The organism is Microbulbifer echini (genome assembly GCF_041447225.1).
Lineage (GTDB): Bacteria > Pseudomonadota > Gammaproteobacteria > Pseudomonadales > Cellvibrionaceae > Microbulbifer > Microbulbifer echini.
Genome location: NZ_JBGMEL010000008.1, coordinates 1 through 57,671, shown reverse-complemented (window position 1 = coordinate 57,671; position 57,671 = coordinate 1). Strand labels below are relative to the sequence as shown.

Annotated in this window: 47 protein-coding genes and 2 pseudogenes (1 of these 49 running past the window's edge); 20 read left to right on the top strand and 29 right to left on the bottom strand. The window is 48.0% G+C overall.

Translation table 11 applies throughout. The annotated features are described in order from the left end of the window. The 6 genes in view from ACCI51_RS09610 to ACCI51_RS09585 are tightly spaced (at most 38 nt apart) and all read left to right on the top strand, a layout consistent with a single transcriptional unit that may run on beyond the window. A protein-coding gene (locus tag ACCI51_RS09610; RefSeq protein ID WP_371843415.1) for a hypothetical protein crosses the window boundary here: on the top strand, positions 1-74 show its 3' portion. Its footprint begins 661 nt before the window's first position; the window shows 74 of its 735 coding nt (coding positions 662-735); its start codon lies beyond the left edge, outside the window; the stop codon is at positions 72-74. Beyond that, positions 74-808 carry an ABC transporter ATP-binding protein gene (locus ACCI51_RS09605; protein ID WP_299587640.1) on the top strand — a complete coding sequence of 245 codons (735 nt, stop codon included), beginning with the start codon at positions 74-76 and terminating at the stop codon, positions 806-808. The genes ACCI51_RS09610 and ACCI51_RS09605 overlap by 1 nt, the downstream gene beginning before the upstream one ends. Beyond that, the gene (locus ACCI51_RS09600) at positions 805-1,515 is read left to right on the top strand and encodes a hypothetical protein (protein WP_299587643.1); all 711 of its coding nucleotides are present in this window, start codon (positions 805-807) and stop codon (positions 1,513-1,515) included. Before ACCI51_RS09605 ends, ACCI51_RS09600 begins: the two co-directional genes overlap by 4 nt. Beyond that, positions 1,512-2,741 carry an ABC transporter permease gene (locus ACCI51_RS09595; RefSeq protein WP_299587646.1) on the top strand — a complete coding sequence of 410 codons (1,230 nt, stop codon included), beginning with the start codon at positions 1,512-1,514 and terminating at the stop codon, positions 2,739-2,741. Before ACCI51_RS09600 ends, ACCI51_RS09595 begins: the two co-directional genes overlap by 4 nt. Before the next feature lie 38 nt (positions 2,742-2,779). Then, complete coding sequence (locus tag ACCI51_RS09590; RefSeq protein WP_299587649.1) at positions 2,780-3,523, top strand: outer membrane lipoprotein-sorting protein; 744 nt, start codon at positions 2,780-2,782, stop codon at positions 3,521-3,523. 14 nt (positions 3,524-3,537) lie between these two features. After that, complete coding sequence (locus ACCI51_RS09585) at positions 3,538-4,938, top strand: hypothetical protein (protein WP_371843414.1); 1,401 nt, start codon at positions 3,538-3,540, stop codon at positions 4,936-4,938. Positions 4,939-5,062: 124 nt separating this feature from the next. On the opposite strand, the gene ACCI51_RS09580 is transcribed toward ACCI51_RS09585, so the two are convergent. After that, the gene (locus tag ACCI51_RS09580) at positions 5,063-7,366 is read right to left on the bottom strand and encodes a multiheme c-type cytochrome (RefSeq protein WP_371843413.1); all 2,304 of its coding nucleotides are present in this window, start codon (positions 7,364-7,366) and stop codon (positions 5,063-5,065) included. A gap of 109 nt (positions 7,367-7,475) precedes the next feature. On the opposite strand from ACCI51_RS09580, the gene ACCI51_RS09575 reads away from it, so the two are divergent. The 5 genes from ACCI51_RS09575 (at position 7,476) to ACCI51_RS09555 (ending at position 12,165) form a co-directional block, all read left to right on the top strand. Beyond that, positions 7,476-8,504, top strand: coding sequence for an HAD family hydrolase (locus ACCI51_RS09575; protein WP_371843412.1), 1,029 nt, complete (start codon positions 7,476-7,478; stop codon positions 8,502-8,504). 480 nt (positions 8,505-8,984) lie between these two features. Next, positions 8,985-10,463 carry an arylsulfatase gene (locus ACCI51_RS09570; RefSeq protein WP_371843492.1) on the top strand — a complete coding sequence of 493 codons (1,479 nt, stop codon included), beginning with the start codon at positions 8,985-8,987 and terminating at the stop codon, positions 10,461-10,463. A gap of 164 nt (positions 10,464-10,627) precedes the next feature. After that, positions 10,628-10,762 carry a hypothetical protein gene (locus ACCI51_RS09565; RefSeq protein WP_371843411.1) on the top strand — a complete coding sequence of 45 codons (135 nt, stop codon included), beginning with the start codon at positions 10,628-10,630 and terminating at the stop codon, positions 10,760-10,762. Between the two features lie 395 nt (positions 10,763-11,157). Beyond that, on the top strand, positions 11,158-11,541 hold the full coding sequence (locus ACCI51_RS09560; RefSeq protein ID WP_371843410.1) for a SpoIIAA family protein: 384 nt from the start codon (positions 11,158-11,160) through the stop codon (positions 11,539-11,541). A gap of 174 nt (positions 11,542-11,715) precedes the next feature. Next, the gene (locus ACCI51_RS09555) at positions 11,716-12,165 is read left to right on the top strand and encodes a GyrI-like domain-containing protein (protein WP_299587895.1); all 450 of its coding nucleotides are present in this window, start codon (positions 11,716-11,718) and stop codon (positions 12,163-12,165) included. A gap of 148 nt (positions 12,166-12,313) precedes the next feature. Here ACCI51_RS09555 and ACCI51_RS09550 read toward each other — a convergent pair whose 3' ends face one another. After that, positions 12,314-12,523: a hypothetical protein gene (locus tag ACCI51_RS09550; protein WP_371843409.1), complete on the bottom strand. Its 210-nt coding sequence runs from the start codon at positions 12,521-12,523 to the stop codon at positions 12,314-12,316. A 351-nt stretch (positions 12,524-12,874) separates the two neighbouring features. Between ACCI51_RS09550 and ACCI51_RS09545 the strand changes: the two genes are divergently transcribed. After that, entirely contained in the window at positions 12,875-14,554 is a 1,680-nt protein-coding gene (locus tag ACCI51_RS09545) for an NAD-dependent malic enzyme (protein WP_299587891.1), read from the top strand. Positions 14,555-14,618: 64 nt separating this feature from the next. Here the strand turns inward: ACCI51_RS09545 and ACCI51_RS09540 are convergent, their stop codons facing one another. The 7 genes from ACCI51_RS09540 to ACCI51_RS09510 form a co-directional block, all read right to left on the bottom strand. Beyond that, positions 14,619-15,923 carry a patatin-like phospholipase family protein gene (locus ACCI51_RS09540; RefSeq protein ID WP_371843408.1) on the bottom strand — a complete coding sequence of 435 codons (1,305 nt, stop codon included), beginning with the start codon at positions 15,921-15,923 and terminating at the stop codon, positions 14,619-14,621. 49 nt (positions 15,924-15,972) lie between these two features. Next, a complete protein-coding gene (locus ACCI51_RS09535) occupies positions 15,973-16,764 on the bottom strand; it encodes a M48 family metallopeptidase (RefSeq protein WP_371843407.1) in 792 nt (263 codons plus the stop codon). Between the two features lie 7 nt (positions 16,765-16,771). After that, positions 16,772-20,095 carry a type I restriction endonuclease subunit R gene (locus ACCI51_RS09530; protein ID WP_371843406.1) on the bottom strand — a complete coding sequence of 1,108 codons (3,324 nt, stop codon included), beginning with the start codon at positions 20,093-20,095 and terminating at the stop codon, positions 16,772-16,774. A 347-nt stretch (positions 20,096-20,442) separates the two neighbouring features. Then, positions 20,443-21,063, bottom strand: a complete 621-nt coding sequence (locus ACCI51_RS09525) for an NHL repeat-containing protein (RefSeq protein ID WP_143731529.1) — start codon at positions 21,061-21,063, stop codon at positions 20,443-20,445. Between the two features lie 872 nt (positions 21,064-21,935). Further along, entirely contained in the window at positions 21,936-22,625 is a 690-nt protein-coding gene (locus ACCI51_RS09520) for a YecA/YgfB family protein (protein WP_371843405.1), read from the bottom strand. Further along, a complete protein-coding gene (locus ACCI51_RS09515) occupies positions 22,622-23,881 on the bottom strand; it encodes a restriction endonuclease subunit S (protein ID WP_371843404.1) in 1,260 nt (419 codons plus the stop codon). The genes ACCI51_RS09520 and ACCI51_RS09515 overlap by 4 nt, the downstream gene beginning before the upstream one ends. A 1-nt stretch (position 23,882) precedes the next feature. Beyond that, on the bottom strand, positions 23,883-25,415 hold the full coding sequence (locus ACCI51_RS09510; RefSeq protein WP_371843403.1) for a type I restriction-modification system subunit M: 1,533 nt from the start codon (positions 25,413-25,415) through the stop codon (positions 23,883-23,885). Between the two features lie 679 nt (positions 25,416-26,094). Between ACCI51_RS09510 and ACCI51_RS09505 the strand changes: the two genes are divergently transcribed. After that, the gene (locus ACCI51_RS09505; protein ID WP_371843402.1) at positions 26,095-26,640 is read left to right on the top strand and encodes a hypothetical protein; all 546 of its coding nucleotides are present in this window, start codon (positions 26,095-26,097) and stop codon (positions 26,638-26,640) included. Between the two features lie 164 nt (positions 26,641-26,804). Here the strand turns inward: ACCI51_RS09505 and ACCI51_RS09500 are convergent, their stop codons facing one another. The 3 genes from ACCI51_RS09500 to ACCI51_RS09490 form a co-directional block, all read right to left on the bottom strand. Then, entirely contained in the window at positions 26,805-27,554 is a 750-nt protein-coding gene (locus ACCI51_RS09500) for a siderophore-interacting protein (RefSeq protein WP_371843401.1), read from the bottom strand. Positions 27,555-27,568: 14 nt separating this feature from the next. Further along, positions 27,569-28,006, bottom strand: coding sequence for a MarR family winged helix-turn-helix transcriptional regulator (locus ACCI51_RS09495; RefSeq protein ID WP_371843400.1), 438 nt, complete (start codon positions 28,004-28,006; stop codon positions 27,569-27,571). Between the two features lie 202 nt (positions 28,007-28,208). Further along, entirely contained in the window at positions 28,209-29,933 is a 1,725-nt protein-coding gene (locus ACCI51_RS09490) for a hypothetical protein (protein WP_371843399.1), read from the bottom strand. 539 nt (positions 29,934-30,472) lie between these two features. Between ACCI51_RS09490 and ACCI51_RS09485 the strand changes: the two genes are divergently transcribed. Continuing rightward, positions 30,473-30,865 carry a hypothetical protein gene (locus ACCI51_RS09485; RefSeq protein WP_371843398.1) on the top strand — a complete coding sequence of 131 codons (393 nt, stop codon included), beginning with the start codon at positions 30,473-30,475 and terminating at the stop codon, positions 30,863-30,865. Between the two features lie 40 nt (positions 30,866-30,905). Here ACCI51_RS09485 and ACCI51_RS09480 read toward each other — a convergent pair whose 3' ends face one another. The 3 genes from ACCI51_RS09480 to ACCI51_RS09470 are packed head-to-tail and all read right to left on the bottom strand — an operon-like array spanning position 30,906 to position 34,265. Beyond that, a complete protein-coding gene (locus ACCI51_RS09480) occupies positions 30,906-32,285 on the bottom strand; it encodes a hypothetical protein (RefSeq protein WP_371843397.1) in 1,380 nt (459 codons plus the stop codon). Positions 32,286-32,293: 8 nt separating this feature from the next. Then, positions 32,294-32,674: a hypothetical protein gene (locus tag ACCI51_RS09475; RefSeq protein ID WP_299587861.1), complete on the bottom strand. Its 381-nt coding sequence runs from the start codon at positions 32,672-32,674 to the stop codon at positions 32,294-32,296. Positions 32,675-32,687: 13 nt separating this feature from the next. Next, entirely contained in the window at positions 32,688-34,265 is a 1,578-nt protein-coding gene (locus ACCI51_RS09470; RefSeq protein WP_371843396.1) for a hypothetical protein, read from the bottom strand. A gap of 717 nt (positions 34,266-34,982) precedes the next feature. On the opposite strand from ACCI51_RS09470, the gene ACCI51_RS09465 reads away from it, so the two are divergent. Then, positions 34,983-36,371 (top strand): MFS transporter, encoded by a 1,389-nt coding sequence (locus ACCI51_RS09465; protein WP_299587856.1) that lies wholly within the window; start codon positions 34,983-34,985, stop codon positions 36,369-36,371. Positions 36,372-36,502: 131 nt separating this feature from the next. On the opposite strand, the gene ACCI51_RS09460 is transcribed toward ACCI51_RS09465, so the two are convergent. Genes ACCI51_RS09460 through ACCI51_RS09445 form a run of 4 tightly spaced genes read right to left on the bottom strand, consistent with a single transcriptional unit; the run spans position 36,503 to position 41,433 of the window. Next, positions 36,503-37,891, bottom strand: coding sequence for an aminotransferase (locus ACCI51_RS09460; RefSeq protein WP_371843395.1), 1,389 nt, complete (start codon positions 37,889-37,891; stop codon positions 36,503-36,505). Between the two features lie 31 nt (positions 37,892-37,922). Continuing rightward, entirely contained in the window at positions 37,923-39,155 is a 1,233-nt protein-coding gene (locus ACCI51_RS09455; protein ID WP_371843394.1) for a diaminopimelate decarboxylase, read from the bottom strand. Continuing rightward, positions 39,148-40,575, bottom strand: coding sequence for an aminobutyraldehyde dehydrogenase (locus tag ACCI51_RS09450; protein ID WP_371843393.1), 1,428 nt, complete (start codon positions 40,573-40,575; stop codon positions 39,148-39,150). The genes ACCI51_RS09455 and ACCI51_RS09450 overlap by 8 nt, the downstream gene beginning before the upstream one ends. A gap of 24 nt (positions 40,576-40,599) precedes the next feature. Then, positions 40,600-41,433, bottom strand: a complete 834-nt coding sequence (locus ACCI51_RS09445) for a hypothetical protein (RefSeq protein WP_371843392.1) — start codon at positions 41,431-41,433, stop codon at positions 40,600-40,602. A 1,602-nt stretch (positions 41,434-43,035) separates the two neighbouring features. Between ACCI51_RS09445 and ACCI51_RS09440 the strand changes: the two genes are divergently transcribed. Both ACCI51_RS09440 and ACCI51_RS09435 read left to right on the top strand, forming a co-directional pair. Beyond that, positions 43,036-43,635, top strand: coding sequence for a hypothetical protein (locus ACCI51_RS09440; RefSeq protein ID WP_371843391.1), 600 nt, complete (start codon positions 43,036-43,038; stop codon positions 43,633-43,635). 1,302 nt (positions 43,636-44,937) lie between these two features. Next, positions 44,938-46,161, top strand: coding sequence for an enterotoxin (HBL) (locus ACCI51_RS09435; protein WP_371843390.1), 1,224 nt, complete (start codon positions 44,938-44,940; stop codon positions 46,159-46,161). 150 nt (positions 46,162-46,311) lie between these two features. Here the strand turns inward: ACCI51_RS09435 and greB are convergent, their stop codons facing one another. Both greB and ACCI51_RS09425 read right to left on the bottom strand, forming a co-directional pair. After that, positions 46,312-46,812, bottom strand: a complete 501-nt coding sequence (gene greB / locus ACCI51_RS09430) for a transcription elongation factor GreB (RefSeq protein ID WP_371843389.1) — start codon at positions 46,810-46,812, stop codon at positions 46,312-46,314. Between the two features lie 38 nt (positions 46,813-46,850). Then, positions 46,851-48,797, bottom strand: a complete 1,947-nt coding sequence (locus ACCI51_RS09425) for a S9 family peptidase (RefSeq protein WP_371843388.1) — start codon at positions 48,795-48,797, stop codon at positions 46,851-46,853. Positions 48,798-49,082: 285 nt separating this feature from the next. Here ACCI51_RS09425 and ACCI51_RS09420 point away from each other — a divergent pair, with 285 nt between their 5' ends. Beyond that, complete coding sequence (locus tag ACCI51_RS09420; RefSeq protein WP_299587383.1) at positions 49,083-49,937, top strand: BKACE family enzyme; 855 nt, start codon at positions 49,083-49,085, stop codon at positions 49,935-49,937. Between the two features lie 256 nt (positions 49,938-50,193). Beyond that, entirely contained in the window at positions 50,194-51,666 is a 1,473-nt protein-coding gene (locus ACCI51_RS09415; protein WP_371843387.1) for an alanine/glycine:cation symporter family protein, read from the top strand. A gap of 54 nt (positions 51,667-51,720) precedes the next feature. Here the strand turns inward: ACCI51_RS09415 and ACCI51_RS09410 are convergent, their stop codons facing one another. After that, positions 51,721-52,095, bottom strand: coding sequence for a SirB2 family protein (locus tag ACCI51_RS09410; protein ID WP_371843386.1), 375 nt, complete (start codon positions 52,093-52,095; stop codon positions 51,721-51,723). Between the two features lie 933 nt (positions 52,096-53,028). On the opposite strand from ACCI51_RS09410, the gene ACCI51_RS09405 reads away from it, so the two are divergent. Further along, positions 53,029-54,036 (top strand): zinc-dependent alcohol dehydrogenase family protein, encoded by a 1,008-nt coding sequence (locus tag ACCI51_RS09405; protein WP_371843385.1) that lies wholly within the window; start codon positions 53,029-53,031, stop codon positions 54,034-54,036. Between the two features lie 128 nt (positions 54,037-54,164). Here ACCI51_RS09405 and ACCI51_RS09400 read toward each other — a convergent pair whose 3' ends face one another. The 7 genes and pseudogenes from ACCI51_RS09400 to ACCI51_RS09370 form a co-directional block, all read right to left on the bottom strand. Beyond that, positions 54,165-54,530, bottom strand: a complete 366-nt coding sequence (locus tag ACCI51_RS09400; protein ID WP_371843384.1) for a hypothetical protein — start codon at positions 54,528-54,530, stop codon at positions 54,165-54,167. A 369-nt stretch (positions 54,531-54,899) separates the two neighbouring features. After that, the gene (locus ACCI51_RS09395) at positions 54,900-55,346 is read right to left on the bottom strand and encodes a hypothetical protein (RefSeq protein WP_371843383.1); all 447 of its coding nucleotides are present in this window, start codon (positions 55,344-55,346) and stop codon (positions 54,900-54,902) included. Between the two features lie 93 nt (positions 55,347-55,439). Beyond that, positions 55,440-55,618, bottom strand: a pseudogene (locus ACCI51_RS09390) (DUF6980 family protein). 227 nt (positions 55,619-55,845) lie between these two features. Next, positions 55,846-56,115: a hypothetical protein gene (locus ACCI51_RS09385; RefSeq protein WP_371843382.1), complete on the bottom strand. Its 270-nt coding sequence runs from the start codon at positions 56,113-56,115 to the stop codon at positions 55,846-55,848. Positions 56,116-56,135: 20 nt separating this feature from the next. Further along, a complete protein-coding gene (locus ACCI51_RS09380; protein WP_371843381.1) occupies positions 56,136-56,570 on the bottom strand; it encodes a hypothetical protein in 435 nt (144 codons plus the stop codon). 103 nt (positions 56,571-56,673) lie between these two features. Continuing rightward, positions 56,674-57,186 (bottom strand): hypothetical protein, encoded by a 513-nt coding sequence (locus tag ACCI51_RS09375; RefSeq protein ID WP_371843380.1) that lies wholly within the window; start codon positions 57,184-57,186, stop codon positions 56,674-56,676. A 221-nt stretch (positions 57,187-57,407) separates the two neighbouring features. Beyond that, positions 57,408-57,671: pseudogene (locus ACCI51_RS09370) on the bottom strand (hypothetical protein); the annotation flags it as partial.

Here is a 57,671-nt window from a genome sequence, read left to right as displayed (position 1 = left end):
CTGCCTGCCCCACTACTATGCAGGAAGCGTGTGAGCAGTTAGGTCATTTGCTTGTTACTTTGGGCGAAGCCTGATGCTGGTTGAACTTAGCGGCATTTCCAAGCGCTACAAGATGGGAGACGTCTGGGTTGATGCACTTAAAGACGTCAGCCTTTCATTGGCGAAGGGCGAATTCCTTGCGGTGAAAGGTCCCAGTGGCAGTGGTAAGAGTACATTACTGAATATATTGTCTGCACTTGATCAGTGTGATTCCGGTACTGTTCATGTTGGGGGCATTAATATTGGGCGGTTGGGTGAGCACCAGCGTTCGAAATTCCGTAACCGGCATATTGGTATTGTGTTCCAGTCCTTTAATTTGATTCCAGTACTCTCCGCCCTGGAAAACGTCATGTATCCGTTGACGCTTAGGGGCGTTAAAGAGGCTAAACCAAGAGCTCTGCAGGCGTTGAGGGATGTTGGCCTTGATCAGCAGGCCAACCAAAGACCCACTCAACTATCAGGTGGTCAGATGCAGCGGGTGGCCATCGCTAGGGCCATCGTGACACAACCAGATATTGTGCTAGCTGATGAGCCTACGGCTAACTTAGATTCGAAAACCTCTGAACATATCATGACGCTGATTCAAAAATTGAACAAAGAGCAGGGGGTTACTTTTGTCATTTCAACGCATGATGATTACGTTACGGGGTTAGCCTCCAGAGTGATTACTATTCTGGATGGTGAGCTAGTCAAAGATTCGCAGACAAATATATCACCGTTAGACAGGCACAACAGGGTCGATATTACTGAACTAGAGGTGAAGGTATGAAGCCTTTTGCTCCGCATTTTTTTTTGAAATATTTGATTGTTCTTTTGGTTTTGTCTGGTTCCTTTTCCAAGGTTTGGGGGCAAGAATATGTGGCGCCTACAGAAATTCCATCCGCCAATTCAGAGCGTGTACAGCTTATTGCAGAGTTAGATGGAAATTCTACGCCTCAAGAACGCAAAGTGGCTTATTTGGCTCAGTTGGCCTTGCTAACCTCCAGCAGTGATACCCAGGTTGAAGATATTGAGATCTTAGAAAAAAAACTGACTGAACTCAGGCAATCTTTGGATAGTGACCCGGAGTTAAGTGCGGCTCTGGGATCAGCTATTTCTTTCCGCTCCAGTTTTTATACCGATCAGTTAGCTAAACTTTCCCTATTTTCCCGACGGGGGAATCGGATGATGGATCGAGCGGTAAAGCAGGCTCCCTTTAACTTGGGGGCTAGATTGCAGCGTGGTATCAGTTGCGCAAATATGCCCGCATTTTTGCGTCGGGCTCGTTACGCGGTAGAAGATTTGGAGTTAGTCCAGCAACAAATAGGTAGCAAGTTCGGTGAAGAGTTCCAGGCATTTGTCGAGTTCTATCTTGCGCAGGCTTATAGCCGCAATAAACAGTCAGAGCAGGCTAAAAACCTCTGGACCAAGGTGACACACTCTGAAACAGACTGGGCACAAAAGTCTCTACAGTCACTTGAGAGACTCTCGTTATGATCCTCGGTTGGAAGGTAGCACTGCTTAATATTCTTAGAAATGGGCGGCGTAGTTTAATTACCCTGGCAGCGGTTGTTTTTGGATGTACCAGTCTGATTGTATTCGGTGGCTTTGTTCAGTCAATGTACGACGGCATGCGCGAAAGTATGATCCGCTCACAGTTAGGTCATATCCAGATATATGCGGCCGGTTACAATCAGTACGGCAAGGCTGAGCCGGAAAAATATCAGATCCCTTCAGCCAAACTGGAGCAAATTAGCAATGTAATTGAGAAGCAAACCCAGGCACTGGTCGTGGCGCCACGGTTGAACTTCAATGGTCTTCTCAGTGATGGAAAGCAGTCAATAGCAATAATGGGTATCGGGGTGGATGCGGAGAAAGAGGTATTATTATCCTCCGCAATTCATATTGTCCAAGGTGAAGATCTGTTTCCTGAAGATGCCGCTGCTGCCCACCTGGGCGAAGGACTATTTAATGCGCTCAATGCTGAGGTAGGTGACCATCTAACTTTGCTGGCGAGCACGCAGGATGGAGCGATTAATGCCGTTGACATCCAGATCGCGGGAGTAGTTACCACTGGGGTTAAGGCGTTGGACGATCGTCTATTAAGAGTTAATTTACCTTTAGCTCAGGAGTTACTCTATACCACGGATGTGACTCGGCTGGTCGTTTTGCTGGAAGAAACTGAAATGACCGATATGGCTGCAGAGGATTTGGGAAAAGCCTTCCGTGATCAGAACCTGAATCTGGAATTAAAAAGCTGGTGGGACCTTGCCGGTTACTACCATCAGGTTGTGGGGCTGTTCAATGGTGTGTTTGGCTTTATTACGGTAATCGTCCTGGTGATTGTTGCTTTGAGTATCTCTAACACCATGTTGATGGCTGTAATGGAGCGGACCAGAGAGATTGGAACTATTCGAGCTATGGGGGGCACCCCAACGCAAGTGGTTGGCTTGATCCTATTAGAGTCGGTATTTTTAGGCATCATCGGTAGCCTTTTGGGTTTACTCGCTGGAATTCTGGCCGCAAAAGGTATCACCTATGCAGAATGGATGATGCCCCGTCCACCGGGCAGTACCCAAGATTACCCCATCCGGGTATTTGTTGTTTCAGAAATTTTGATGAAAACCTTTACGCTAGGTTTCTTAATTTCCCTGATTTCGAGTATTTACCCTGCGGTAAAGGCTTCCAGAATACCGGTGGTTAATGCGCTGAGGTTTACCTAATAGCGATGCAAATTGTTTTAAAGATGTTGGGTGTCGTAATGAAAAAAAATCGCTTTGATTTTTTGGTTTTGTTGTTGCTTGCTCTCAGTATGCCGGGAAGAGCCGATGTCACGGCTGAATCTCTGGTGAATCAACTTGATGAGGTTCGGGGTTATAAGGATCAGGGTTTTGCCTTCAATATTACCAATGTCAGTTATAAAAAGGATAAGGAACCCCGCACCAATACCCTCAGTGTTAAAGTTTATAATGACAAGTCTTTGATTCACTTCGAGTCACCCGCTCGTGAGAAGGGCCGGGCAATGCTCAAAGAAGATAGTAATATGTGGCTCTATATTCCCGGAACTCGCCGGGTTATCCGTATAGCGCCATCCCAACGTTTGATTGGGGAAACCAGTAATGGTGATGTTGTAGGTACTAACTTTTCCAGTGATTACAGTGCAAAAATTGTGGGCGAAGAAGCGCTTGAAGGGCAGGAGTACTGGATGTTGGCTTTGACTTCAGTCACCTCTGGGGTGGCCTATGCCAAAGTGAAAGTATGGATGGCTAAGGCCGAGGGTCATCAGCCCCTCAAGAGTGAATTCTATTCCCGCTCAGGCCGTCTCTTGAAAACCGCTTTTTACAAAGAATACAAACGCTACGATGGCAAGTTGAAATTACATAAGCTATTGCTGGTGGATGCCTTAATGCAGGACAACTATACCTGGATGAAATTTGATGGTTACCGACTTGAACAACTGGACCAGGCTATTTTTCAAAAGGCTTCCCTGGGTAAACTGAATTAATAGTAAGAGAAATCATGGCGACTCGCGGTCTGGTTCGGCATAAGCTGTCCATTTTCTTAAAAATATTTCCTATAGCTCCAGTAGTGATTGCTCCAGCAGTGGTTGCTCAGGAGTATGAAGATCCTTTTTTGGATACATCTTCCCAGGTTACTCCATCGGCGGATTCCCTAGGCGATACGCTAGCGAATACTATTTCCTGGGGTTTTGATACTTCTGTAATTGCTTATTATCAGCAGAATAGTGTTAAGAAGGATCAGTACTTTAATCCGGGTAACCTGGTTTTTCTTGCAGATGAGTCCCAGTTGGCGTTAGATTTAAGTGGTCAGCTATCGGCGGGTCCCCACCTTTCGGCTTATACCCGTGTTGCTCTTGTGGAAGATTATCAAGTTGATGACGTTGGTGATACTTCGGATGAGTTTAATATTTACGTATTGGAAGGCTATTTATCCTCCTATACCTCTAGCCGTCGTTTTGGTGTTAATGTTGGGCGCATCAAGCCCCAGTGGAGCAATGGCTACAATTGGTCCCCAGCCAATTTGCTTAAGCCGGTCTATGACCGTCCCAATCTAGATAGCGATGACCTGACCCAGCAGCAGGGATGGGATATGGCTCACCTAGATTTGCGTTATGGAGACTGGAATGTGGGTCTCTACGCTGCAGAAGTGGAAGATACCCTCGACCGAAATCTGGATGGGCCATTCACTGATAGTGACCTGCAGTATGCGATAGTATTGAACCGGGAGGGGGATTTGGATACCCGTTTGGTAATTCACCAGTTGGAAGGTGGAGAGGTTAATGCGGCCTTGGGTTTAAGCACATTAGCTCGCGATAATATTACACTTCGCTTTGAAGGTGCGTGGGAGCAGCAACGGGAACTGCCACTGGCCAGCGATATACAGTACACCAATTTACAGGATCGCGGTTACCTGAAAGCTGTGTTGGGTGCCCAGATGAGTCTAAACGATGGTTGGGATATTACTGCGGAATACCTATACAACGAACATGGATATGAGGCTGAAGAGTGGGATCAGTTGATCGGTCAGGTAGACTTGGCCCAACTCAATCTCATCGAACTAAAATTTTCTCAGCTGGGCTTACAGTCCACGGAAGCTTACACAGCTTTTAACTTCCTGGTTGATAGCTATGATCTGCTTTCGATGGGGCAGTTGCGGCGAGAATATTTGTTTTTTATGTGGGGTAATACCCGTGTAGAGCGTAAGTTTCAGTATCGTCAGAGTGTTCAATACAATGTTGACGATCAGAGTCAATACCACAACCTGGAATTCATCCAAAACTGGACCGAGCATTTTAGTACAAGAGTACAGGCGCAGCTATTTACTGGTTGTGGTAGCTGTGAATTCGGTTTGATTCCGAGTCAAAACCTGTTTCGCTTGAGTTTCTATTACGACTTCTAATAATTTGTGGTTTTCAGTGATGTACAATTTCAAAGAACTAACCACAATTCTCCCTGGGAAGTGGTTTCTCTGCCCTATAAGAAAATAATAAGATCGAAATTTACCGCAGTCTATTGTCTCTCGATTAATAGTTGCCGGTAAGTTGTGTTTCGTATTTTTTTGCGCTGGCAAAATTGCCTGTTTCACGGTGAATAGAGATGAGTCCCTGGAGTATCTCTTCTGAAGCCGGGAACCTTTCCAATCCTTTCTCGAGGACCGCCAGGGCTCGCTTGGAATTTGCGGCGGAGTGAAGGGCAATTGCATATACGTAGATATAGCGGCTGCTGGTATCTTCGGCTTCTGCCGCCTGAAGCAGGAACCGGTTTGCTTCCGAGTGGCGATTCTGTCGTATGAGTGAGAGTCCCAGGGAGTGCTGTATGGCTGCCTTTCCCTCGGACCGGTTCAGAGCCGATCGCAGTAATTTCTCGACCTCTAACTCCCGTCCCTCAGATCGGTATAGATCGGCCAGGTTGATATAGGCGGGAGCGTAGTAGGGTGCTCTTTTGATAGCTTGCCAATAGAAAGCCTCGGCCTGAGTACTATTGCCTCTCTGTCGGTGCAGCCCTCCAAGATTGGCTAAAGACTCCGGCCGGTCGCTATTAAACAGCTCCGAGGCTATATAGTCCTGCAGGGCCAGGGAAAACTGCTTCTGCACAGAAACTGGATAGCGATCCATAGGTATTGAAACCAGGGCATTGGCGGCAAGCGAGCGGGTTACGCGTTCTCGTTCAAACAATAGGGGTATACCCAGAGCCGGACGTATTTGAGTAGGTATCCTATCCAGCGACTGGGCCAGAGCCAGGCTGAGCAGGGGCTCATCGCCCTGGGCAATGGCCTGAAGCAGCTGCGCAGAGCCGCGGGATAGATACCGAGGCAGCAGACTCACGGCGGTTGCCCTGGCGATTGCCGGTTGAGTGGGATCTGAAATCAGCGCACTGAGTTTCTCCTCAGCGTTGATTGCGCCAGAAAGTCCCGCGTGTAGTGCTTCACCGTAGTGCTCCAGGTCTGGGGGACCAAACGCTTTGTGTAGGACCTCAGCGGCCCACTGGTTGGTCTTGCCCTGGTGGCAACTGGTGCAGGCATTCGGCGTCTGTATTTTGTTGGAGAGATCGGGCCTTGGGATTCGAAAGCTGTGATCTCGACGGCTGTCCACCTGCATATAGTTTTTCGCCGGCATATGGCAATTGACACATTTTGCGCCGGGGCTATCACTCGGGTGGAGGTGATGACTGCTTTGCGCAAACTTCTCCGGGAGGTGGCATTGGGCACAGGCACTATCCCCGCTATTAACTAGCTGCAGCCCGTGCGGATCATGACAATTACTACAGGTAACGCCTGCGGCGTACATTTTGCTTTGCAAAAATGAACCATAGACATAGACCTCTTCATTGATTTGACCATCGACGTGATAAAGCGGTGGCTGTAGCAGGGCGGGATTAAAGTGGTCGAGAAACTGGTTCCCTGCCTCTGCGCCAGGTAGGAAAGTAGTGCGCCTGGAGTGGCATTGTGCACAGGTCTGTAATTCCTGGGATACCTGTGTCTTTCCGTTCCGGGCAATACCACTTTCAATGTCCATCTTCCAGTTGATCGAACTGACTCGATGCAGCGCAAGTGTAAAGCCAAAATTTTCCAGATCGGACTGTTTATCTTCGGCCCACTGGAGATGTTTTGAGGCGGGTCCATGACAGGATTCACAAGCGACATTGATTTCGGACCAACTGGTATCGAAAGTATCGGTATTTAGGTCATAATTTTTTTGCAAGTTGGTGGAGTGGCAATCGGCGCACATAAAGTTCCAGTTCTGGTTGATGCTGCTCCAGTGCAGGGGATCTGTGTGTTTAACACTTGCACTGGGGTAAAGGTGGAACCAGCGCTGCCCTCCCACCGATTTTGCGCGATTATCCCAGGCAATACTCAGCGCCTGAAGTCGCCCACCTGGAAATTGAATCAGGTATTGCTGCAGTGGTTCCACACCAAAGGTATAGGCGATGGGGAATTCTTTTAGACTGCCGTCTAGGGTGTCAGTTTGGACGTAATAGTTTCCACCTTTTTTATAGAACGAAGAGGTAATGCCCTCATAAGTGAATGTTGCTTGATTAAAGTTGCCAAGCACGCTGCGTTCGTCTGCCTTGTTCATCGCCAATGCATGGTGAGATTTTTGCCAGGCAGAGTTTTCCTTTTGATGACAGGTGCGGCAAGAGCTTGAGCCCGCATAAGCTGGTAGTAAGTCAGGTAGTGAATTTAACGGGTTAATCTTTGCTGTGGGAGGATCGATATTGTTTCGTGTATTTACTCCCACTGTTGTACCTCTGTCTGCTCCGCAGGCAGCGAAGAGAAACGCAGCAAAGGGGATACACAGGCGGGAAAGATAGCTGGCTATATTTATCATAATTCTTGCGCAGTTCTGATTTGTCCATATTGGCTCGGATTTGCACAGCCAAGATTAGTTCATACGACGCCAAAGGGTGGATCGCAAATTGCGAGGAGCACAAAATTTGATGGGTAAGATCAAGCAAGTTTTGTTTGTTTTAAGTGCATTTATACTGGTTAACGTTTCTATTGCTCAGGAGCAGAATGGTGAGACGCTGGCTACCTGGAATAACAGTGCAGCAAAGTCTGCCATTGTCAATTTCGTCGATAGGGTTACTCAAAGAGATAGCCCTGATTATGTACCCCCTGAACAGCGGATTGCCGTTTTCGATAACGACGGCACACTATGGGCGGAAAAACCCGCCTATTTTCAATTGCTATTTGCCAAGGATGAGGTCACGCGGTTAGCGCCAGAGCATCCAGAGTGGAAGACAGAGCAACCTTTTGCGGCAATCCTGAATGAGGATATGGTGAGTTTATTGGCACAGGGTAAAGGCGGAATTGAGAAAATGATTGGTGCCACTCATGCGAATATGACTAGGGAGGAGTTTAACCGGGTTGTCACTTCCTGGCTCAACACGGCGAGGAATCCGCTGACGGGAAAGCACTACCGCGACATGATTTACCAGCCAATGGGGGAACTGCTGAATTACTTGCGAGCTAAGGGCTTTAAAACTTTTATTGTTTCCGGTGGTGGCACGGATTTTATACGGGTGTTTTCCGAGAGCCTGTATGGTATCCCACCAGAGCAAGTGATCGGCAGCCGCCTTAAGGCGCGCTATGAGAATGATGATGGACATCCTCGTGTAATCGCGACCGATGAAGTTGAATTTGTAAATGATAAGGAGGGCAAACCCATTGGTATCAGCCAGGCAATTGGCCGCCGTCCAATTTTTGCCGTGGGTAACTCCGATGGTGATCTGCAGATGTTGGAGTGGACCACCGCTGGTAAAGGTCCACGTTTTGGTATGCTGATTCACCATACCGATGCCAAAAGAGAGTGGGCATACGATCGTAAATCCAGAGTAGGGCATCTGGATAAGGCACTAAAAGCCGCTAAATACCATAACTGGACTGTGGTGGATATGGCCAAAGACTGGAGTGTGGTTTTCCCGCCGGCCAAAAGAACGACTTCGAAGCGAGGGGCACAAAATTAGCTATTACCAGATTAATTCTGCAATTTTAGCGGGTATTTCACTTTGTGGAATCGTGACATCCACTATTAAAGCAGACTTGGCTAGTCTTGCTATATCGTCCCTCAAAGGAAAGTGTACCCAGGATTTTTTGGCGTCAATAAAGGGGGACACTCCACAGGTTGGACAAACGAAATTTGTCTCGACTTGAGTTAGTCAGCGAGTGCAAAGCAATTTATGAGGCCCGTCATGTTTTCTCTCCCCCTGCTGTCTCGTCGAGTGGCTGTAGTTATTGGTCTGTTGTGCATTCTTCAGTGGCAAGTCTATGCACAGTCGCAACCGCAACCGCAACCGCAACCGCAACCGCAACCGCAACCGCAACCGCAACCGCAACCGCAGGAGCAGCAACAAGAGCCGCCGCAGACTCAGGAACAGTTGCCGACACAGCGGCAGCTTGAGGGGCCATCTGAGGAACTTCCCCAGTCGCAGTCCCAGCAACATCAAATGCCGGAAAAGCCCAATATTTTGGTGATTTGGGGCGATGATATTGGCATCTGGAATATCAGTTTTAACAGCCGTGGCATGATGGGTTATACCACCCCAAATATTGATCGGCTGGCGGTCGAGGGGTTGTCATTTACCGATTACTACGGCCAGCAGTCCTGTACCGCTGGTCGCGCAGCATTCTTGGCTGGTAATGTGCCGGTACGTACTGGAATGACCAAGGTAGGGCTACCAGGGGCCAAGGAGGGCTGGCAGGAGAGCGATGCAACGATCGCCACGGTGATGAAGAGCCTGGGCTACGTCACCGGACAGTTTGGTAAGAATCATCAGGGCGACCGGGATGAACACTTGCCCACTAATCACGGTTTTGATGAGTTCTTCGGTAACCTCTACCACCTGAATGCAGAAGAAGAGCCAGAAAATCGCGACTACCCCAAAGATCCAGAGTTCCGTAAAAAATTTGGCCCACGTGGGGTTATTAAGTCTTTTGCTGGAGGCACAATCGAAGATACGGGGCCGCTGACCAAAAAGCGTATGGAAACCATTGACGATGAAACACTTGCCGCGGCCATCGATTTTATCGAACGTGCGCACCAAGCCGGTAAACCATTTTTTGTTTGGTGGAATGCCACCCGAATGCACTTTCGTACCCATGTGCGGGAAGAACACAAAAATCTGGCTGGTCCCGACAGTAATGAGTATATGGACGGTATGGTGGAGCACGATATCCTGGTAGGTAAGTTGTTAAGCCTGCTGGATCGTCTGCAAATTGCAGACAACACAATCGTATTCTACTCAACAGATAACGGCCCTCACTTCAATACCTGGCCCGATGCTGCCACAACACCCTTCCGCAGTGAAAAGAATTCAAATTGGGAGGGGGCTTACCGTGTGCCAGCTTTTGTACGCTGGCCCGGAAAATTTCCCGCCGGCACCACATTAACTGGCATCGCCTCACATGAGGACTGGCTGCCCACTCTGGCTGCTGCCGGGGGAAACCCGAATATCAAAGAGCAATTAAAACGGGGGGTAGAGTTAATTGGTAGGAAGTATCGCAACTATGTGGATGGCTACAATATGCTGGATTACTTCACCGGAAAGTCAAAGCTGTCCCCGCGCAAAGAGTTTATCTATGTCAATGATGATGGTCAGATCGTAGCCATGCGCTATGAGCCTTGGAAGGCAATTTTCCTGGAGAATCGGGGCCAGGGATTTGAGGTCTGGCGTGAGCCCTTTACAGAATTGCGTGTTCCCCTACTATTTAATTTGCGTCGGGATCCCTTCGAAAAAGCACAGCATAACTCAAACACATATGACGATTGGTTTATTGACCGGGCTTTTGTATTGGTACCTATGCAGCATCTCGCTGCAAAATTTTTGCAAACCATGCAGGAATACCCACCTAGCCAGGTGCCGGGTTCTTTTAACCTGGAAAAAGTACAGAAACAGTTGGAGGCAGGTGCGGGAGGTAGCAATTGAGAAATTTGAGAGAGCACGAGTAAAATCATTAGCGTGGGAATTGTGGGCTAAGACATGAAAAATTCATATTGCGCTGTCAACCGACCGTATTGAGGAAACGGTAGAAGACTACAGCGCTTGTATGAAGTGCAGAGCTTGCTCCCAGGCGCTCTCAGGTAGTTGGGTTGGAAGATCCTGATGCTGCCGCCTCCACGAAAGAAAAGGACGTCATCGGTATTATTTGGGAGCACTTTAATGCTCAGCTACAAGTGGATGAAATCAATAATGCTTGGGGTAGTGCGAACTATGATCCAGATTAGTGATTGCTTGCAGTAATCGGCTTATAGTTTTTTTAGATTTCAATAATTCAAAATAATTGTATGATCTTTAGCCTTCAAAGAAGATTGTATTTAAGGCATGGTTCTGTAGATATGTCTTAACCTTTTCGTAAGTTTAATTATAGTGTGTGAGTGGCGGTTAAGGCTCAAGCTGAAGATTTTTGCAAGGCAGTGCATGTCTATGGAAATTATTAAAAATTAAGATCGTCCTGCCAGTTAATGCCGGTATCACTCAGTTATTGCATGGATATATCGAATAATTATGCGTCTTATAACATCTCTATATCTTGCTTGGCGGCCTTGTGAAATAAATGCTCGAAATGTCTTCATTGATGATTTAATCGGAATCTATGTCCACCCAAACTAGGAATGTTTTTATGATCAAAGCCATAGATATTGGCATACCCAATGCCCTTGGGTTCAGTATATCTGGAGAAATTACGGAGAGCGATGTCTCTGAAGCTCTGATTAAGGCGAAGTCTCTTGGTGAGCATTTCGGAAATATCACTATTTATGAGGAGGTTGAATCTTTTCAAGGACTGGAAATCTCGGCGTTGACAAAAAAGTTCAAGTATTTGTTGGATGTGGGAGTTTCGAATATTTCTGCAGCAGCAATTTTAACTGATAAAAAGTGGTTGCAAAAAATTGTTCGATTGGAGGATAAAATCTTTCGCAATATCGATATAAGGTGTTTCTCACTGGAACAGCGTGAAGAAGCTATCCATTTTCTTGAGCAGTATGCGCCGAATGGCTCTGATTAGCACCAATGACGTAACAATGGAATTATTGTGCGTTTTGTGGTTCAAACCAATGATATCTAAGGCGGAAGGCGCTACTCTTGACTTTCAGGCTGATGAGGAATCAACTGCTACAAGTGCTCTCAGGTGACTGTCAGATTACGAATAAATTAATAATGAGGATATACCGAGGTTATTATGGTCGTTGAACAAATTTTAGGCTTCGATTTGGTGGGGCTTCGCACAAGAACAAAAAACGAAGATGAAGCGAATCCAGCAACGGCACAAATTGCTCCGCTGTGGGCGAGGTTTAGCGCAGAAGCAGTACCAAACTTTCGGGGTACTCCCCAGGTCTATGGGGTGTATACCAACTACGAAACAGATTATAGCGGGATGTTTGATGTGTATGCTTGCTCGGATCTGCTCTCAACAGATATGTCCGAGGACTTCCAATCAGTGCATATCCGGGAAGGAAAGTACTTAGTATTTTCTGCGGAGGGAGAAATGCCACAAGCTGTTATCGATTTGTGGGGTGAGGTGTGGAACTACTTTTCTGCACCGGAGTGCCCTCACGAACGTGCTTACACGACAGACTTTGAGCACTATATGGGGCCAAATAAAATAACAGTGTCTATTTCTATCAAATAGCCCGCTAAACAAGTTCTGTTTAGCGGGGAATCTCTGGATAAATCTGTGGCTACTTTAAAAGTCGCGATACGGTGTATCTTGATACTGACCTGCTAGGGAGTATTGGTTAGAAGACCTGGGGGTCCCCTCTATCTCACCGGGGCTCCTTTCACTCAATCGCTGAACCGTTTGGCATAATATCGGGCTTGTCAATATGGACATGTGACTTGCCAAAATAGACAGAAAGGTCCATGCGCCTGCTGTCCAAATTTTGTTGAGCTGAACTAGTTACTGTTTTGAGACGCTGTATGTCGATGGTGTGTGTCTGCTGATTGGCTTTTCCTATCTCGACATTTTTTTCTAATTGCTCACCACCCATTTTTCGCCTTTTCTCAGGAACTGTACGGCGTGGAAGCTAATGTTGGCGGGTGTAGATTCTTCAACTTGTAGGTCCCTGGGTGACTTTGTTGGTGAGAATTCCTACAAGCCCATTTCTGTACCTCTAGCGGGAACAGCGACGAAAATGCAGCTAGCATAGGTGGATAGCATTAATCAGGGCTTGCCGGAGAAGAGGGTAGGTCTTGTTATATCGCAAAACACTAGATAGTCTTTATTCCCCCCTGGACTGGCAGGTTTGCGCAATTTTCTGACTCAATTTGGTTGATTTAGTCAGGCTGAAAATTCCTTGCGCAATATATCTCGTCCACTGTATCGGATTAATAGCAGGTCTATGAGTAACAACGAAAAGCGCCCATTGTACATTCCCCATGCCGGCCCCTCCTTACTGGAAATGCCATTGTTGAATAAAGGCAGTGCATTCACTCTGGAGGAGAGGCTTGAGTTCAATTTGGCGGGCCTTCTGCCAAACAATGTCGAGACCATTGAGGAGCAGGCTCGGCGCGCCTATTACCAGTTTCAGCAATGTAAGACTGGACTGGAGCAACATATTTATTTGCGGGGTATCCAGGACGATAACGAAACCCTATTCTTTTATCTGATCGAGCACCACATTGATGAAATGTTGCCGATCATTTATACCCCCACCGTGGGGGCCGCCTGCGAAGAATTCTCCAGTATCTACCGCAATCACCGCGGCTTGTTTATTTCCTACCCAGATCGCGAGCATATGGACGACATATTGCGCAGCGCCACCAAAGAAAACGTTAAGGTGATCGTGGTTACCGATGGTGAGCGTATCTTGGGGCTTGGGGATCAGGGCATTGGCGGTATGGGGATTCCCATCGGTAAGTTATCCCTGTACACCGCCTGTGGTGGTATCAGCCCAGCCTACACACTGCCGATTACCCTGGATGTGGGCACAAACAATCGCACTCTTTTGGGGGATCCCATGTATATGGGTTGGCGCCATGAGCGTATCTCCCAGGAAGAGTATGACGAATTCCTGGAGCAGTTTATTGAAGCGGTGCAGCGCCGCTGGCCCAAGGTATTGGTGCAGTTTGAAGACTTTGCCCAGACCAATGCCATGCCGTTGTTACAGCGCTACCGGGATCGGCTCTGCTGTTTTAATGACGACATTCAGGGAACGGCTGCTGTCACTCTGGGTACTCTTCTGGCCGCCTGCAAAACCTGGCAGGAGCCACTTACGGCCCAGCGAGTTGTGATTGTTGGTGCCGGCTCCGCCGGTTGTGGTATTGCCGAGCAGGTGGTGACCGCCATGGTGCAAGCGGGGCTGAGCGATAAGGAGGCCCGCGCACGTATTTTCATGTTTGACCGTTACGGATTAGTCACCTCGGACATGAAGGGGTTGCACGACTTTCAGGCCGCCTTGGCTCAGGCCCCGGATATTTTTGAGAGTGTTGCAGAATCGAACTTGGAGAGCCTGATTGGCCAGGCTAAACCGAGTATTCTTATCGGTGTATCCGGCCAGGGTGGACTGTTTACTCAGGCTGTAATCGAGTCGCTACAGAAAGGTCACGAGCGCCCATTGGTAATGCCGCTATCGAACCCCACCTCGCGCGCGGAAGCGACCCCGGCAGAAATCTTGACCTGGACCAAGGGGGAAGCGCTAGTCGCTACTGGCAGCCCCTTTGCTGCAGTGGATATCGATGGCCACCATCACGCCGTGGCCCAGTGCAATAATGTCTATATCTTCCCTGGCATTGGACTTGGCGTTATCGCTGCTAATGCCACCCGGGTGACGGAGGGAATGTTGATGGCCGCCTCCAATGCCCTGGCGGAACAGGCGCCGGTGGTCAAAGAAGGGGTGGGCGCACTTCTGCCAGATCTCAACGATATCCGCGAAGTGAGCCAACAGATCGCACGTGCCGTAGCTGCTCAGGCACAACTTGATGGGGTGGCACCCAAGGTAAGCCATGAGCAGCTGGAGAAATCCTTAAAGCGCAATTTCTGGCAAGCGAACTACCGCAGCTACCGCCGTCGCTCTTTCTGATTTTCGTTTTCTACGGTATCTATATCTATACCTATACCGGGGCGCGATTAGGCCCCGGTTTTTTTCAGGCCAGCTGCTCGCCGGAGTAGAAAACTTCAGGTTGGCGCAGTACTAGGTAATCCTTCCAGTGAAAGCCGCTGCTTAAAAACTCGGTGGCGGCTTTGGCTCCCGATACAAACAAGTGCTCGCAGTGCTCCCCGGGCATGGCGAAATCCAGCCAATGCGGGCGCTTGCCGCTTGCCATGGGCTCAATGGCGATCTCCTTCACCAATGCATGGTATTCCGCATTGAGGCTGGCGCGCACATGGTTATCCAGCATGTTGCGGCAGGTATTGATCAGTCCCATCGTAAAACGGCCCATCCCGTTGGATTTGGGCTGATAGTGGTCCACCTCCAGTTTGATGCCAAACGTAGGCAACTTTGGCGTGCCGCCGGGCTTGTGGAAAATATCGAAGGGAAAATTAGATACCAGGCCACCATCCACAAACTCTACCTCCTGAGGAAACCCATTTTTGAAAAAGCGCTCGGGGTCGCCGATCCCTTTAATGATGCGCCAATTTTCGACTATAGAGTGGCACTGGTTCAGTTGGGGAATATTTTTTACCGTGTAGGGCTTGAAAAAGCCCGGCACTGACATGGAGGCCCGCACATACTCCGCGGGATTGACGCTGTCGGGGTCGGCGAAATAAAGTGGCGCTTTGGCTGGAAACACCGCACGGGTCTCCGTGGTAATGTCTGCGGCCACCAGTGCCACTTCAGCAGCGCCCACCTGCGGGTCGGGCTCACCCTGGTAAAGTAGTGTGGGAAATTGGTTGATACGTCGATACAGCTGCGCAGTATTGGCGATACCCAGTTGACGCAACTCTTCCTGAAGCCAGCGGGTGAAGGTGTCTCCCGGGTTCAAGCCTTTGTCACGTAAAAGTTGCCTGCAGGTACGCAGGGAGTCAAATGGATGTAGTGCCAGGTTGGTAAATACCCCCCGGCCTTTGAGGAGGCGCTGCACCGTTTTGCGCGCATAAAGCTCACCATCTTCAAAGCTGGCAAAGTCCGCCTTGGCCATAATTTCCAGGAGCTTCTCGCTTTTGCATGAGCCTGGGGTTCCGGCGGCGGCCAGGAAAAGTGCATTGATGGCCCCTGCGGAAGTACCCGCAACTTTGCGAAAGCGAATGCCAGCCTTCTCAAGGATATAGGTGTAGCCCACCAGGGCAATGCCAAGCATGCCACCGCCTTCCATTACCAGATCCACATACTGGAGCCCATCGGCATCCTGTACATCGCTAAAGGATTTACCTTCGATCGATTTCCGCGAATTTTGCCAAAGGGTATCCGCTTGGGAGATAGCACTGGTCACCCACGCTGTTTTACTCATTTGATCTTTCCCTGAAGTGGCGGTCGATTCCATACGAAAGTTAAAAATATTATCGGTTAAAAGAGTGGGGCAGGGGATCACCCAGAATCAAATTCGCCATAGTATCCAGCTTGTTTTTCGTGCCTTCCCACTTGGGCATCACTTGATTCATTAAACGGTAAAATCGCTCGCTGTGGTTGTGTTCGGCGATATGGCAGAGCTCGTGCAAAATCACATAGTCGATACACTGGCGCGGAGCTTTTACCAGATGGGGGTTGAGGGTGATACGCCCCTGGGGGGAGCAGCTGCCCCATTGGGTTTTCATGCTGAGGGTGCGCAGGGGTGGACGCCCGGAGACCCATAGGGTCTGCTCCAATAGCGCATCCAGGCGGCGGTGAAAAATTTCTTTGGCGCGCACCTTGTACCATTCGGCCAAAAGCAGGCGCACTCTTTCGGGATCTTTTTTACGCACGGATACTTCCAGCTTGCCGCGCAGTAATTTCACCTGCTGTTGGGTGTCTTCAGACTCAATGACTTTCAGCAGATATTGCTTGCCCAGATAGAAGTGGCTCTCGCCACTGATATATTGCCGTGGCGTTAAATATTCCAGCGCTTTGCGGAAATCCCTCAGCTGCTGGTAAATCCAGCGCCCGCGTTTTTTTACCGCTTTTAATACCGCATCGTTATCGATAGGTTCGGGTGCGCTGACCACTACACGGCAGTCGGGGTGCACTTTGATCAGCACTCGCCCATTGGCCTGGGAGCGGGGCTGGCATTCAAAAGTGATGCGCTCATCCCCATAGGCAAAGCTCAGTTGCCGGGAGTTGGGGTTATTTTGGGGGGAAGTAAAAGGCACATTCATGCCGGGATTAGTCTCCGCTTAAACCAACGCGGGTGATCTGTAGGATCATCTCCACCATTTTCTTGGCCTGCACCATACCACTGCCGATGGATTTACACTCCATAAATAATTTGGGCATCAATTTTTTATGGATATCCTTCTCAATATTTTGCGGGCTGATGGAGTGTTCCATTACGGACTGGGTAACCATTGTGTCGATCTCGAAGGCCAGTTTGATCCACTTATCCTGTACCTGGCTATCGCCAACTGCGAAAACCTCCGGCAGGCTTTTCTTGAATACACCAAAATAGGCCTGGGCATGACGGTTATCGGCAAAGGCATTGGGGATTTCATCCAGGTTGCGGGCTTTTACCTGGGCTTCCAGCGCTTCGAACAGTAAGTACTGCTTGTGTGGGTGATCGAACAGTTTTTCCGCCGCCTCAATCGCTTGCAGCAGTAACTTGGAAAAGGCTTCCTGGGCATAGGGGTCGTCGCGCAACTCCTGTTCGATCATACGGGTTACGCGGGTTTTAATAATATCGGTTTCGTTGCGGGTTTTGTCCTCCCCCCAATCTTCAGGCCGCTCCGCCTTGCCCATTTTATTGACTTCGTATTTACCCTCGGGCTCTAAGATTTCTACCCCCACCACATGCTTATCCAACAGGTTTTTTACCTGGGCTGCGTATTGGTCATAGTCCACAGAGATTCCGGTTTGCTGTAGCGCCCACTGGCGTAGTTTGGCGAACTCTTTAACCGTCTGTTTATAGTGCTGGCGATCACTATCGCTAAAAGTTTTGTCTTCGAAAAAGGTGGCGGATTGCAGGGCTACTTTCAGGCAGGTGGTGAAGTGGGTGAGTGCCTCGTAGAAGTCCTCGCGCACTTTTAGGTTTATATCGACCAATTCACCATTGCGCTGTTCAATTTTGGGCACTATCACCTGACGCAGTTGCTCGGTGTCCTGCTTATTTTTTACGCCGGCGAAAATGCCCCAAAGGTTTTTATACAGCAGGGGCAGGCGCTTGTACTCGCTGCTCATGGGGCTGTAGAGCCCAGTGATATCGTCGATGTCGTAGCCGCCCTGGGTGCGTGCGGCCAGATCCTGGTATTTCTGCATGGTGGTATCCAGCTCTGCCAGGATGCCCCGGTAATCGATCAGCAGGCCGAACTTTTTATCCGGGTGCAGGCGGTTGACCCGCGCGATCGCCTGGATCAGGTTGTGTTCCTTGAGCGGCTTATCGATATACAGCACGGTATTCTTGGGCTCATCGAACCCGGTCAGCAGCTTGTCTACCACAATCAGCAGTTTCAGGGAGTCATCTTTATCGAAGCGCTCAATCACTCCCTGGGTATAGCGCTGTTCATTTTGCGAGCCCACATTGTCCTTCCACCACTTCACCACTTCAGGCATGGAGGACTCATCTACCGCCTCGTTGCCCTCGCGGGTATCCGGTGCACTGATCACTACCGCCGACTCAAATTTCTGCGCTTCTGGCCAGTGCTGCTGGGCCTCGTCCAGGTATTTTTTGTATTGGATGGCGGCGGCCTTGCTGTCACAGGCCAACTGGCCTTTTAAGCCCGCATCGATATTTTTCACAAAATGGGTGGCGATATCGGTGGCAATCAGACGAATGCGATCGTCTGCAGTGTAAATCTCTCCCTTGCGGGCAAACTTGCGTTTTAAATCCGCCTGCTGCTCCTCGCTTAACCCCACTGTAATGCGCTCAAACCAGCGGTCAATTGCGCGCTCGTTAACATTTAGGTCCGGGATACGCTCTTCGTACAGCAGTGGGGTTACGGTGCGATCCTCCACCGCCCGCTGCATGGTATAGGCATGGACTATGGGGCCGAATTTATTGGTGGTTTTGTCGTCTTTCAGCAGGGGCGTGCCGGTAAAGGCCACAAAGGCGGCATTGGGCAGGGCCTGGCGCATACGGATATGGTTTTCGCCGCCCTGGCTGCGGTGGCCCTCGTCGATCAGCACAATCAAGTCGGCACTGTCGTTGCAACACTCCGGCAGGGCAGTGGCGCCGGTAAATTTATGCACCAGCGAGAAGATAATGCGCTCATTGCCGCTGCCAATCTGCTGGGCCAAACGCTTGCCGGAAGTAGCCATCGCCGCTTCCTTATCTTTCTTGCCCGCCAGTTCTCCACCGCTGGCAAAGGTATTGCTGAGCTGGCGCTCCAGATCCACCCGGTCGGTGACAATAATCAGGCGACTCTGTTTGAGACTCGGCTGGAAGATCAGCGCCTTGCTTAAAAACACCATGGTGAAGGATTTACCGGAGCCGGTGGTATGCCAGATAACGCCGCCCTCCCGCGCACCATCATTGCCGCGTTGGGCAATGCGCTCCAAGAGCCGTTTGATGCCGAATACCTGCTGGTAGCGGGCGACGATTTTGCCGGCCTTTTTATCGAACAGGGTGAAGTAACGGACCATCTCCAGCAGTCGCTGGGGCGATAGCAAGCTGATTAGCATCCGATCCTGGCCGCCCAGGGCCAGTTCGCCGCCGGCGATCAGGGTCTGGTACCAGTCCAGGTCCGCCGGGGAGCGCTGTTGAAACAGGGTTTGGATTTGTTCGCTGGAAAGGGGGCGGTTTTTGATCGCCAGCATTTCCCCATCGGCGATATCTTCCTCGCGCCAGGCCGCCCAGAATTTTGCCGGCGTGTTACAGGTGCCGTAGCGGCCCTCAGCGCCGTTGACCGACAATAACAGTTGGCTGTAGGCGAACAGTTGCGGAATTTCATCGTGGCGCTGGTTGCGCAGACTCTGGGAAATGCCCTCGTCGATAGAGGGACCTTTCTTGCCATCCGGGCGCTTGGCCTCGACCACCACCAAGGGAATACCATTGACAAAACACACCATATCCGGGCGGCGGCTCTCTACGCCGCTGGCGCGGGTTACGCTGAATTCCTCGGTAAAGGCAAAGTGATTGTTGTCGATGGTGTGCCAGTCGATCAGGGCAATGGTGGGGGTGGCTTTTTTGCCATCGACAAACTCGGTCACCGAAATGCCGTAGAGCAGATGGTTGTACAGCTCTTCGTTGGCCGCAATCAGCCCTTTATTGAGCGCCGGGCTGCACACTATGCCGATCAGGTGGTCGATGGATTTTTGTGAGAACGGCTGCTCTTTACCGGCGAAATGGAAGGTCCGTTTGCCCAGCTCCCGGCGCAGTACTTCGGTGAGTACCACCTGGTCCTGGCGCCCTCTGCGGGCTTGGTTGGCCTCGGCGGGTGGTAAAAACGACCAACCCAGATTGCATAACAGGGCCAGGGCGGGGATCTTTGCGGCGTATTCTTCTTGGAATTTTGGTACTGCTGTGTAATCCATTTCCACGGTAATGCCTATCTCCAAAGGGAAATCCGTTTTTATTGGGATAAAAGTGTCTCTGTTTCCGGGCTGTGGAGCAAGTGGAAAGGGGCTATTGCCCAGCTCGCTGCTTGCGAGGCTGTGCCGCAAGCGGCGTTGGTTCGAGCACTGTGAGGTTGGAAGCTGATGGTTAGCCGTTGCTTTGCTGGCTGGTGGTTTTGGGGTTGGGGAGTCCCTGGTAGGGGTATTGCACTGGGTAGCGGAGTGCTTATCTCACTGCTGGATTATTGGCCTTGTGAGTATTGCACCGCGCCAAGAAGTGAGAAAGGCACTCCTTGGGCGGGGCTGTAATTAGCGTGTGGATATTATCCAGTCGCTAAAGCTAGTGCCTATTAAATTGAGACACCCATATTGCCTTCAGTACCGATACAATATCCAAATATTTCATGGAAAAAGAGGCTTTTACATTCAAAATTGGAGGCGATATGGAAAGTGTCATTCGGGAATTTGGGATCGTGAAGTCCCAGGTTGTGCTCGGTTCCCACGCAGTAGATATCATTTCTTGGGTCACCGGGCCTAAAGGCAATCCAATCCAGTTTCCAGCCGCCGAGATCACCCTGATCATCCCACTTGCCGTCAATGGGGTTCCATTGACCTACATTACCGTCGGCGCCTACACACCACATTACTCCAAAGTTATCGAAGGCAATCATTTTTAGGGGCCAGGGCTTTTTAATCTCCGGTTCCTCCCAGGCTCCAGTGGTGGTATTCCACTTGGCAAGATTACCTTTAGTCCCAACGCTCCACATGGCATTTGACTTATCAAATGCAATCATCTTGGAATCCCAGGATTGGTTGTACTCTTTTTTGTCAACGAGGCCAAAAGTTCTTGAATTCCACTTTCCGATATTATTCGAAGTGCCCACACACCACAGGTTATCTTCTCTATCAAAAGTGACCATATTTAAATGCCACGTTGAGAGGAATCCTCTGTCTTTAAATTGCATTTCCATGGTTATTCTCCTTTGGGTTTTGGGATCAGGGTTTTCTGATGCTTCGGGGTACCAAAATATGAAGGCTTAAAATGAATGCACTGGATAATTAATCAATAAGCCAGCTGGAGCCTTGGTGTCATTTTGTTGACAATTTTCAGGCAAGAAGAATGTGCAGCCTTTTGAAAGGGAAAGTTTTTATATGCGCTTAGCACTTTCCAGCAAAGACTGATACTGTGCTGGCTTATTTATTTTCCATTCGCTGGGTGCTATCTATCCAGTGGCGGCTATTGCTGCAAAAAGTGAGATGGAGGCTTTTTTGCAGGCTATATTTCTGCCCACGAAAGAGCTGGGTTTAAAATAGAGCTAGCCTCTCGGCTTGATAAAAACCTCCTAATCAGTTGTTGCAAGCGATCTTAAAGCAAAGGTCTGTTATTTAATATCCTCCTTCGTTAAAAGGGCGGGGATTCCTACCGGTGGTTGGCGCCATTTTGGAAGTGGTCTGCCAACTCAAAGTAATTTAGAGGAATTAAATAATTGCGAGTCAGTTGGGTCGGCATTAATAGGTTGTCGCCGTGGCGCGTGTATCAATTAATTTGATCTTGCGGGGAGGGTGTCGTGAATTTTTTGGTTGGAGCGGCAGCCACGGAATTGTCAACAATAGATTTGCCCCAGCGATGGGTTTTTAAAAGTTGGCATTTGGGCGATGTGTTTTCGCCGATTAGGAAAGGAGCAGTTGCTGGAAAGAGGAAGGGAAAGAATACGCTGAGCCCGGACCCTATAGGTATCGATTGGGCGCTTCTAAGATGTGTTCACAGGACATCTGAAGTACAGCGTATTCTGTTCAGCGGGATAGAGTTCTCTATTTTATGCGGGGCCGTGTATTGCCGCTATCAATGCAAACAGCAGCGTTTAAACTTTTTACCGCTGCCACAGGGGCAGGGGTCATTGCGGCCGGTTTTGGGGTCTGCTCGGTGAGGGGTTGGCGACAGTTCCGGGGCCCGTTGTTGCAGCCAGTGACGGTGCAGGGCGCGGGCGGCGGGTTCTATTTGGCTGACGCTGTGCTGATGCTCCGTATCGGTGAGGGTGCCGAGGTGATCGAAGTGTTCCTCGCGGCCGTGTAGGGCGATGGCTTGTAGCTGGGTATCCAGTTCTGCGGGCAGGTTGGGCCACTGGCCCAGGTCGACGCCGCGCATATAGCCGAAGCACCATTCCTCGACGATGGCGAAGGGAGCTTCGCCCTCTTGCTCGGTGATACGAAATAGGGCGCTGAACTCTGCGGGGGTTTCCACCAGCATCATGGCATTGCTGTTCATCAGCTGGAACAGCAGCGCGGTAAAGCGCTGCATCTCCTCCTCGCTCTGCCACTCCGGCTCATTGCCGGGGCCGCCCCAGAGGGCGGAGAACCAGCGGCTGGGGGGAATCATTTCCGGGCCGGACACCAGGGCGGTGAGAAAACCGTCCAGTTCGCAGATATCCAGCACCGAATCGTCGTTGCCGTATTTGAGCAGCACGTCCTCAATAAATTCCAGATCGGCTTCACTGATGGGTGTATCGAGATCGAGGGTTTCGCTAAATGTCATTGGGCTTCCTCTACCTGGACCCGGCGCTTGCCGGTGAGCAGCTGCTGCATCAGGGCTTTTTTCTCCTGCTTTAGGCAGTCGAGTTTTTGTTGCAGGGTTTCGATTTCCCGGTCGGCGCTGGATAGGGTTGCGGCGATTTTTTGCTGTTCTTCTGGGGATGAGGGTAAGGATAATTTTAGACCTTTCAGATAATCTGTAGTTACCCTTTTTTGCCCCGCAGATCCTTGCATGTTAGCTTCTCCGCGAATTCTAAATTCAGATGTATTTGTTATGTAGTATATGTACTTCGAGCTAATGCCTTGCTTCGCTCTTAGGATGTGAAATTCAGTACTACCGAAGCCGACGGAATTTTTTAGGCCCTCTGCATATGCTCCTTTTCCATTTTCAAAGCATGGTGTAATTTTTGCCACAATCACATCGTGATCAATGAATGATGTGAACCCCTTGCTAACGTCTATATATTTCCTTTCTTCTTGTCGCTTGATTTTGGCATCTTCAGATACAGAGTCCATTGCAATAAAAGATACTAAACCATCGGAAGGTTCATCAGCCTTTCTGGGGTTTAAGTCGCAAATTTCAGATAATTTCTTTAATTTCCACTCCCCACTAAACCGAACCCCATTCTTATCCCGCAGGCGCTTTTTGCCGGTCAGCAGTTGCTGCATCAGGGCCTTTTTCTGCTGGCGGCTGTTGGCGAGCAGTTTTTCGCTGGTGTCGATGGCCTTATCCCAGGTGGATAGGATTTGGGCGATCTTTTTTTGTTCGGGGATTGGAGGGGTAGGGATTGGGTATTCCTTTACCATTTGAACATTAAGATTCTGAACGCCTCCCCCAGCGAATTGATCTCTTGTGGCTAAATATCGATAGTAATTAGTGTTTAGTAATAGTTTTGCAAAATTACTGTGCAATTCTTTTTTGCATTTAATAAGTGTTAGGCTTACATAGACGCTGAATTCAAAATCTATATCAATAAGAGCGGCCTCTCCGATACCAGCTCCTACACGAGTTAAAAGTACGTCACCTTTTTCGGGCTTAGTATTTTTAGTTAATTTTCTGTGAAGCTCCAAGGGTATGTACTGGAAAAAATTTAGAGAAAGTCGCTCATTTTGGACATTTCTTGCCGACAAGAACGGTATCCCTACTGATGAATCTACATATTCTGGAGTTGCTGCAACACCACAAGTTATTTTTGCTACATCTCCAAATTTAGTTAGTTTCCAGTGTTTTGGGATTGTTTCAAAATAGTTAGATTTCATTTTAAAAACCCAACTCCTGCAAATACTGCTCCATTTCCCCTTCCAGCTCGCTTAACTGCGCTTTCAGCTGCTGCCGCTCGGCGCGCACTGCCAGCAGGTCGATCTCCTCTTCCTCTTCGAAGGTATCCACATAGCGGGGGATATTCAGGTTGTAGTCGTTTTCCTGAATTTCCTTGTGGCTGGCCACATAGGCGTATTTGTCCAGATCGGCGCCCTGGCGGTAGGTGGCCACTACCTTGTCGATATTGTCCTGGGTGAGCAGGTTCTGGTTTTTGCCCGCTTTAAATTCCCGCGAGGCATCGATAAACATCACGCTGTCGTCCTGCTTGTCGCGGGCGAAGATCAGGATGGCGGCGGGGATGCCGGTGCCGTAGAAGAGTTTTTCCGGCAGGCCGATCACGGCGTCCAGCAGGTTTTCCTCAATCAGCTGCTTGCGGATCTTGCCCTCGGCAGAGCCCCGGAACAGCACGCCGTGGGGCACCACCACGCCCATACGCCCGCTCTTGGGGTTGAGGGTTTCGATCATATGCAGGATAAAGGCGTAGTCCCCCTTGGTTTTTGGCGGCACGCCGCGCTGAAAGCGGCCGAAGGGGTCGTTGCCCGCTTCGTCGTGGCCCCATTTGTCTAGGGAGAAGGGCGGGTTGGCGGTGACGATATCGAACAGGTCCAGGTTGCCGTTTTTGTCCAGCAGCTTGGGATTGCGAATGGTATCGCCCCATTCGATTTTGTGGTTGTCCTCGCCGTGCAGGAACATATTCATCTTGGCCAGAGACCAGGTGGAGCCGATGGCTTCCTGGCCGTAGAGTTCGTACTGTTTGCTGTTGTGGTGTTCCCGCACCTTGCGCCCGCATTTCATCAGCAGGGAGGCGGAGCCGCACGTAGGATCGCAGATGCGGTCGCCGGGGCGGGGGTCGAGCAGTTCGGCGATCAGCTCGGACACTTCCGGTGGGGTGTAGAACTCGCCGGCCTTTTGGCCGCCGCTGGCGGCGAAGTTCTTGATCAGGTATTCGTAGCCGTTGCCGATCACATCCAGGTTGCCCACGCGGCTGGGGCGCAGGTTCAGCTCGGTTTTGGCAAAGTCTTCCAGCAGGTGGCGCAGAATGGTGTTCTTCTGCTTTTCCTCACCCAGCTTGTCGGTATTGAAGGTAAGGTCCTGGAACACGCTCTTGCCGGCGTCTTTGAGCTTGGTGCCGTTGGCCTCTTCGATGGCGTGCAGGGCCTGATCGATGCGCTCGCCATTGCCGGGCTCGTGGCGGTGTTCGTACAGGGTGTAGAAGCTGGCACTCTGCGGCAGGACAAAGCGCTCGCTCTTCATCATCTCTTCGATCAGCTCCGGCTCGTCGCCGTAGGCTTCCGCGTAGTCGTCGTAGTGGTCCTGCCACACATCGGAGATGTACTTGAGGAACAGCATGGTGAGGATAAAGTCTTTGTAGGTATCGGCGCTGATGGTGCCGCGAAAGGTGTCGCAGGCATTCCAAAGGGCTTTGTTGATACTGTCCTGGCTGATTTGTTCGGCGGCGCTATTGCTGCTCATGGGATGCTTTTTGTCCTTTGTGTACTGCTGGGGCGCTGTGGCCCAATCGAATTCGGTTTGCGCTGGCATTGCTACAGGTGTTGTCGCTTGGATGCTGTCTGTCTGTTTTTGGGCAATGGCGCACATTATACCCTTGGTTCCACGCTTTAACTGCTCGCTAAGGGTTACCGGGTATTGGGTTGGGTGGTGGAGTGCACTCCAGTGCGCCGCGGTGATTCATTGTTCGCCGGGCCTCAACCCATCCGGCGCACTTGCTGGAGATTGGGGGCTGCTCTATAAGTCCCGTTCTATAAGGTGAAGCCAGCGCGGGATGTCGTACTGCCCCTGGATTGCTCTGCCCTGGTTTGGTCGTGAATGGTGGCGATGGTGATTTAGCTGCCAGGAGACGTCAAGGGTATTTGGGTGTGCGGTTAGTGCGGGCCCGTCAGCAACAATGGGTGGCTCTGCGCGGAATGGAGTGACTTGTGGATGTTGTGAGGGGGCTTGGAATTATTTGGCAATGCCTCTGCGGGTCTTTTAGAGGTGTTACGGATTGATTTATAGGTGCCCCAGGTTTTTTGAGTGACCGGCGATAGCCCTGGGGCCGCTAGATCATGGTGGATAATCCTATAGATAGCGCTACCTTTTAGCGGCCTGACACATTTCACGGTGCCGTTCAATCTTGGGACTGGGGTTAAAAATGCTTCGACGAAAAGAATATCGACTTTTGAGCCTGATTCTTTGGCTTTGCTGTGCTGTGGGTTTAGCGGCTGCGGAACAGGAAAAAGGCCGCTATTTGGGCTCTTTTAACGATCCTGTTCGCTATTGCAGGGCAGTAGTCAATGCGGATAATCCGCAGGAGCCCTATATCGGCCCGGCCAAACCACAGATGGTGTTATCGGGTATTTACCAGGCGGCGGGTATTTCTGCGGCTGCCCCGAGGGATTGGGTTGCGGGGGGCACTTTCTGGCGTTGTATGGATGGCGCTGTCTATGCCTGCTTTGCCGGTGCCAACCTTCCTTGTGAAGAAAAAGCGGACACGGCTCGGGCGCCGAGCGAGGCGATCGCGGCTTACTGCAAGAGCAATCCGGCATCGGCAGCCATTCCGGCGGTAGTGACGGGGCGGGCGACCATATTTGCGTGGCATTGTAAAAATGCAGTACCTGAAATATCCCGGCAAGCTCTACAGGTGGATGCGCGGGGCTTTATTGCCGATTATTGGTATCGGTTGGATAGGCCAGGGTAAAATACAGCTCTTTTGCAGCATACCGAAAAGGCTCCCTGTCGTTTCTTGCTCGGCATCCATGCCGTAGAGAAATCAAAATACAGTACATTCTGCGCGCTGGTCTTTTTAATATCTACAGCATGCCAACCGTTTCCCATCGGCAAAGCCATCGCTAAGAAAGAGCGCTATTTATCCATCCCCGCAGTCTGTTCATTATCCCGCTTTTTTGCAATCTTATGCCCTTCATCCGATTGCCCGAGTTTCCAGTAGCTGGATATGTAAATGTGGTTCTTGGAAATTTCTTTCTCCTGCTTAAAGAATTTTCGCAGAGTACGCATGCTGCCGAACTCGCAAGCGGCCCAGATGGCGGGTTGACCTTTCATCCAGGGTAGGGTTTGAATCTTGGGGAGCAGAAGCGCGCCAGTGGGGGTGGGGTTGATTACCCAGTGCAGTTGCAGGTTTTCTGGATGTACCAAGTCCTGAATATCTGACTCACTTGCCACTTCTATAACGGCAAACCCACTGGCCGTGCTGGGCAGTTCAGCGAGGTTAACGCTGATGGCGGGCAGGGCAGTCATATCGCCGGCGAGTAGGAACCAGTCTGCCTGGTGATTAATAAGTTTCTTGGGGCCAGGTCCACCAATCAAGATCCGATCACCGGGCTGTGCGTTCACCGCCCAGTTTGAGGCTGGCCCTTGGTGATCGTGCAAAGCGAAATCGATATCGATTTCCGTCTCTCTTTGATGTCTGATGGTATAGCTTCTCATCAGCGGTCGTTCCCCTGCGCCCTGCGGGAAAACGAATTTGATGTAGGCACTTTCCTGGTTTGAGGGAAAGGACTCAAGTGTATTGCCCCCCAAAGTAATTCGTAACATGTGTTCTGAGACTTTTACACGGCGTACGACAGTCAATTCATATGTGCGTTTGTCAGCCATTGGATTGGGATCTCCTAGTCTTTGGCGGAATCTTCGGCCAAGTTTTGAATCATGACATTGGCGATATGGGTAAACACTTTGAGTTCCTGGTCACTGAGGTTATGGGTCATCTCGCCTGCAACTTCTGATTCCAGGGCGTTCACTTTTTCGAGGGTTCGCTGCCCTGCCACTGTGGGAATAAGAAACTGACTGCGCCGATCGTTCGGATTTTCAGCCTTCTCGATCAACCCGGACTGCGTCAGTTCGTTCAGTACCCGTGTAACTTGGGCCTTATCCTGGTTCATTCGCTGCGAAATTGAGCGGGCGGTACTCTGGGGGCACTTGCAGACCCCCTTAAGCACGCGAAGGTGATTAACCGGAAGGTCTATTCTCTGCGCTTGAGTGGCTGTGCGTAGCCGCCTTTTGTAGGCGTGAATCAGTTGATGTAAGGCTTCATTAACGGGATAGGCCACTATGAACTCATCGTTGCTTGGTTGACTTTGTCAACTTTATGTTTTTTGGTTGATAGAGTCAACTAGATTGATGCGGCTTTATCTCTTGGCTTGGGGGACTTTTTCTGGGTAATGCAATTTGGGATTGATTGGTGAGGGTTATTGCTAAGGGAGTGGAGGCTTTCGGGGAGGGGACCCTCCCCGAAAGTAACTGAGCGCGGAATTACCAGGTCAAGCTGATATCGGTTCCATCAAACTTGACGTCTGAGTCGTACACATATTTCAACGTGCCTTTCCAGAAAGAGCCGTGCCATTCCCAGTCGGCATCGTAGCTGACTTCATTGAGCACCTTTTGGCTAAAGGCTTCAAAGCTGCCGTAACGCGCTTCGCTTCCCATAATGACTACCCAGGTCTGCTCGTTCCAGTCGCAGGTGACAGTGTTGGAGTCGCCATTGCCGCAGGGATAACGCACGGCGATATACCCATCGTCTTCCTTGCCAAACTTCCAATTGCCGCTGCGTTTTTCCTCTTCAAAGCCTTCCGGCCATTGCAGGGCCACGTTGGAGCCGCCGGAGTGGAACAGTTCAATTTCCGGGTAGGGGTTGTACTGGATCACCGCGACATTGTTGACCTGCTTGATCTTGGGCAGATGATCGTTCTGCATGGTGCTATTGCCATCGCCAACCTTTGCCCAGACTGATTGGGTGCCGGTGGTGGCAATCCAGGGAGTCTGCTGGTAACCCTGGCGGCCACCCCAGTAATTTTGGATGGAATGCATCATCACACCGCCATCCTTGTATATGGAGAAGTTTGCGCTGGAGAGCACCGAGCTGCGACTGAACACGGCGCCAGCTTTGGCGGCGGCGGGGGCGGCGGCTTCAGAGAGCCCCAGGAATTGATCGAATGCTTTCAGGCCTTCATACCCTTCAAGCTGATATTTGCTGGCAAACCAGGCGGTGTCGGCGGCGACATCGGGATGGAAGTAGGCGCCCTGGCTCCAGTAGAAGGGGACGCGCTCTTCACGGGGGAAGTCGGCATAGAGGCTGTTTCTGGCATCGCCGAGAGAGTGGCCTACCGAGTAATTCATATTCAGGTCTTTACCGAAATACTCGAAGACTTCGTCGCTAATCTCCAGGCCGGAGGTGGCCAGCATTACCCCTGCGGGGCTTGGGGTTCTTACTGACTCTTTGCCCAGGCCCGTTAACAGGTAAATGATGCGGTTGATGTTGCCCCCGGAGCCATTCCTGCGGTAGCCGTCATTACTGCGGCCGGCGGCTGAGAAAAGAATGCCCTGGTCATTGGTAACCAGCAATATGTCTTGCAGCAGGCGCTGTGCAGCCCCTGTGGCCAGTTCGCGGATTTCTGCGTCCTCGGAAAAATCCACCAAGTTAAGTAACGCGGATAGGGTGTAGGGGTAATAGACCGGGGAGTAAAATTCATAGAAGCCATATTGATTTTTTACTTCCAGGTAGCGTTTTAAGCGCTTATAAGTTCTGTCATCCTCAAATACTCCGTATTTCTCCTGCAGGAGATATTGGGCAGAGGTGTACATAATCATATGGTTTTCTGAGGCGAAGACATGATCGCCAGTGCCACCTTCTTTGAACCAGAATTGGTATCCGTCCAGGGCGGCAAATAGTTCGTCTTTAATTTCCGGGCGGAAAAACAGGATGCGAATCAGCCGGGTAAGAGTGAAGTCTGAATTCTTCTTCCCGCCATTGCGCAGGACATCCAAGTTCTTGTTCAGTGCTTCCCAGTTAAGTTCATCGCCAGTGTACGCCTGTAGGACTACAGCGGTATCATTGGTGGAAGAAACCCCCTCCTCAATATATTGCAGTTGCCTATCTTGATACGCGCTTTCATCAAAAGACTGCGCATTTGCACTGGTCGAATGTATCGCCAATCCTAAAAAAATCGGGTATAGCATTCCTACTACAGGTACTTTCATCAGTACGTATTCCTATTTTGATTTTAATTTCTGGTGCCAAGCACCATAAATGTACCACTTGTGTATTACAGGAATTCATTGGATTAAATGATAGGTATTTTCTGTCGCGGCAGGTTGCCAATCCGATCAGTTGAGGGCTTGGTTCTCACTTTGAAAATGTTTTCTTACTTGGAGGTTATGTCGCTCAAAATATTTATATTTGAGCGCCTAATAGAGGCTTTTGCGCACTGCTAATTGGTACAAAATGGTATTCAAGATAAGTTTGTTTTGCGTTTTGAAAATCGAGATTTATTCATAAAAGCATGAGGTGCCATTTAGAGTCTCTGGTCTGGAGGCGGAAAGGATCAAAGGGGTGAGCCCTTTCATTTGCTGGTTCTATATAAGTCTATTTTCCTGTGCGGCTTATTCCGATCATCGTTGTATTTTGAAAAGTACGACTGTTCAGAGTTAATTTTTACGTAGGTGGGCTTGAATATTTGCTATTTTGGGGGGGGAGATGTAAGTGATGAATTCCGCTATTTGGCACCCAGAGATTAAAAATGAAAAAACTACTGATTTTCTTTGCCGCGGGCTGCTTGGGCGCTTTGGCAAATAGCTTAATGGTTTGGCTATTTGGGGTCCTTGGTATTACTGCTGCCCTTGGTGTTTCTATTGCTCCCGCCTTATCTGCTGAATGGCTCTACCCAAGGATTGTCTGGGGCGGCATTTGGGGACTGTTTTTCTTCCTTCCTTTTAAGTCATCAAATTTGCTGTTAAAAGGGGCCATCTTGAGTTTACTGCCTTCGGTTTTTCAGCTATTTGTCGTTTTCCCAATGATGACTGGCAGCGGGATAGCCGGGTTTGAATTAGGAATACTTACTCCAGTTTTTGTATTGTTCTTTAACTGGGTGTGGGGTGTTGTTGCGGCACTCGCGATAAAATCGGCCCGATAACGAAAACCATTTTTATAGTTGATTTTTCTCTTTCAGGGGCTTAGTCCAAAAGAATTCTTTTAGCGACGCCAAGGCCCCGGCTGGTGGTGGTTAAAGGGCCATCCAGCCAGTGATCGATAATTCGGTGGGCAAATTCACGTCTTTGTGGCCCACTACGGCCTTCAGTGAGTTCACCGAGAACCCAGTGATTGTGGGCGATCCAGGTATCTCGGGCGATTGGTCGAACCTGTTGGTCTGCTTCGCAAAATAAGGGCAGTGACGAGGTCAGATCGCTGGGTTCGCGCAAAATTTCTCTTGAAATACTCGGATTCCCGAGTGTGGTCCACCAGCGCCGGGCGCCCTCAGGGTCGTGACCAAATCTTTGCTTAAAGGACTTTGTGAAAGGGCTGAGAAATGGCCAGCTGCCGCCATTCAAAATACGCTCAACGATCTCTTTGGTGCTGGCTCGGTCGCCGAAGTTTTCCGGATCGTAAAGTACCCGGTCTTTTGCCGCGGCATGGATAGGGCTGGTGGCATCTGCGGTGACCGTTGTTTCTGCCGGTAGGGCCGCGGCGGCAATCGGCAGTAACGATGGAGCGCCCAGGCCCAGGCAGTGAAATCTTTGCAGGGTTGCGTTGCGATCACGATACCCCTCTGCGATACCTTTGAGCACTTGTGCCAGACGCACATAACGGCGCGGAACTGGCCGAGCAAGCTTAAATGAGGCCCGGCCACTCACGTAAAAGTCTGTCGCGTTGAGATCGCCACAAACGCCGGCCAGCCCCATGGCTGCCGATGATACACCGGCCTCTGCGGCGAGTTGCCCCGCATGGCGGGCGGTGTTGTAATCCATTGCACTCAGTACGGCATACGTTGTGAGCCCCTGGCATAAACGGTGCTCGGCTACCTTTTGCCAGAGTCTTAAACTGCGACGGTTACGCGCGGCGATGCGCTCCACGCTCCAGCCGGTGATCTCGCGTTCCAGGTCCAGGGCTACCAAACAGGTACTGGTGAAATCCTCCTGGGCGATCAGGTCAGTGGGGTTCATAGAGAGCTGGCGTTGAATCAGCTGGTTGGTGTCGATAGACTCCGAACGTTCGGTGCAATCGGTAAGCACCGATTCGGCCAGGGCGTCTGCTTGTTTGCGCAGGCTGAGTGGAACTTCACGACCGCGGGGAAGGTGGCCGAGCTGACGGCGCAGCAATTTGACCTCGAGGGTCACTGCTCGGGCGCTTTGTGAAAACTTTGCAATGACCGAGTCGATCAGCTGCTTTGTGCCGTTATCGGCAAAGAGTGGCAGGCCCCTGTTGCGCACCTCAACAGCCAGTTGCAGGTTGGGATTTGTTATGCGATGGGCGGATAGCAGGTAGCCATCAGCTGAGACAAGATGGCTGGCGAAAGCATCGAGGGTTTGACGACGTAAGTTGGCAATAAACCGCATTCAGTGAATTACCTGAGAGGCGCTCCTCCGTGGAGCGCATGTGAGCAAGACTTCCACTCATCAAGCAAGCCGTGCATGTCTTCCAGCTCCACTTCAAGTTCCAGCGCAACTTGTTCAAAAATATCCCATGCGGCAAAGACATCGGGGTGCGTTTCAATACACTCGGCCACCGCGTGATCCATGGGCTCAATAGGCATGTCCATTTCATCTTTTTGATGCAGGTTGGGAAGGCTGGGAATAGCGGTCTCCAGGCATTCAGCTCGCACAGCCTCTTTGGCAGCGTGCCACTCAGCCTTAGCCAGTTGTGCCATCGCGAGCAACACCTCCAGCTCTAACAGTTTGATTTCGACACTTTCCTGTTCCGATAAACAGCCGTCATCCGGTGGCATGGTGAATCTCCTGTTAGCGTATCAACGGGGTAAAGAGCAGCTCTGCGGCACCCTGGGCAGCCACGTCACTGCCGTCGGCACTTTGGGCGCCAAGAGACCAATAAAGATTTGCATTGCTTCGCCAGGGTTGGAACCAGCGATTTGCCAGCCGCATAAAAGCGACATCGAAGCTATTTTTACCGAGGTCGGCCAGTGCTAATGCGTCTACCTCCACGCCGGGCCTACCGCTCAGCAGGCTCGAGCTTTTCTTAAACGTACCGCTGAGTTTACAAAAAGCACCCTTGGTAACACCCGCGTGAGGCAGGTGAGAGAAGCGCACCACCGCATTCGCTTCGGCACCGCTGGAGGGGTCTTGCAGCTTGAGATGGCTTAATAGCATGCCACCTTCTTGGGGTGGAGAGGTGACCTCCTGTATAAAACCCCGAACCTCAACAAACTCCCCCTCAAAATCGTTGTTCAGCTTAGCAAGTTCCACATTCTTGCCATTGGGAAGGGGGGTGGTAAAGGATATGGAGGCGATGTTTTTCTGCAGATCCCTGATATCTTTTGGCGTGTCCAGGCCGCAAGCGCTGGCGGCAAGCCGGTAGCAGGCTGTGTGACAGGCAATGGCCTTGCGGGTTAGAAAATGAGCGTCGACCGCGATATCCCCGAGCCGCTCTGCCAAGCCGCCGCTATTTCTCTGTAAAAGCGCCTGAATGACAGTGTGCATCGCCGCCTGAGCCCCTGCGAGTGCCGGTAATCTTCTCTCGATTTCTCCGGCAAATAATAGTGAGGCGTTTGTGATGTTCTGTGGATCTCCAACCAAGAGCGCACTGTAAACCTGCTTTTGCCCCCCCTGCAGGAAACTGGAAAATGCATGCGTGACACTTTTCACTTCGCGGATGTCAGCCGCTGAAAATCCAGGTTTATGCTCCCCTGCCTTCAAGGCGTTATTAAACTGGGCATGCGCCAAGGCCAGCAGGCCCCGGCTAAGGCACATAATTACAGCATCGGTGTGGGTTGCCAGACCTGGATTTAAGGACTTATTTTTATTGGGAAGATAGGCGTCGAGTAGACCGATATTGTCCGTCTCACCATTTGCTAGCCTCTCCATGGATGCCTGGATATCCGCTCTTGTCTCGATGCCTGCCAATCTTGCCCGCAATCGTTCAACGGTACTTTCGGGGATTTCCGCGCCCACCATCTCTTCAGCCTTTGTCAATAGCCTGTCGAGTCGGCCGCTGGGATCGCTCTGTTGGAGACCCTCTTCAAAATTATTTGCAAATTGATCACGACGGTCGCTGATGGCAATACCGCGTAATACAAACAGAAATTCCAATCCCATCCGATGGTCGATCTGTTGCAGCATCGATGATTTGTCTCCGCGGCTTTGTAAGCCGCGAAACTCGGCATACCCCAACCCTAGGCATCGGCGTGCCTGCTGCTCTAGCTGGCTCCAGGAGAAGGTCAGGAGCGATTTTTGAATCGCCAGTGCTTCCCGAAATAATCTATGAAGGGCAGGGTTTTGAACCCTGTAAGCTGGCAGTAAATCGAACTGAGACCTTAATAGGGTTAAATAAGTCTCGCTGGGACGCACATTTGGCTGTGGCATCCAGGCCTCCTTGGGTCGTGGATTGGATCAGTTTTTCTCAGTTCAGGAAAGGATATAGTAGTAAATCATGGTGTTTCTGCTTTTTATTCTAATTGTTTGTTATTGTTTATCTTATTTGTGTGTTGTTTTAATTCAAGGTTGAACCATATCTTTTAAGCTATGTTTGTTCTATTTTGAGTTGAGCATTATCTGAATATGGTTTTTATAGTATTAATTCTCGTAATGAGAGACCTCTACTCACAAGTTTATTACAGCAAGTTGCCATTAAAGATAATAAATATAGAGACAATGGACAGTTATTATAAGGTCGATGTTTCCGGTAAGCATCTATAGAAAGGTGTTTTGGAATGACTGCCGTTATCATTAGAAGGGTATCGTAAGCTACACACATTTTTTTTGAGTTTTGTGGCGCTAGTCAGCTGGTAAGTTTATGCATTGCTTGTTTCAGGTGCTCCCTCAAAAAAGGATTAAGCATCAGGGTTTTTGCTTAATGGTCCTCGTTTCAAATTTGATCGTATTCATTGCAGCAGGGTGTTGGAGTTTAGGCGAGACTTATGGCGCAAAGTGTAACTAAAATGTGTCGCACTTTTGCCGAAATGTTGAGTATCTTGTAGTTCAGGGGAGTGTTGCAGGTTTTATTGGCGTTGAATGTTACAGTTGACATTGAAAGCTACAACATTTTCCGTGCGATCAAAAATTCATCTTGTGAAATAACTTATGGAATCAACTAGGGGGTCACTTTCAGCGTTACATTATTGGGGGCTGTTTGTTCTTTTACTTGCTGTGTTTCTAGTATGTAATGATTTTTCTGCTTTTTCCACGTCAATAGTTTCAGTTGAGGGATCTTTTTCAGTTGGTATTGCGGTAGGTCATTGGCTTGTCAATACCTATGTTCTTGTTTTTGGCGTATTAATAGTTACTAGCGGAAATCTTGCAGATATATATGGGCGGAAAAGAATATTTCTAATTGGTATTGCAGTCATCGCTGTTTTTTCTCTTTTGGGCGGTATGGCAGAAAAGGTGTGGTTGCTACTTTTGTCGCGTGCTTTTATAGGGGTTGGTGGTGCTTTAGCGTGGGCGTCCATTCTTGGAATGGCATATAGCTTAATGCCCAAAGAGCGTGCGGGGCAGACTGGGGGTTTGATTTTGGCCGTCACTGGATTAGCTAGTGCGTTTGGCCCAGTGATTGGTGGTGTATTTTCAGATTACTTAAGTTGGCGCTGGATTTTATTTTCCAATATACCTCTTTCAATCTTGATTATGATTATTTGCTGGAGTAAATACCCCTCAGATAATGTAAATAGGCCAAGTAAAGGTATAGATTATTTGGGGGTGCTCACTCTTTCTGTGGCGCTATTTTGTTTCTTGCTGGCAATGGATGAAATAGAGCAGATCGGATTTTGGAATAACATTATCGCCAGTCTTCTTGCCCTCTCATTCGTGTTTTTAAGCGCTTTTGTTTTGATTGAATTTTGGACTAAGGATAATGCGTTGATGCCAGTTAGGTTGCTGGTTAATCGCAGCTTTATGGCGTCAGCGCTAAGTATGCTTTTTGTTGCCGTTGCCTTCTTTTCAACCCTCTTCTATATCCCTCAGCTTTTTATAAAGGTACATGGATATACTAGCTTACAGGCGGGTTTTGCCTTGCTACCTTTGATGGCGGCATCTGGTGTTTTTGCGCTTATTTCTGGAGTCTTACATGAAAAATTGGGGGCGAAGATATTAATTTGTGGCGGAGCATTGGGAATGTGCGCAGGATTATTTATGCTTTCAGACTTGGAGGGGGAAGTTAATTATGTGGCTTATCTCCCTGGGTTATTGTTGGTCGGAACAAGTATTGGCGTTTATAGCCCAGCAATTATCACCGCGGCTATTACTGCGGTAACTCCAGGGGAGTCAAGTCGTACCGGATCAATTATTTATATGTTTAAGTATATAGGAGGTGCGCTGGGACTAGGTGTTAATGCTACAATTTTGGCCATATCCCCTGATATAGCTACTGGCATATTCCGAATTTTCAGTGTGGACGCTTTTCTTTGCTTGATTGGATTTTCTGTTTCAATACTTTTTATCAGCAATGATTCCGTGAGGAGCTTTAGGGTTTAGTTTTAAAGGCATAAATGAAAAGCCTGAAGCCAAGCTGTCAGATTCTAAATATCGATAACGCCAAGCCAGCTTAATTCTGAGCGCATACACTGTACTAATTTGTAAGTTTATGGGTTTTTCTAAATATAAAGTCAATCCATTTCTTTCATCGTCTCTTCAATTGCGTTCTGGAGAATATTGATCATACTGTCAATTTGCTGTTCATTGATGATAAGAGGGGGAGAGAGAATACATAGGCTTTCATAGGGCCTTACTAGTAAGCCTAATCTTTGGCAGTGGGTGTCAACTGCTTGTGCTATTGCGATATCTTCAAGTGTCGGAATCGGTGAATAGGCATTGCTTGCACGAAATTCAATACAGGCCATTAAATGATGTCCCCGAATATCGCCAACGATGGGGTATTTTTCTAATTCTTGTAGGCGTTCGATAAAATAAGGCCCAATCGACCGAACGTGTTCGCAAAGCGCCATTTTTTCCATGAGTTCGATGTTTTTTAAAGCTACGGCGCACGCAATTGGGTGGCCTGAATAAGTGTAGCCATTAGTAAAAACTGGATTTTTAAGGTGTGTTTCTTTTATTTCTCTCGCTAGATGTTCTGAGAGAATGATCGCACCCAAAGGAGCATAACCTGACGTTAAACCTTTTGCCGTAATGATGATGTCTGGATCAAGTCCAAAATGTATGTTCGATGAAAAGAAATGGCCCAGCCTTCCAAATCCTGTTACCACTTCATCACTGACAAACAAAATATTATGTCTTTTCATTAACTCTTGTGCACGTTGATGGTATCCATTAGGCGGCACAATAACACCGCCAGAAGCAAGTATTGGCTCAGCGATAAAACAGGCGATATTGTCTGCCCCCAGTTGCTGTATGGCTTCTTCCATCTCATTCAATAGGTAATTGCAAAAATTCTCCTCAGCAATGTGTGGTGGCCGTCGATAGCTATGAGGGGAGCTAAGGTGATGTACGAGAGTATCCATATATTGGAAGCAGGTTCGATCCCATGCTTTCCCAGATAAGGAGGCCCCAAGATATGTACTGCCATGATACGCATCTTTGCGAGATAGAATAATTTTCTTTGACTCTTTCCCCGTCGCATTGAAATAGTAATGACAAAAGCGAATGGCTGAATCTACAGCGGTGGAGCCTGAGTTAGTGTAATGGACAATATTCAAATCCCCTGGGGCCAAGGCAGCAAGCTTTTTTGCAAGTTGCACCGCTGGGATATTGCTCATGCTACCAAAAGGGGTGTAATAAGGCATGCGGACAGCTTGCTCCTGCATGGTCAGAGCTAGATCTTCATTACCGTAGCCCAGAGTCATGCACCACATACCACCAATGGCATCTAAGTATTGATTGCGATCACTATCAGTGACATAAACACCGTTAGCACTTTCAATAATCATAGGTTCGTCATTGGTGTTTTCTGATAAGCTTCCCCAGGGGTGCAATAAATACGCTTGATCATTTCTTTTTAATTCTTTACTTTCATTGGAAATGTCGAATACTTCATTCATGATAAGAATTTTCCTTATGGCATTTCAGTTATTAAGGAATTACAATTTCATTAAATTCTCCGCGCATGCAATGGTTTGAGCTCATCGCTGATGCATAGGCGCCGGCGTTGATCAATACAAGAGTGTCTCCAGTATTCATTTCTGGGATGTCAATGTCTTTCGCCCAGATATCAACTGATTCGTTGATATTTCCAGCAATAGTGACCTTAATTTTTTTATTCCCTTTTATAACGCATGGGGTCGGTTCGCAGGGCATTTGATAAAATCCTGGCTCTATAGCCAAATTAAAGCCGCCATTGACACCCAGAAAAAATTTGTCACGTCTTGGTTCTAGATACACAGTTTGTAGTAGTAAAACGCCTGCATCTTTTAGAAGATAATCGCCAGGTTCAATTGCAATTCTAATATTTTTACCTTTGAAGTGGCGATGAATTATCTTTTTCCAATTACTTAAGTCTAGTGGTGCGTCATTAGAGGTATGAGGTACGCCCAAGCCTCCACCAAGATTGACTTCATTAATATTCCCAAGACGGTCGATAAATTCCAGGCTCGCAGCAAGTATCTCATCCCATACCGGCAGCTGCTGGTTCAGGTATCCGCACCCTGTATGAAAGTGTACACGGGATATTTTAAGGTCATAGAATCTGGCAATCGCCATAGCTTCATCGAGCTGTTCTTGATAGATGCCAAACTTAGTTACTTCAGTACCGCTGTATCGTAGAAGGGTATTATCATTATATCCTAGGCCTAGTGCTGGATTAATACGAATGCCGACTTTTTTTCCTTTGCCATACGCACCATAGTTTTTGAGAGCAGCCAAAGAATCCAAGTTAATTTTTATCCCTTGCTGGCGATATAAAAAATTCCAATCATCCATGGAAACTGAAGTACCAGTAAATGAGATTTTTTCAGCACTAAAACCACAAGACATGGCCCGCAAGACTTCTTTTGGTGAGCAAGCATCGATGCCGATATCTCCATTGGCGGCTAAATGTGTTAGGATTGACGGGTTCCGATTGGCCTTCATCGCGTAGTAGATATCAAATTCCAGGCCAGTTTGGCTAAGAGCCACCCGCAAGCGTTTGATATTCTCTCGAATACGTTGGGTTGAATAGACAAATGTCGGTGTTCCGACCTGTTTAGCAATCTGTTCGAGTGATTGACCGGCTAAGTACAATCTTCGATTGATATACTTTAAGTCTTCACGTTGCCACCAAGGATGTGCCAACATTAGGTTAGTAGTGGGCTGGGGTATGCTATTCATATTTTATCATTATATGTTTTGCGATACTGTATTCATCGAGGCTATAGGATGACAAATCTTTACCGTAACCTGACTGATTTAATCCACCATGGGGCATCTCATTACAAAAAGTCAGATGCGTATTAATCCATGTGCAGCCGAAACGCATTTGGTTAGCGCCAGCTATGGCTTTACGTATATCATTTGTCCATATTGATGAAGCTAATCCATATCGGCAATCGTTGGCAAGGGTTAGGGCATCCTCAAAACTTGAGAAAGGCATGACTGTAACTACCGGGCCAAATATTTCTTCTTGAACTACAGCATCGGATTGGCGACATCCTAATATCAGGGTTGGTGCATAATAGAAACCTTTGTCATTCAGGAAGTGACCGCCTAGAGCGATTTTTCCAGAATTAGATTGTCGACAATTCTCAATAAATGCATGCACATTCTGTCGCTGATGAGCACTGATTAAGGGGCCAACTTCAGTAGTGGGATCTAGTGGGTCACCGACCTTTAATGATTTTACAGCATCGATTAATTTGGTAGTAAAGGTCTCAAAACTACCCGATTGCACATAAACGCGGCAGGCCGCTGTGCAATCCTGCCCAGTGTTGTAGAATCCGGAAAACTTCACTGCCTCTACCGCCTGATCAATATCGGCATCATCAAATACTATTACTGGTGCTTTGCCACCTAGCTCAAGATGAGTGGCTTTAACATTACTGGCTGCCAGCCTTAATACCTCACGTCCTGTTGAAAATGAGCCTGTCACTGAGACATGCTGGACCATATCGGATGCTGCGAGTAAACTGCCTACTATGCTCCCCTCACCATAAACTAGGTTGATGACACCAGCTGGGAAAATTTCAGAAAATGCATCCGTTAAGTATTGGATACTTAGTGGTGTTAATTCCGAAGGTTTGAAAATTACTGTATTGCCTGCAGCCAGCGCTGGTGCTAATTTCCAGGCAGCCATCATAAGTGGATAATTCCAGGGGGCAATTAGTGCAACAACACCCAATGGCTCTCGCCGAATTAGGCTCGTATGCCCTTTGATGTAATCCCCTGATGATACATCCATTGTATTGCGACAAATTCCTGAAAAATATCGAAAGCAATCAACAATGGAAGGTATTTCCTCTTTCAAAACCAATTTAATTGGTTTGCCGGTATTGCGGCTTTCAATGCCCGCAAGTTCACGAGAGTGTTGATCAATGTAAGTTGCTAATTTACTAAGCGCGTTAGCGCGCTCTATGGGGGTTGTTAGGCGCCATTTAGTAAAGGCTAGATTAGCGCGCTTAATTGCAGTGTTGACCTCGGATGGATCAGATATTGCCACCCGCCCAATAACTTCCTCAGTTGCTGGGTTAGTTATTGATAGGAAGCGTTGGTTTTTTTTTATTGAAGTCTCATGTTGAATGTTATCAACAGCCATTATTTGTATCCATTTTAGGTGGCTTTAGTTTGGTTTCCCTCGAATTACTGCTACTGAATGGTAAATAGGGCCATATTTAATTGATTTCTCCGCTTCATGTGCGCTAATCGGTGTGCGGGCGTGAGGGTTATTGTAGAACTCACAATTTAATCCCTGCTTTTCCGCTTCAACAAAAAAATCTAATCCAGTTGTCATGCATTGCTTTACTCTTGCTTGGTAAAGCAGGTTTGGCATATAGCCGCTATCAATAAATAACTGTAACAAGGGTGTTACGCCGAAGCGACAATTAAGATTTAATATCACCTCAGCTTTAGGTGATTTCTTCTTGGCAAGTTTCAATAAGGAATAATTTAGATCTAGTCCTAGTTTATGGTAAGGAGATTTTTTGAGAGAGTGTTTTCGATAAAAATGCGCATTAAAGTCAGGTGGTTGCTTGTCTATTTTATCGTTAAAAACCTGAGGGATGCATGCAATAATGTAATCTAAAGAGTGGTTTTCATTGTCGGATAGTTTTGTTTCAATAAGATCGATGTCGCCATGTATCGGTTTGCAAATTGGTAGTTTTTCTGAGTGCGTAAAGCTTAAGTTCTTATAGGCGCGGTGCGTTAATCGAGCGTCGATATCGCTGAAATAGATAGAGTGTGGGTGAAAGTTGTCGAGCAAAAAAAATAAATTAGTCCCTATGCCAACTCCCACTTCATAAATGCACTTATCATTAAAATCAATTTGCTTTAGCCCCTTCTGAAACACCTCCACCCAATCATCTTTTGGGTTGAATGCAAAGTCTGGAATGTCATCAAATGAAGCCTTCTTTGCAAGTTCTGTCTGCTTTTTCTTGGGTATATCGATATGATTCACTGGTAATCCATGGTTGAAATACAGCTTAATGTAATATTGATTTTTATTTTGCGAATGCATAATTATTTTATGCGTCGATTTCAACGAGCAGAATCGAATGCTAATAGACTTAAAGTAGATTTCCATATATGGGATGTCAAGTGGTGCCTGGGTGTTACTGGCCGACAAGGGTGAGTATGCAAAAGTATTGCATGATTAACTGAGTTTCCCTAAATAGATATTTCTGCTGAAAAATTTAGAGAGAGTCGAAAATGCAGTGAACATAGATCGTTTCTTATGTTTACTTTCGAAGGGTGTGATTAGGTGGATTGGGAGGGGAAGATCATTATAAGGCTTGGATCATCTCTGAAGTGCATTGCTGACTAGGTAGGAAAAGGTGAAGCTGTGTCATAAAGATATGGCTAAGTCAATCAAAATGACGTCAGTAATGATTGGTCTCATTGAGTTCAGTATGCTTAGAGTGGAGCCCGGAGCTGGTCTCTAGTTGGTTACTTGAGGGTCGAGAGCAACTGATTATTCACGAGAATATTTATCTCCATACTTAGGCGAATATGCTGGTTAGTGGAGTCCTTTATAGGCACCTACACCTGAAGGACAAGAAATACAGCGAGCGTCCCAATAGTAAATCGACACGAGTAAATAATGAATTGAGTGATTAATGATGATCGCCCTAGGCTTATTGAGGATAAGCCACCGATAGGTGTTTCGGCGATTGATACCATGATAGGCGGGGTCTAAAGTCACGTCTTGAACACCATTATTGAGCGGGTAATGTACTTCACAATATCCGCACAGGTTTAATAGTCTAAGTCCAGCAGGTGCTACTCTACCCACTAAAGTATTGTGTTTATGCTATTACAGTTTGCAATGAAAAATAATTTTCGGATCATGAAATAAAAAATGTGAACTCTTTGTAAATATCTATTTTACATACTTTTACAACTCGCTGGGATTGAGGGTTGAATGAAAATACTAACGGCTTGCTATGTCTATGCTTTTTGCAAGGTATAGAATTAAAGAAAGTGACATAAACTGAGATAAGAGAGGCAGTAATAAGGCTAAGCTCCCGGTTAAAAGAAGGGTTAGTATACAAAACACCAAATCAGTTAATGAACGATCATAGGGTTGTGTTTGCTGATTAGGGCATGATGTGCTTTAAAGCTGAGTCCAAGATTGTATTCATGTACTTTTGAGGAAAATTTTGACCTCTCTAGAAACTTAATACCAGTTGTCATTTCGACTCCGTACTCCCAATATTGAACTCTACCGTACCATGCATTCACTCGTCATCTGTGGAGTGGATATACATTATTTCCAATTAGGTGGTGTATCGTTTTTTATACGCTCAGTATCCTTCGCTCATTTATTAAGGAATCAGTAAATACATGGTAGATATCGGTAATCAAGTGAAAGTGAGACCTCCAGCCCGCCTAAATCCATAGGACTTATCCCGATAATCTTGAGGCGTTAAAACCATCTGGCGGTAAGGGGCTGAAGGTACAGCTTACTGATATTGATCAAGGCAACCGCTTAATTTATTGTTATATTAATACGGGCTAAATGGTCACATATCGAATAAATTTCCAATAAGGAGTCTATGCTATGGCCGTTCAATTAGGGGGTGGTTACGCAGCTTATCGTTTCAGACCTGAGTGTACTTGGGTGACAGACAACAACGCGGGAGAGTTACGATCTGATGGGTACGGTTCCTGTGTAGGACTAGTGCTCTACAGCGGTGCACCGAGAAGAATAGGTGTAGTCGCTCACTTCTCGGGCTCAATGCAAGCTCCTCAAGTAAGAGCTGATGCCCTTGAGATAATGGCAGCGGTCTGTCCTCTTGCGCCCGGAAGAAAATGGAGAGGTTGGGTATTTGGTGGCGTGTCCCTGAATGGTAATTCTTCTTTTCAAACCATGAGCGGTAACGGCTCAAGCCTGCGACATACTCAAGCCTTGATTGATGAAGTGCGTAGCGTATTAAATTTTAATCGAATGTTTGATGTCAATTTTAATATCTCCCATCTCGAAAAGTTTACATTCACCAGTCAGGGTGTTTTTAACGAGATGAGCCTACGCCAAGGCGATAATTACATTGGGCATCAAGGCGTTAAGCTTGATCTGGCTAGTGGGAAAGTCACCTGGGATGATCTCAGTCACGGCACAGGCAAGTCTAAAACAAAAGAAATGGTTAATTCCATGTTCTAAAATCGAGAATATGACCTGACCGTGACTACTCCTACAAGTCAGGCCTGATCTTATCTTCTGTCATTCAGGGGCAAACTAAAAAGCACCATATAATTTTATGGAGATGAAAGGAGATGGGTCATAATCATTTGGAGTATTTAAAATTTGTGTCGGCTCTAGTGTTGCCTATTTGATCGCTTTTATGGCTGTTTAGCTCAAGCTAAGCCCGAAATAATTCGAAATTTAAGAGGATATTCTCCGAATTTTTACCTCACGTCTCTGGGTAGAGTTACGAATGCCTATTTCGCGCCAGAATCCGGTCGAGCTGGGTAGATTAATCGTGTACTGAAGTGTGATTTAGCGTTTTCTTGCACCATTCTTTTTTCCATGAATAAACCCTTTAGATGTTGAAAAAAATAATTGAATCATCCTTCATAACTGAGTGGTCTTTCGATGCCCATATATACGATAAACTCTCGCAGGACTCAATTGGTTGCGATGAATTGACTTTAATTATTCGAAGGCCTTTTGGAGACTATTCTTCGTCATTATGATACCTGAGTGAACATAACCAAGAACCATTGCTTCATAAGGGCATACGACAATACTAATGACTTAGAAATAAACAACGATCCTCTGTCAAGATTTTGATTTCTGAGAGCCGTCGCTGCTTATTCGATAGTTCACAAGAGTTTAATAACCGGCTGTCAATACGATAGCCTGTTGTATTTTTTTGTTATAGGATAAAGGGGGATCATTTGAAGATGGAGTTATAATCAATAGCAACTATTTAATGTTTCCGATATTAATAACAGCTTAGGTTGTTATAGTAAGATGGTAGTCAAAAATACTAACCTCATCATGATCTTTGATGTGATTGCTGCCTAATGTTTGCGTTTAGGTAATGCAGATGCGCATAGGTGGGTAGTCGATTTTTTATATATTGAATCGGACCTGTATTGCTCTTCCCGCTTAAAGATTTCTTTGGGTTATTAGGGTTGCTGGTGAAAAATAATTTGCGAACCATGAAAATAATAGTGCAGTGCTTTCTCGGAACATCTAAGTTTCTCATCCTTATAGCCCCTGGGGGGTGAGGGCTAAAAGAAAATATTAATGGTTTTCTATGCCAGCTTTATAGCTGAGGTGAGGATGGCTTATATATTGAGAAAAGAAATATAGATGATTTTTTCTTTTCGATTGATTATAAGAAGTAACGTGTTTGTTTTGGGTGAATCTTGCTATATTTGGCGACGCCTAATTATAGGTTTTTTTCATAGAGGTTCGTTGGTTTCATCTTAAATGTTCATTAAGAGAGAAATAAATATGTCACAGGTAAGTGATGACGTAGATTTGGTGGCGAAGAAAAGTACCAGCCCGGTGGTGGTGAAATTTTCTTTGGCAAAAGCTTTTAAGCATAGTGCCCAATCGATTCGCGATACCCAGAATACTTACAAGCAAAATGTAGTTGCGATAAATACTCTGGTTACCAATGTTTTGTCCTCGAGCTTGCCGACTTTAAATCAAAATCCGCCGGATTGGAGTGATTTTGTTGCGGCCTATACACAGGCCAATACGGATGCACTTGATTGGGTGAATAACGTACTGGCCAGGCTCCTAGATGTACCGGGAGAAGTGCAAGGTTACAACGGTATTATCAGCCAGCTGCTGCAGGATGCCTTAACTCAAGCAAATACGCTTAAAGTTGATCCGAGTAATGCTTCGGCTCTTAATATTTTAAAAAATGATCTTAACTCGATAACGACTCAGTTGGGTCTTGTTTCTACTTTTATCAATGGTGCACTCCAGGCAATTCAAGGCTTTCAAGATAAGCTGCCGGATATGGCGACTCAACTGCAATCGATCGCTGACAAATCTGTACAGGATGCGCAGGCTGATGAGACAAAGATTAATGATCTAAAGAAAGATATTAAAAACTTACAGGCGGATATTAAATCGCTGACAGCGAGCATAGTGGCGCTTGGTATTGCAGATGCCACTGCGATCTCCCTCGGAACAGTAGCTTCTATCGTCGCTTTCCCTGAGGGCTTACTCACTTGGTTTGTAATGGGTCCTGTGGCTGCGGTGGCAACCACTTTTATAGCTTTGGATGCAGCCAAAATTGTTGCTGATCAAAAGAGTATCCAGGCCAAACAAGCAGAAATGGATCTGGTCACTGCTGATGTTTCTACTCTTCAGATGTTGTCGCAGAGCTTTGGACAGTTAGCAGAAGAGTCTCAACAGGTTGAAGAAAACTTGCAGGCTGTTTTGCAGGAGTGGCAAACGCTCGAAAATGATGTGTCTTCAGCGATTAGCGATATTCACACTGCGATCTCTGATGAGGAAGGGGCAAACTATACGGCCGTTATAAATGATCTCAATGATGCGGTGACTGAGTGGAATGATGCCTATTCTCAGGCGGGAAGCTTGTATCTTGATCTCAATGTGAATAACGCCGAATTGAAAATTGGAATGAGCTCTGATGACGTCCAATCCGTCTTTGCCAGCGGAGAAACTGTTGGTGTGATTGAGTATTATAATAGCCTCTAAGTGTTTTTTTAGGCTTAGCTTTTAAAGCTTATTTTTAAGGTTTAATTTTAAGGCTTATTTCAAGGGAAATAAGCCTTTTTTAATCAGGCTGGATTGTTAAATGAGGTTATCAATTCCAGTCTTTGAAGCTGCGCGGATGGATACCTATCTCTACTCTTCGTAGCGGATATCAGTAATATAATAAGTCTGCCATGTCTCTCCCTGGCGGATATCCACCTCGTCATCGAGTTTGCGCCCCAATAGATTGCGGGCAACAGGGGAGTCCATTGAGATTAGGCCCGCTTTCACATCAAATTCATCGGGTCCAACGATGCGATAGCAAATGCAATCCCCGTTATCGTCCTCCAGGGTCACCCAGGCACCAAAGAAGACCTTTTCCTTATCCTCCGGTATCCGATCTACTACGGTTATTTCTTCCAGGCGCTTGGTAAGAAAGCGCACGCGGCTGTCGATTTCCCGCAGACGTTTCTTGCCGTAGATATAATCGGCATTTTCAGAGCGGTCCCCCAGTTTGGCGGCATCACTGACCGCTTGGGTAACTCTAGGGCGGACCTCTTCCCAGAGATGTTTTACTTCAGCACGCATGCGTTGCACACCTTCCGCAGTGATATAGCGGGAGCCGCGCGGGCGCGGCGGTCTCCATCTTCCCATGGTGCTACTGGATTCCTCTCTGGGTTGTGAGTAACTGGTTACAGGTTTTCAATGGTAATACCGGGGCCGGCTTCAGCCAGGGGGAAAGCAAAAATACGGCTATAGAATTCCAATTCTCCCTCCAGAGCCATTTTGATACTGTCGCCGCTACGGAAGCCGTGGCCTTCATTGGCAAAAGTAATATGCGCAACAGGGATGCCGCGTTCCTGCAGCGCTTTTACCATTGTTTCCGCCTGGTTTGGTGGAACGACCTTGTCTTCCAGGCCCTGGAAAAAAATCACTGGGCAGTTCATTTGTTCTACGTGGTTGATCGGGGAACGCTTTTGGTAGATCGCTTCGGCAGAGGGCCAGGGACCCACCAGCTTGTCCAGGTAACGGGACTCAAACTTATGGGTGTCTTTAGCAAGGCTGCTCAGCTCACCGATACCGTAATGGCTAGCGCCGGCCTTGAAAGTATTGTGGAATGTCAGCGCGGCCAGTACGGTGTAACCACCAGCGCTGCCCCCCTTGATTAGCAGGCGTTCGGGGTCTGCCAAGCCCTGGTCTACCAGGTATTCCGCACCGGCACAGACATCCTCCACGTCATAGATACCCCATTTATCGGTAAGTCGGTCGCGGTATTCTCGCCCATAACCCGTACTACCGGAGTAATTTACGTCCAGAATGGCGAAGCCCCGACTGGTCCAGTATTGCACTTTCAAATTCAGCCCGGCAGAGGTGGCTCCGGTTGGGCCGCCATGGCTCAGGACAATCAGCGGGGGCTTTTCTCCCTCGGGTGCGCTGAAGTGTGGGTTATGTGGCGGATAGTAAAATCCGTGTACTTCGCGCCCGTCGACGGTAAAAGTGATTGCCTGGGCCTTGGAGAAAAGCTCGGCCGGCAGCGCCTGGCTATTGCTGCTGGCGATGGGGTCAAGAATCTCTGTTGGCTGATTCAAGGAGACGACAGCGGGAAAGCTATCGGCACCGGCGGCAATCAAAACGGCTTTGCCATTTTCACAACGGAGGCTTTCGATATCGCAATAAGGCTGCTGGATTAACTGATGCGCCCCCGTTTGTGAATTTAACCTGGCCAGGTACCAGAGGCCTTTTTCTGTATAAGTGCAGAGTATTTCTTCTGCATTGAGAAAACCAAAAGTCGACATGCCAAACACCCACTGTGGTGTGGCGAATTCTGCGTGCTTTTTCCATAAAGGGTCATTCATACCCAGCTTGTATAGGTTCCACCAATTGTTGCGGTCGGAGACATAATAAAGCTCCCCCTGCGGTGACCACTGTGGTTGGAAGATGGATTCCTGCCCTCCGCCGGCCACTTGCGTGGTGTCGATAACCTCACCCGGTTCATCCAGGTTTGCCAGGCACAATTCAGTGGCATCCCAGGGAAGGTTGGGGTGGTACCAGCGCAGGAAGCTCAATTGATCGCCGTTGGGGTTCAGTGTGGGGTTTGAGTAGAAATCCGCGCCTTCGGCTAATACTCTGGGGGCTGTGGACAGCGGTGCGGTTAAGTCGATAGCGATAATTCGTGCGCGTGCTTCTTGGCCCTGGCCGTGCCTGCTATCGTCTTCCTCGATACAGATCAGCCGATTTCTACGCCGATCCAGGCATAGATCGGCGTAGCGGGAGTCGCTTTCAGAGGTAATGGCCTCAGGCAGCGCACTGTCGAGCTTCATTCGGTAAATACGCTGGTCATCCGCCAGGACAAAATACACGGTGTCCCCATGCACTAGATAGCTGCCACCTCCGTATTCATGGGCCTTGGAGCGAATACTCAGAGGGGCAGGGGTGAGGTCTCTGCGTCCATTTTTGGGACAATACTGAACTAGAACACTGCGCCCCTTTTCAGCTGGACGGGATTCCAGCCAGTAGTAACGTCCGTCCACCAGGCTGGCTTCCGCTAGGCGAACGCTGCCCTCTACCAATAGTTCGGCATTAATTGCAGATTTCCAGCTGCCATAGGGGGTGGAGTTTGTCATGGAGGCCTCACTCATCGGATACCGGTTTCCTGAATTCAGTTTTTTGCATTCTGCCGGGCCTGATTGGGTGACACAAGGCACCTTTTTACAGGGTGAGGCCTGTGGTAGTCTTTTGTGAACCAAGCAAGCGCTTGGTATTGAAGGGTAAAATACTCGTTACTCGATAAAACTATGGATATGCTTGGGAAGCTTGGTTCGCAATAGCCGTGTACAAGCTGAGGGCCTGAGATTTGTGGCGCTGCAAGGCTCACTGAGCCGTATTCATAGAGGCCAAATAAAGATAATTCAGGAGAGCCTACGATGTCCGATGAAGTGGTAATTACCTGCGCCCTTACCGGGGTGCTCACCAACCCTCAACAACATCCGGTTCCGGTAACCCCGGAGCAAATGGCAAATTCTGCGCGCGAGGCCTTTGATGCCGGTGCTTCAGTTATGCACGTACATTTTCGGGCTCAGGAGATGGGCAAAGGGCACCTGCCCAGCTGGGAACCTCAGGTAGCCCTGGAAATTGCCGCGGCGATTCGCGATAAGTGCCCCGGTGTGATTTTAAATTTCTCCACCGGTACCATCGGCCGGGATCAACGCGGCCCACTTGAGTGTGTGCGCGCCGGTAAACCTGAAATTGCTGCCTGTAATGCGGGTAGCCTCAACTATTTAAAAGCCCGCTCTAATGGCACTTGGGCCTGGCCGCCAATGGTGTTCGATAACCCGGTAGATAAGGTGGAGGAATTGCTAGCGGTTTGCCGTGAGACGGGTACACGACCTGAATTTGAATGCTTCGACGTAGGTATTGTCCGCTCTGTTGGTATGTACGCCGATGTGGGGTTGGTGGATAAGCCGAACTATAACCTGGTGATGGGGGTGGCCTCGGGGATGCCGGCAGATCCCGAGCTGTTGTCATTGTTGCCCAAATACATGCATGCGGATAGCTTGTGGCAGAGTACAGTAATCGGCCGGGAAGAAATTTGGCCTGTGCACCGCAGGACCGCCGAATTGGGCGGGCATTTGCGCAGCGGGGTAGAGGATACTTTTTATCTGCCCGGCGGAGAGCGCACCACGGGTAATGGTCAGCTGATTGAGGCTTTGGCGGTGGTGGCTGAGGAGTGCGGCCGCAAAGTGGTTTCTCCCGAACGGGCGCGTGAGATTTTCTGCTAGTTATTAACCCATAGTCTCACTAGCGAGAGTACAGATAAGTACGAGGCAAAAGGTGGCTGCTCGGTCATAAATGAACAGTTAACCGGACCCTAGTCGTGGCATCAGATCTCGGTGCTGCGACCCCTCCTCACACCACTTCGATTTTTTGGGTCAACTGTCGTTTAAATCTCACCTGTCCGTGCTGCTAGTCTTAGGGGATAGCAGTTTTCCCCAATGGGTTAGTTGATAAAAAGCGATCTGCAACAGGGAGAGGTGGATGCAAGCATTGTTGGACCAAATTATCAGAGTGATTGATTGGGCCAACCGGCTTTTATGGGGAGGGATTGGCGGGGAGTGGTGGCTGGGTATCCTGATAATAGCTCTTCTACCCATTGGCCTCTATTTTTCTATTCGCAGCCGCTTTATCCAGTTCCGTCACTTTGGTCATATGGTGATGGTGATGGTACGCGGAATTCACAAAGATCATCCCGGTTCTATTTCTGCTTTCCAAGCATTTGCAACTAGCGCGGCAGCGCGAATTGGCACAGGTAGCCTTGCTGGTGTCGCTGTGGCAATAACTGCAGGGGGGCCTGGGTCGGTTTTCTGGATGTGGATGGTCGCCTGGATGGGTATGGCGACCAGTATGGTCGAGAACACCCTTGCCCAGGTTTATAAAGAGAAGGGCGAGCAGCCGGGAACATTTCGAGGCGGGCCGGCGTACTACATCAATAAAGGGCTTGGCTCCAATTGGAAATGGCTGTCGGTAACTTTCTCTCTTTTTCTTTTAATGTGTTATGGCTTTATCTTCAATTCGATCCAATCGAATGCCATGGCCACGGCACTAAACGATGCCTGGGAAATTAATCCGTTGCTGGTGGGGTTTGTGGTGGCTGTGGCTGCAGGCATCATAGTTTTTGGTGGTATTCGCTCTATTGCGCGATTTGCGGGTGTGGTAGTGCCACTTATGGCTATAGCCTATTTGACCGTGGCGGCGGCAGTAATACTTATGAACCTGGATGAGCTTCCTAAAATTTTGGGCTTAATCCTAAAAAATGCCTTCGGCCTGGAGCAGGCTGGGGCAGGTGCTCTGGGAGCCGTTGTTTCCAATGGCATTAAGCGGGGCCTGTTTGCCAATGAGGCTGGACTTGGCTCCTCTCCGAATGTTGGCGCTGCCGCTGACGTAAAGCACCCCTTAGTGCAAGGCTACGTGCAGATGGCGTCGGTTTTTCTGGATACCATCGTGATTTGTACCTGCACGGCGGCGATTATTCTGGTTGCCGATGTATATATGGTGGGTAATGTAGAAGGGGTGAAGTTGGCTCAAGACTCTCTCGCCAGTCAGGTGGGCTCCTGGGGGAGTGGCTTTATTGCTTTTGCGTTACTTTTCTTTGCTTTTACATCGATTATTGGTAATTACTATTACGGTGAAACCAATATCTTTTACTTATATCACACGCGCATGTCCATTCTCTGCTATCGAATAATTTTTTTGATGTTCATCCTGTTTGGGGCCTGGGTTTCCTACAGTGGAAGTACGGAGAATTTTACCCTGCTTTGGAGGATGGCTGACGTTGCTATGGGTTTTATGGCTTCCACTAATATACTGGCAATTACTCTGCTGTCAGGTGTTGCCTTTAAAGTACTGGGGGACTATGAAGCACAGCTGAATAGAGGGGTGAGAGAGCCTGTATTTGATGCCAGAAAATATGACATTAAAGGTATTGATCACGAAGTGTGGGATCAAAAATAAGGCCACGGCCGGGTAAACAGTTAATCCAGGCCGTTCAGTTAAGTTGAGCCTTGTCTAAAGAGCAGGCTTTTGAATCGCCAGATAAAAGATAAAACCTATTTGCACCATTGCTAACAGAGCGGCAATTATACGAATGCGCCGGGGCGTAGATTGACGCAGGGCAAAGAAGCCGGCAATAACATAGCCAAAAACCAGCGCGATTTTTATCGCTAGCCAGGGGAAAATGGCTGGATTCCAACTACCAATAATGACTAATGTAATTGCTGCAGATAATAGTAGGGTGTCATTGGCATGGGGCATCCAGCGCAGGGCAGTTTTTCGCCACTGAGAATTTCCGGACAACTCAAGCCCCATTCGCAGAAGAAAAAGCGAAAGGCTGAGAGCGGCAGCGGTTACATGGGTATGCTTAATCAGTGTGTAGGTAAACATCAGTATACTTGACGGGCCTTTTCTAACGGCTGGTGTTAAAGGGCTTTAACAGAGGAGGCCTCTGGGTAATTGGGTTGTGACTGGCAGCCTTAAAGATCCGCCCTGTAGGGCTTTTAGAGGTTTTCTAAGTAACGCTGCACCTTCTTTGGGGCGTGATGATAGCGGTTCCTCATTATTCTGTACAATAATCTGGGAATCGAATCTCGCCATAGTTGTAGCGGGTGGTCCAGGAGCGCTCCTCTGGATTCGCAGAATGATCCGTTCAAGGGGTATCTTCTGGTTATGAGGTAGGCGAGGGATTGGTCTGGGGTGCGTCATCCCTCTAGATTTGTCCGTTGGAGCTTAAATAGTCTTCACTTTCTAACGCATGGGACTCCGTACAGAATTTAGGTCTTTATATGATTGGGTTGTCATTAAATGCGGTTTGCAGGCGCTATCGATGAAATGTCCTGAGTAATTCGAAATTTACCCTAAAGGCTTTTAATCATATCCAGATATCCTCATAAAATCACACTCTGATTGTGATTTACGCAAAAGTTAGAGGTACCAGAAAAGTATTAGGAGACATCTTAAATTACATTTACATGAGTATCGTCAACGGCGGGGAAAAATTGTGAGTATCAAATTTGTCGGGTGATGATCCCGAGGCTTTATAAGGTTTCCTGCTTCTTCTATAAATTTTTCCGTGATGTGGGACCGTATCCGATTGGTATTCTTGAACTATTCCCTATGACGGGTAGACTGGGATACCGCACCTGGTTCCGGCCCTACTTGGGTCAGTGGTTGTGAACTTGGCAGTGCACAGACTCATGAGTGATGGGATCATGAAAAACGAACAGATTTGTATATCTGCACATTGTTTTGCGAGTGGCGATGTAACAGATGTATTTCATTACTCAGTGAATAACAGGCTTATTGAAAGGAAATAGTGACATGCTAAAGGCTGAATATCGTGAGCGCGGCCCGGTGCCGCAAGATGTGATCGAGGCGGTTTCATTTAACGAGCCGGAGCTGGAAGAGGGGCAGGTGTTGTTGGAAATGCTGGCTACACCCATTAACCCCTCGGACGTGCTTACTCTGACGGGTGAGTATGGCATGTTGCCGCCACTACCCGCGATAGGCGGAAATGAGGGGATCGCCAAGGTGGTTGCGCATGGACCAAATGTTACTGGACCAGAGATAGGTCAAACTGTGCTTTTACCAATTGGCAGTGGCACTTGGGCTACGCATATGGTGGCGGATGCTCAAGGGCTAATACCACTGCCAAACGAAGTAGACCCCATGCAACTCTCTATGATTTCGATTAACCCTCCCACGGCTTACCTGTTGCTCAGTGAGTTTGTCGATCTGAAAGAGGGGGATTGGGTGATCCAAAACGCTGCGAATTCTGCGGTGGGAACCTATCTGACGAGCTTGGCTAAAATTCGCGGGCTCAAGGTAGTGAATGTTGTGCGCAGGAATTCTCTGATTGAACCTATGTTGGAAGCGGGTGCTGACGTAGTACTGGTAGATGGCGAGCAGGAAGGAGAGAGTCTTGCTAAAAGAGTAAAAGCTGCAACCGATGGTGCTGAGATTCGATTGGGCATAGATGCCGTTGGGGGGATGGCTACCGCTCGATTGGGCGAAGCCCTTAGTGAAGGGGCCACGCTAGTGAACTATGGTGCCCTGAGTGGAGAACCATGTCTTCTCGCTCCTGGAGTCATCATTTTTAAAGATATTACCGTGCGTGGATTTTGGTTGGCGAAATGGTTTAGCGCGGCTTCTCCTGAGCGACAAATGGAAGTGTTTGGAACCATTACGAAATTGGTAGCAGAAGGTAAGCTATTCGCACCAATCCATGCGACATACGCTCTGAAGGATATTAAGGATGCTGTCAAAGTGGCGGCCGCGGGGGAGCGAAATGGTAAGGTTCTTTTGCTTGGTGAATCGCTAAGCGCTTAAACCATTTAAAGGTTGGTAATCAGCTGGCCTGATTACCAACGCTTCACTGTATCGTGTGTGGTGTCCTTCAGGAGCACCACGCACAAGATAAAGGGAAATACACTGCGTTACTTTCGTTAATCGCCTTGTTACGTGCTATCAATATCAATAAGTTGTTGTTCTTCACCGATAACCCTAAGGAGAAGATTTGGAGAACCACAGTATTCTTCTGGTTCGCAAATGACAGCTCTGGACAGAAAGCTACTTGCAGCTTTTGCACATTCAATTTGACTGGGCCATAGATCAAGCTCTGCATTGAACCATACACTTGTATAATTAGTCAGTTCGGTTTTAGTACTAACGATTACTGGTATAAAATCCTTGTCTTTTCTACAGGAAAGCCGGTAACACCCATCATAAAATTCATCTTTCGAGTCTACATAGAAATACTCTATGAGCCATTCGATTATCTCATCGATCGAAATATTTTCTATATGTATCTCAATGGTAGCCATAGCTTGTCACGTAACGCTTTGCCTGTGTTTTATACACATCTTTCAGGCTCACTCATAGCCTCATCCACATCAATACAGTGAAATAGCTTTACGTACCCCACCAAACTGTTCGAATTTTACCCCACAGTATCATTTAGGACTGTGAAACCATCTGAACCTGTTAACAATTGAGTAATCCTCCCCACAAATGGAGGTTTCTTGATGAGGTAAGATTCAATATCACATGCCACTTTGATTCTGGGTTCACTTTAATGCGGGATCATAGGAAACCGTTGCTCAGGAGTGTAGCTTATTGGCCAATTAATATGCGCAACAGTACTTGTGTATAAAACTTAGCGGTTGGCGAATCGCCGCCACTTGTTAAACGTACTATTCACCGCTGATTACCATATTAATTTCTTTAACAGGCTGCATACCACACAACCAAGAAACAATGATGGTAAGGCTGCCTTCCCTTATTGCTTTCACAAAACCTTCTGATCCTGTTGTATCAGTAGCATCTGAGCTGTCAGTAATAGAAACAGTTAAAGGAACGCTGGGTATAAACTGATTATCGGGACCAAAAGCGTTTACTACAAGCTTATTGGGATGCCAGACTTCGCCAATATTGAGCCTCAAGCCGGCAGGCTCTACCTCAAAGTATTTTGGCTTTCGAGTTTCTTCGCATATGGCTTTGCTGGTTTCAACTGAATATAACCGCCAACCAGCTTCTATAAAAGCTCCTTGTATATTAGAACTTTTACCTTCTGCGAGAACCTCTGCAAAAATTTGTATTGAAGTTAAAAACAGAAGAAACCCAAAGCCGAAATTTTTCACGCGATCCCCCTTTACGTTTAACGTTCGCTTTTTCGGCGACTGGAGCATAGCGTAAGCCGTCCGGCCGCGATAGCGGCGAACAGCATGCGCTTGTTAAGAGTTTCTATACCATGCGTCACTATTGAATTCCTCCGGTATATTTTTTTCAGTGAGGATATCAAACCCCATACCCTCTGAATTTTCAAACCATTCATCTCGTTTAGAGCCTGATAGCTCTACCCACACCATGGACAAAACTTGACAGCAATAGAACTACTACCACCGTCATGGATGATGAGACCATATTAGGGATATAGGAAATAAGGATCTCTGGGCACTCGTAGATATTTTATAATCCTTGTGGTAAAACTCGACTCTTCTCCCCAGTTCTTCGCAACAATGTTTAATAATGTTGATTTCTTAATGCAGCTATCAGCTAAAGGTAAGTTTATACGATACTTGCATGATAAAGGGAACAAAGTAGCCGCGTAAAAATTTGACTGTCGACCGCACTACTGTGTTAATCACTGTAATACAAGTTCAACAAGAGAATGCCGAGAACAAATAGTACGGACCAAGCATACTTCTTGAAGCCTACGACTTTTGGGTCACTGGCTCTCCTCATCTTTTTGTGAACAAAGAGCTCTAATGAAAAATAGAGGGCCACCCCTGCAACAATAATTACCCATGATTTATAGATAAATCCGAGAATTGGAACGGCAATTGGCAAAATAACTATGCCAAGTGCTAAAAGTAGCGATATAAGGGCATTTTTTAATTCTGGATGCATATTTTCTCTTAACGCCCAATTCAACGGCGAGTGTAACGAGTCCGGTGCAATTGCTTGTTAAGTGCTTTTGCCTCGGTCTCATATTTTTCAATTTGAAGATCCAATAACCGGTCTTGCTTTGGCTGTATTTTAGTATGCCAATGGTAGAACCCATATATAGTAAAGCCACCACCAAAAAGGAAAAAACAAAATAAATATAGACCCAGCTCAAAGTCTTTATTTGACTTGGCAATCTTTGACTTTTCCTCAAGGATGAATAGCTTTAGAGCCTCATCCTCTGTTAGTGACTTCTTAGCTCGTAGGGTCTCAGTGGGAATATACCTTTCAAATGCCATTGTATTGTACTGCTCATGGCGCATGAAAAACATGATGCCAGTGGTTAACAGGATCAACAGGCCAAATAGAGCGTAGAACTTGAAAATATTATCAGTCGGAATTGGAATTCGTGATTGCACTGTTTTCTCCTTGTGCACTTAACGCCCGCGTAATCGGCTGGACGCGCGAAGCGTGGCCAGTCCGGTGGAAGCCCAGAGGGCTGGAACGAAATTCACGCGCTTGTTAGGCGCTACCAGGCACATTGCCCGATCTGCAATACTTTGAGGGCATTAAGAGCCTTAGATCCAGTCGAACCAGGTCACCTGAAGCTGTATTTTCCAGAACCGGAGCATGATCATAAGACTGACTTTGAGGAAAAACCACAATGGAAACGTATGGAGTTTGTCGGACTTCCCTATACATCAATACATCCCCCATCTCATTTTTGGTCCATTGATTTGGCCCTTCTAGAATCTTTCCTACTGCATGATAAACGATACGAAGGCTACTACCATCATTTGTTTCATTATATTGGTATAGGTCTGTAGGGTGCTCTAAATCAATTCCTACTCTCTGAAGCTGCCCCAATAACTCGGTCGGGAAAAATTCTTTAAATGAACTCCTCCAATCCATACACGATTGACAATTACAATCAAAGGCAGGATTTCCGGATTGATTCTGGATCTCTCGTGTAGCCTTAAGGTTTATGGATAACTTCCATTCATGAACTGGAATTGTAGGGCGCAGTTTCTTCATATTCTCATCGCCTAACAGTTTATTAAAGAGCCAGTGGCTCACTATCCATTTGGCCACTACTTCTAGGATGGAGCTTCCAGGCTCGGCAGAAAAGCCTTTAATTGCGCTAGGTTATAGACTATTCGTTCAAATAGTAACCAGAGATAGTGAGCCATCGGCTCAAGTCGCTGGGTTCAACCTCCCGCTCTTGAACACATTTTACCTATAATTAAATCAATAAGTTAGGGGGGACTTTCTGTGGATATCAGCCATGGCTCTATAATTCGGGCCTTCGTACTGGCGATACGCCCAATCCACCACTGAAATAACGACCAGTATTGCCCGCTCGGAATCGCCATAGCCGCATATAGAGCTATGCACGGCCAGGAGTTGGCCACTTCAACAATGCAGCTCGCCACTAAATCAGCCACATGTTCGGCGACATTTACCACTCCGCCGCCATCGGTTTGCAGGGTTTTGGTGGTGACATAAACACTGGTCATTGG

What these genes read in the sequence shown, in the direction of transcription:
- ACCI51_RS09440 (WP_371843391.1), top strand. Translation starts at nt 43,036, where the DNA reads ATGGCCGTTCAATTAGGGGGTGGTTACGCAGCTTATCGTTTCAGACCT.
- ACCI51_RS09435 (WP_371843390.1), top strand. Translation starts at nt 44,938, where the DNA reads ATGTCACAGGTAAGTGATGACGTAGATTTGGTGGCGAAGAAAAGTACC.
- ACCI51_RS09375 (WP_371843380.1), bottom strand. Translation starts at nt 57,186, where the DNA reads ATGAAGAAACTGCGCCCTACAATTCCAGTTCATGAATGGAAGTTATCC.
- ACCI51_RS09420 (WP_299587383.1), top strand. Translation starts at nt 49,083, where the DNA reads ATGTCCGATGAAGTGGTAATTACCTGCGCCCTTACCGGGGTGCTCACC.
- ACCI51_RS09505 (WP_371843402.1), top strand. Translation starts at nt 26,095, where the DNA reads ATGCTTCGACGAAAAGAATATCGACTTTTGAGCCTGATTCTTTGGCTT.
- ACCI51_RS09465 (WP_299587856.1), top strand. Translation starts at nt 34,983, where the DNA reads ATGGAATCAACTAGGGGGTCACTTTCAGCGTTACATTATTGGGGGCTG.
- ACCI51_RS09510 (WP_371843403.1), bottom strand. Translation starts at nt 25,415, where the DNA reads ATGAGCAGCAATAGCGCCGCCGAACAAATCAGCCAGGACAGTATCAAC.
- ACCI51_RS09385 (WP_371843382.1), bottom strand. Translation starts at nt 56,115, where the DNA reads ATGCATCCAGAATTAAAAAATGCCCTTATATCGCTACTTTTAGCACTT.
- ACCI51_RS09425 (WP_371843388.1), bottom strand. Translation starts at nt 48,797, where the DNA reads ATGAGTGAGGCCTCCATGACAAACTCCACCCCCTATGGCAGCTGGAAA.
- ACCI51_RS09520 (WP_371843405.1), bottom strand. Translation starts at nt 22,625, where the DNA reads ATGACATTTAGCGAAACCCTCGATCTCGATACACCCATCAGTGAAGCC.
- ACCI51_RS09470 (WP_371843396.1), bottom strand. Translation starts at nt 34,265, where the DNA reads ATGCCACAGCCAAATGTGCGTCCCAGCGAGACTTATTTAACCCTATTA.
- ACCI51_RS09570 (WP_371843492.1), top strand. Translation starts at nt 8,985, where the DNA reads ATGCCGGAAAAGCCCAATATTTTGGTGATTTGGGGCGATGATATTGGC.
- ACCI51_RS09600 (WP_299587643.1), top strand. Translation starts at nt 805, where the DNA reads ATGAAGCCTTTTGCTCCGCATTTTTTTTTGAAATATTTGATTGTTCTT.
- ACCI51_RS09545 (WP_299587891.1), top strand. Translation starts at nt 12,875, where the DNA reads ATGAGTAACAACGAAAAGCGCCCATTGTACATTCCCCATGCCGGCCCC.
- ACCI51_RS09410 (WP_371843386.1), bottom strand. Translation starts at nt 52,095, where the DNA reads ATGTTTACCTACACACTGATTAAGCATACCCATGTAACCGCTGCCGCT.
- ACCI51_RS09575 (WP_371843412.1), top strand. Translation starts at nt 7,476, where the DNA reads ATGGGTAAGATCAAGCAAGTTTTGTTTGTTTTAAGTGCATTTATACTG.
- ACCI51_RS09605 (WP_299587640.1), top strand. Translation starts at nt 74, where the DNA reads ATGCTGGTTGAACTTAGCGGCATTTCCAAGCGCTACAAGATGGGAGAC.
- ACCI51_RS09455 (WP_371843394.1), bottom strand. Translation starts at nt 39,155, where the DNA reads ATGAATAGCATACCCCAGCCCACTACTAACCTAATGTTGGCACATCCT.
- ACCI51_RS09500 (WP_371843401.1), bottom strand. Translation starts at nt 27,554, where the DNA reads ATGGCTGACAAACGCACATATGAATTGACTGTCGTACGCCGTGTAAAA.
- ACCI51_RS09595 (WP_299587646.1), top strand. Translation starts at nt 1,512, where the DNA reads ATGATCCTCGGTTGGAAGGTAGCACTGCTTAATATTCTTAGAAATGGG.
- ACCI51_RS09475 (WP_299587861.1), bottom strand. Translation starts at nt 32,674, where the DNA reads ATGCCACCGGATGACGGCTGTTTATCGGAACAGGAAAGTGTCGAAATC.
- ACCI51_RS09540 (WP_371843408.1), bottom strand. Translation starts at nt 15,923, where the DNA reads ATGAGTAAAACAGCGTGGGTGACCAGTGCTATCTCCCAAGCGGATACC.
- ACCI51_RS09515 (WP_371843404.1), bottom strand. Translation starts at nt 23,881, where the DNA reads ATGAAATCTAACTATTTTGAAACAATCCCAAAACACTGGAAACTAACT.
- ACCI51_RS09590 (WP_299587649.1), top strand. Translation starts at nt 2,780, where the DNA reads ATGAAAAAAAATCGCTTTGATTTTTTGGTTTTGTTGTTGCTTGCTCTC.
- ACCI51_RS09450 (WP_371843393.1), bottom strand. Translation starts at nt 40,575, where the DNA reads ATGGCTGTTGATAACATTCAACATGAGACTTCAATAAAAAAAAACCAA.
- ACCI51_RS09460 (WP_371843395.1), bottom strand. Translation starts at nt 37,891, where the DNA reads ATGAATGAAGTATTCGACATTTCCAATGAAAGTAAAGAATTAAAAAGA.
- ACCI51_RS09415 (WP_371843387.1), top strand. Translation starts at nt 50,194, where the DNA reads ATGCAAGCATTGTTGGACCAAATTATCAGAGTGATTGATTGGGCCAAC.
- ACCI51_RS09400 (WP_371843384.1), bottom strand. Translation starts at nt 54,530, where the DNA reads ATGGCTACCATTGAGATACATATAGAAAATATTTCGATCGATGAGATA.
- ACCI51_RS09555 (WP_299587895.1), top strand. Translation starts at nt 11,716, where the DNA reads ATGGTCGTTGAACAAATTTTAGGCTTCGATTTGGTGGGGCTTCGCACA.
- ACCI51_RS09480 (WP_371843397.1), bottom strand. Translation starts at nt 32,285, where the DNA reads ATGCGGTTTATTGCCAACTTACGTCGTCAAACCCTCGATGCTTTCGCC.
- greB (WP_371843389.1), bottom strand. Translation starts at nt 46,812, where the DNA reads ATGGGAAGATGGAGACCGCCGCGCCCGCGCGGCTCCCGCTATATCACT.
- ACCI51_RS09580 (WP_371843413.1), bottom strand. Translation starts at nt 7,366, where the DNA reads ATGATAAATATAGCCAGCTATCTTTCCCGCCTGTGTATCCCCTTTGCT.
- ACCI51_RS09535 (WP_371843407.1), bottom strand. Translation starts at nt 16,764, where the DNA reads ATGAATGTGCCTTTTACTTCCCCCCAAAATAACCCCAACTCCCGGCAA.
- ACCI51_RS09405 (WP_371843385.1), top strand. Translation starts at nt 53,029, where the DNA reads ATGCTAAAGGCTGAATATCGTGAGCGCGGCCCGGTGCCGCAAGATGTG.
- ACCI51_RS09525 (WP_143731529.1), bottom strand. Translation starts at nt 21,063, where the DNA reads ATGGAAATGCAATTTAAAGACAGAGGATTCCTCTCAACGTGGCATTTA.
- ACCI51_RS09560 (WP_371843410.1), top strand. Translation starts at nt 11,158, where the DNA reads ATGATCAAAGCCATAGATATTGGCATACCCAATGCCCTTGGGTTCAGT.
- ACCI51_RS09585 (WP_371843414.1), top strand. Translation starts at nt 3,538, where the DNA reads ATGGCGACTCGCGGTCTGGTTCGGCATAAGCTGTCCATTTTCTTAAAA.
- ACCI51_RS09490 (WP_371843399.1), bottom strand. Translation starts at nt 29,933, where the DNA reads ATGAAAGTACCTGTAGTAGGAATGCTATACCCGATTTTTTTAGGATTG.
- ACCI51_RS09485 (WP_371843398.1), top strand. Translation starts at nt 30,473, where the DNA reads ATGAAAAAACTACTGATTTTCTTTGCCGCGGGCTGCTTGGGCGCTTTG.
- ACCI51_RS09550 (WP_371843409.1), bottom strand. Translation starts at nt 12,523, where the DNA reads ATGGGTGGTGAGCAATTAGAAAAAAATGTCGAGATAGGAAAAGCCAAT.